The sequence below is a fragment of the Acinetobacter sp. TY2 genome, assembly GCF_046269225.1.
In the GTDB taxonomy this organism is placed as follows: domain Bacteria; phylum Pseudomonadota; class Gammaproteobacteria; order Pseudomonadales; family Moraxellaceae; genus Acinetobacter.
In genome coordinates this window covers 57,672-108,133 of the sequence record NZ_JBJZOR010000012.1, presented here as the reverse complement: position 1 = coordinate 108,133, position 50,462 = coordinate 57,672, and the positions used below count along the sequence as shown (strand labels likewise).

The following is a 50,462-nucleotide window of genomic DNA, read 5'->3' as shown; positions in this document are numbered from 1 at the left end:
CCCAGGTCTACGTTTTGCGATCCGTGAAGGTGGTCGTACAGTTGGTGCTGGTGTTGTTGCGAAAGTAACTGCATAATCACTGCTGTGTAAAAAATGCTCCCTTTGGGAGCATTTTTTTTGCTACATTTTTAAATAGAGAGTAAATTGATTTAGTTTTTTGATATGAAAAAATAACTTAAATAGAATAACTTTAACTTAGCTCAAATTCTGCTTATCAATTAATCTCTTATTTAAACGGACATGTTTTGGTGAAGTATTAAACCAACTATTAATAGCCCTTGTGAATATAGACTGTTCGGAAAGCCTAAAATTCCTGCCAATTGACTCATTAGGATTTGAGTTTCCCATAATTATTGTAAAGCTAACTCTTTACGAGTTCATCTGTAATTTGATCGAAAGAAGGCTTTACATACACTTACATTAAATTTTTCATTTAGATTACAGAAATATCGAGAAAGAAAATCTTGAGTAACTTCACGTAAGGCGGGATTAGAGCTATGAGGTTGGCATGTTGAAAAGCACGATGGTGAAGAAGCAGTGTTGTGGTACGTTCTTGATTGACTAAAATAGGTGCTTCAAAAAAGCGTTGGTAGATAGTGATTGATATAATTGGATTGATAGCATAAAAATTATTTTAGCCAATTTTCAACGAAAATTAATCATTAGCTAGTTGATTTTTTTGAAGAATAAAATGGTGAAACGTACAAGTTTACCTGTAATTATTTTATTTCGGCACTGGATATTATAACCACGATCAAGGTCATTCGCCGACATTTAAAGACAGTGAAGACTTAAAAGAGCAGATCATTCATCCACAGTTTTGCCTGAAAATTTAGGCTATAAAATAAGCGTGTTGTTGTGATCGTTAGCGGTGAAACAGTTGTAACTTTGGATGCCATCAACGCAAAGTGAACAACGCACATTACCATGCTACAGCGCTCAATGAGCTATGTTTTTAGTATTCCAAACCAAGATACAATTTTGGATGCATGCATGCGTATTTTGCCTGAATCCTTGGTTTATAAAATGTTCCGTAAACGTAATATTTTTCTAAAATGGAGCTTATATAAAGGCGCATGTTATTTTCCAAAGCAAATGTGTTCGTATTAACTTTTAAGTGTGGAAAAACAATTGGGGGATTCGGAAAATATGAGCCATTTTACGCAGAAGTATATACCTTGGAATAGGCAGTCATCTGACTACAGTGAAACCTGTTGCATTGGCAAGTGAAAATACTAGTCAAAGTGTTATTTCAGGCTTACAGACGGACTATGTGCAATGTGGTGATCATACTTTGCCACGCCAAGGGGAATCGAAAGAATAGTTTTTGAGTCATCATTTTGAAACAAGCATAGAAATATTTAAGCAATCTATGGATTGTCTTGATTTGGTCAGCAATACCAAGCAGTTAAGCTAAAAATGCACATGTAATATAAATAAAGAAGGGAAAATAGAGCATTTAGCTCCATTTTTTATGAATTATTGGAAATAAAGTTTTTAAGGCTATCTCGTGGTATTGAATGTAAATTGTAGGACAATCTACTAGTAAAACTGTCCTAAAGTGACATTCTGATGTCCCGCGTAGCAATTATCGTCTATCTAAAAAAAAGTAATATAAGAAATAGAAAAACAAACATAAAAAATTGTGGTACAGACTGTATCCAATAGGAGTAAATGCAATGAATGCAAAAGTAACGATTTCTAACCGTGCAGGGGCATCATTTCCTGTCCGCCGTATGAATTTTGATTTCAATGATGTGCCTGAATATTGGGCAAAAAATTCTGCAGGTATCACTCACTTTATGACGGCATTGTCAGCACTCTTTCCCGACGGTGAAAAACTGTTCATCGATTCTGTTCGTGCGGTGCGCTATCATCCTGCAATTAAAGATAATGAAGTATTACAGAAAGAAATAAGTGCATTTATTGGACAAGAAGCAATGCATACACAAGAGCATGTCAATTTTAATGCCTCTGCGAAAAAATTTGGACATGCTGTTGATAAATATGAACGTGAAACTGGACGTCTGATTCAAGGCGCACGAAAAGCTTTTGCAAAAGTAGTGAAGCCATTTGGTATGACACAAGAAATGGTCGACTTGACGGCAACAACTGCACTTGAGCATTTTACGGCAACGATTGCTTCTCAATTACTGATTAATGAACATATTCAAAAACTGATGACCGATCCAACCATGTCTTTTATGTGGTATTGGCACGCGGTCGAAGAAAATGAGCATAAAGCTGTTGCATTTGATGTATATGAAGGTGTTTTTGGTAAGGGGATAAAAGCATACGCTTTGCGTAGCTCGGCACTGATTTTTGCTATGACCTTGATTTTTATTGCACAATCTTCTTTTGTGATACGTCTGCTTAAAGATGACGGGAAATTAAATTTAAAAGAATTGGGTATGATTTATAAATATGCTTATAGTCCTTCAAAAGGAATTATTGCGGGTATGACCAAAGAAATGTTGGCGTACTTTAGACCGAGTTTCCATCCTAATGATTTAGATACAGTAAGTTTGCTTGAACATTGGAAAGCAAAGTTAGGTATTTAATTATTTTAGACGCTAGGCATTTAATTGATTAGATTAATCACAGAATAAGGTTCAATAAAGATTGGTATTTTCCTATAATTAAAGAACTTATATTTTAAAGATGAACGAAGATGATTCGTTTGATGCAAAACACTGATTTGGTTGCAGTGACACAGATTGAAAAACTGGTTCAAAGCCATCCTTGGACGCAAAAACAGTTTGAGGAATCGATTGCTTCTTATCAAAGTACGGTGATTGAAGTGCAGGGGGCGGTTGTGGGTTTTTGTATTTTGCAACCCGTACTTGATGAAGCCAATTTGTTACTGATGGCAATCCATCCTTCACAGCAAGGAAAAGGTTTGGGTTATCAATTGCTTGATCAGTCTATCGCGATGCTTAAAAATGATCCGATACAAATTTTTCTTGAAGTTCGTGAATCGAATCTGGCTGCGATTGCATTGTATGAAAAAGCTGATTTTCATCAGATTGATTTACGTAAAAATTATTATCCGCTTGAAAAGGGTGGGCGTGAGCATGCTGTGATTATGGTACGAGCATGTAGTGATGATTTTTCAAAACTTTTTGGTTAATCTATTATTAAAAACGAGCAGAATTAAAATATGAACCTATGATTATTTAATCATAGGTTCATTCCATTCCGAGGGTAGAGTCGTCATGAGCATATCGCCCAATTGTCTAATTTCTTCGGCATCTAAATGACGATTGATGCGACGCCATTGTCCATCGAGTAATAATTCAATGGGTGCATACTGTGATTTATAGTTCATTTTACGAGAATGTGGCACCCAATAGCCCAAATAAACATAGGGTTGCTCTAGGCTTTGAATATATTCAATTTGTTTTAATACTGCAAATACACCAAGCGAACGGTGACTTTCATCTGGATCAAAGAAAGTATACACCGCAGATAAGCCATCATCTAACATATCACAGGTCGATACACATACGAGGCGATCATCTTTCCATAATTCAATAAAGAAACTTTCAGCACAGCTTTGAATCAGAAATTTTTCAAACTGATCATAACTTGGTGGGAACATATCACCATCGGCATGGCGTTCCCGAATGTAACGTTCATACAGTTGATAGTGGGTAATGTTTGCATTTTGGGTTGATGTGATTTTAAGGGTGAGATCTTGGTTTTTTTTCCATGCCTTTTTTTGTGCGCTATTACGTTTGAAATCTGCAACAGGAACACGTGAAGATAAACACTGGCGACATAGATGGCATTCAGGTCGGTAAACAAAATCACCACTACGTCTAAAACCGGTGCGAGATAGTTCAGATAAGGTAACCACATCAATACGTTGGGCAGGGTCTAGAAAGACCATGCGAGCAGATTTTTGTTCTAAATAACTGCAATCGTGTGGTGGTGTAATGTAATACTGCAAGTCATTGAGTAGGGACTTTGGATGATAAGAATTCATAGTGTTTGTCCCTCTTTTATATTATCAATCCGTCATACGCGCATTTAACGCTATTGTTTTACTTGAAAATACACGGTCTTGATATCTTTTCCAATCTATAGCAGGTTGTTTTACAACATCTTGTAACGATTTTAAGTAGTTTTGACGAGAAATTGTACTCGCACCGAGGCTTAACAGGTGATCATTGACCAATTGGCAATCAATCCATGGCAATTGATTTTCTTGTCCAATGAGCATTAATACATAAAAAGCCATTTTTGATACATCAGTTTGGGTACTAAACATCGATTCACCAAAACAACCTTTGCCAATGGTGACGCCATATAAACCACCAACTATTTTGTCTTGATTCCAAACTTCGACGCTATAGGCATAACCCGCTTTAAACAGAGCACAATAACCTTGGATAATATCTTCTGAAATCCATGTTTCATCGGCGTAGGTGCGAGGTAGTGAACATGAACGAATCACATCTTCAAAAGCATGATTAATTGTTATGCGATAATCTAATTTTTTCATGTTACGAATAAGTGACTTACTTGGATGATAGTCTTCGGAGCGAATAATGCAGCGTGGTTCAGGACTCCACCAACAAGTCGGTTCACCTTCTGAAAACCATGGAAATAAACCATGTGTGTAGGCTTCATACAGTGTTGAGGGTTCAAGATCGGCGCCAATACAAATCAATCCTTCTTCATCAGGATCAGCTTCAATAGGGTCGGGGAAAGTAAACATAGAAGGAGGGAGTGTGGTCACGGTTCAGCCTTGAAAACGGATCAGGCTTTATAGTAGCTGATCCATTTGTAGAAAGTCCAAGTCTGAGTCAATGTTCTTTAGTATTGAAGCAATATCAATATGTTGATTGACTTAAGCAAAAAGCTGTAACTGACGAGCAATTTTCAACTTATCACTATTGATGAATAACTCCGCTTTTTTCTGAATAATTTCAATACTTTGTTTTAATTCAGAAACACTTTGCCCCTTTTCATCGAGAACTAACCAGCCAAGTTGAGTGATGACATCTTGTACATAGTGGGCAAGTTGTTTTGTACTCTTTAAGCCATCGACAAAATGAGCACGATAGAACAGTTGTGAAAAATGATCAGTTGGAATACCTATACCGGTTATAGGGCTTGCCAGTACTTGATAGTTTGCATGAAAACTTGCTTGATGCAGAATGTGACTATTGAGCTGTTGTGTATATTGAACTAATTCAGTGCTCGGTTCAGATTGGCAAGGTTGCATATGTCCAAGATGGCATAAAATGACTACTGCATTGAGCACCTGCGCATAATTATGTTGAGGTAGTGCTTTTTCTAAGTCTGATAAAAGAATAGGTTGATAATCTAACTTTTTGAAGTGTTCAGAAAGTGGTTGATAAATATCTTGAATCAGATTGAATTCACCTAAGTAACCATTAATAGTTGTGGGTAAGCTTTCAGGAGATGTCAGTAATACAAAAGCAGTATTTCTAAGTTGTTCTTGTGTTTGAAGCGCCGTTAAATTATTTTTGCCACGAATAAACAAATCTTTGCGGAATTGTGTATTTGCAAAATAATCTCGGCATTGCTCTTTGAAAACAGGGTGATCAATTTGATTCAGGAAATTTTGATGCTCTGCTGAAAAGTTGATATTGTCTAAATGCGTATTTAAATCGGTTGAACCTGCATAAGAAAGTTTGGCTTCCTCCATAATCCGTACAACTTGTTGGAAAGAAAAGCATTGCCAATCTTGGTTCAGATATTCATGAATTAAGTAATTTGGATTTTGTTTTTGTAATTCTTTGACTTTGTTCAATGCATTCGGATTACGTTTAGCAAAATTCGGTTCTTGTTCCAATAATGCTTCAGAAAATGCGAGGGAATCCTTCACTTTCTGAATCGGATTGGTACTTGTGCTGTTAAATTTAAAATGGCTGTGGAAAAGCTCACGGATCGGCATATTTGCAGCCCAACCCGTAACGCAATTATAGCTAATATAAACAATACCATTTGGCTTTAAGAATTTACGAATAAACTTGAGAATAATGCCTTGATTTTCATGGCTGATCCAACTCCAAATACCATGTAGGCTGATTGAGTCAAATTGTGGTAAGTCTTTATTGAGTAATTCTTCAAAGCTATCATCATAAAAATGATGTGGTGCTTGGCTATATTCAGCTACCTGATTGGCATGACCTGCATGGGCAGGATTAAAATCGGTACCAAAGAAATGTCCAAAAGATGCCGCAGCATGGATATTTAAACTGACGCCTTGACCAAAACCAAGCTCGCAATGTGCTTGTGTTGCTGTACTGGTTGGGCAATCGACACCATTTAATAATAAGCAAAATTTTTGATAGTTTGGGCTTAAATCACGGTAATAACCATAGGTGTAATTTACTTCAGTTTGATAGCCGTCGGTCCAATTTGTTGTCATTATGATCCCTGTGTAAAAATTATGATGAGAGCACAACTGTTATAAATCAAAAATAAAATAACCGCCATGTAGACGGTTATTTTTAATGTAAAAAAATCAAATAATGTGACATAATTTACATAAAATCACTCAATACCATCAAGGAAACGGTCTGCATCAAGCGCAGCCATACAGCCTGAACCCGCCGAGGTAATTGCTTGGCGATAAACGTCATCTGCAACATCACCTGCGGCGAATACACCTGGAATAGATGCGGCAGTTGCATTACCTGCAGTACCACTTTGAACTTGAATATAGCCATTCCGTAGTTCAAGCTGACCTTTAAACATAGTTGTATTTGGTTTATGACCAATCGCAACAAATAAACCTGATACATCAACAGTTTGAGTTGCTTCATCTTGAGTTGATTTTAAACGAACACCAGTAACACCAGAAGTCGCTTCACCTAAAACCTCTTCAACTTCATGATTCCAAATAATGCTGATTTTGCCTTCTTTCTCTTTTTCAAATAAATGATCTTGAAGAATTTTTTCAGAACGCAATTTGTCACGGCGGTGAACTAAAGTTACGTGTTCAGCAATGTTTGATAAATACAAGGCTTCTTCAACCGCAGTATTACCACCACCAACAACCATCACTTTTTGGTTCTTATAGAAGAAACCATCACACGTTGCACAAGCACTTACGCCTTGACCCATATAGGCTTGTTCAGATTCAAGACCTAAATACTGTGCTGTTGCACCTGTGGCAATAATTAAGGCATCACAAGTGTAATCGCCCATATCGCCTTTGAGTACGAAAGGACGCACATTCAGTTCAACTTCATTGATGTGGTCATATAAAATTTCTGTACCAAAACGTTCTGCATGTGCTTGCATACGTTCCATCAGTGCTGGGCCCGTTAAACCTTCAGGATCACCAGGCCAGTTGTCCACTTCAGTGGTTGTCGTGAGCTGACCACCCAATTGCATACCTGCAATGAGTGTCGGTTTTAAGTTGGCACGAGCAGCATAAACTGCAGCGCTATAACCTGCAGGGCCAGAACCTAAAATAATTAAACGTGAGTGACGAGCGCTCATGTACAGAATCCTTTTTTATTTCAGAAATACACATTTTGAGAAAATTATACGTGAAACTGAGTCGAAGTGTTGTGTCTTTGATGTCGATAATATTGATCATCTAAATCGAATTGAGCTATATAGTGCTTATATACAATAAAGATAACAACATACTTCAGTTTGTATGCATCTTTTTTGAAAGAACATGTGCATAATATTGCATACATTTCTGAGTTGAAGATGGCACTGACCATCAACAAAAGAATATTAATCAACAATGGGTTACAGGACAGCATATGACTGCGGTGTCGAGTGTTTATGCACAGCGCTTTATAATTACGATATTCTTGATTTCATTTGGTATTTTTCTGTTTTTAGCAACAGTCACCTATACACCATTTGATCCAGGATGGATGCATATTTCTAGTGATACACAACAGGTATCAAATACCAGTGGTGTAACAGGTGCATGGATTGCAGATATGCTGTTTGGCTTCCTTGGATGGGCAAGCCTGCTGATACCTGTATATTTCTTTCTTGAAGCTATTCAACTTTGGTGGCCACATAGTTTTTTAAGTCGTCCATTTCGCTATGCAGCACAGTTCTTTATATTATTGACATTATCCACGTTAATTTATTTGTTGTGGAATGTGCCAGCAGATACGCTTGATAATGCCTCAGGCGGTATTATTGGTTATGAGTTGGGTGAAAGCCTTTCTCAGCTCATTACTATTTATGGTGCAGTACTGTTTTTATTGGTTTTATTGACAGTTCTAGCAACGCTTGCATTTGGTATTCAGTGGAATAAAACATGGGTGACACTCAAAGCAACGCCAGCATATTTACAAGATTTATTTTATAAAAATGTGCCTGAAGAAGAGTCAGCTTATGATTTGACAACCTCATCGACAAAAGCAAAGGACCCTAGTCCTGCGAATGTCCAAGAACAGAAAAAAACAGTGATGCCTACAGTTCAGACCGAACCTGAATTTATTGAGGTAGATGCGGTTGAGCAACAAGTTCGAGATGCACGTCATGAACGTGTAGCAGAACAGTTATTTGATGATATGTTGGATCATGAATATGATCAAAATGCTTTCCAAGTAGAGCCTAAAGATGACATAGAAGTTGCACTCGCACGTGCACAGCAAGTTAGAAATGATCGTCCGCATGTTGTACCAACAGGTGAAGTGTGGAAAGCATTAAATACTGAAAAAGACACTAAGCAAGAAATTGATGCTTTATTACGTGAAGCAGAAGATAAGCCCGTTACAGTTTATAATTCGGCACATCCATCATTAAGTGAACAATTACACAGTCAACACGCACAAAAACCAACATCGAATATTGATTGGGATAATGATGAAGTCTTTGATGAATTACTCTCAGTTGTTCCAGATGGTAAGACGGCAACAGATATTCATCAGCCATATTCACATAATAACCAACAAATAAACAATTCAATAGCGCATTCGCTAGAGCAACCAGCTGAAGCTGCTTTTGAGTTTCATTCAGCTGTAATAGACAGTACTGTTAAAAAAGTGAATTCGCAGGATCAATTGGCATCTGAGTTAGATGACCTAGCTTCACTTGCAGATGAACCTACTCATTTTTCAGATCCATCGGTTTTGTCTGTAACATCACCAGTTGAGCCACCACAGCAATCAATTCGTACTACAAGCAGCTATGCGCAATCATCGCCATTGGTTAAAGCAGAAATTCAAACCAATTTTCAGGGGGGGAATGAAACTTTAATACCAGCATCAAATTTGTCAGATGAAGAAAAACAACGAGTTGCTTCAGATAAAGATGCCTTTAGAGATGCATGGAAGGGTACAACAGGCAATGTTTCAGATTTAGATACCGCATTGGATGAGGACGATGAATTTGATTTAGATGCACCATTGACCGATGCACATGGACGTCCAATGTCACGTTCAATGCAAGTAGCACAAAAACGTCGTGATTTATCTCCCTTACCTGGTTTTGAGTTACTTGATAAAGTTGATCCAAATAAAAAAGTCAATTTTACTGAAGAACAATTGGCACGACTTTCAGAATTATTGGAGATTAAACTTCAAGAATTTAACGTGAAAGCAAAAGTGATTGAAGCGCAGCCAGGACCTGTCGTGACTCGTTTTGAACTAGATTTGGCGCCAGGTGTAAAAGCTTCGAAAGTGACCAATATTTCGCGTGATCTTGCTCGTTCAATGTCTATGGCTTCAGTTCGTGTGGTGGAGGTCATTCCAGGCAAGCCGTATATTGGTATTGAGGTGCCAAACAGTACCCGTGAAATGGTGCGTCTAATTGAATTGGTGGAAACGGCAGCATTTTCAGATTCATCTAGTATATTGTCCACAGCAATGGGTAAAGATATTTCGGGTAATCCCGTCATTACAGATATGGGTAAAGCACCACATATGCTTGTTGCAGGGACAACAGGTTCGGGTAAATCGGTTGCTGTCAACTCCATGATTTTGTCGATGTTGCTGAAATATACGCCAAATGAATTACGTTTGATTTTAATTGACCCGAAGCAACTAGAACTTGCTAACTATAACGATATTCCACACTTGTTAACGCCTGTTGTGACGGATATGAAAGATGCTGTCAATGCATTGAATTGGTGTGTCAATGAAATGGAACGACGTTATAAATTAATGTCATTCTTAAAAATTCGTAAACTTTCTGATTATAACCGTAAAGTCGAAGAGGCCATTGCCAATGGCGAAGAGCTGATTGATCCAACATGGAAAGCCAGTGATTCTGTTGTTGGGGAGCGTGCGCCTCGTTTGATGCCATTACCGTCTATTGTCATTGTGGCAGATGAATTTGCAGATATGATCATGCAAGTGGGCAAAAAAGCGGAAGAAATGATTACGCGTTTGGCACAAAAATCTCGTGCTGCAGGCATTCATTTATTACTTGCGACACAGCGTCCATCAGTGGATGTGATTACAGGTCTGATCAAAGCCAACATTCCAACCCGTGTGGCATTACGTGTAAATAGTAAGATTGACTCACGTACCATTTTGGATGCAGGTGGTGCAGAAGATTTACTTGGTCATGGTGATATGCTCTTCCTTGGGCCAGGTAAAATTGAGCCTGAACGTGTACATGGTGCATTTATTTCAGACGATGAAGTAAATCGTATTTGTGATGCGTGGCGTGAACGTGGTGAGCCAAATTATGTCGATGAAATCTTAACGCCATTTGATGAAGAGCCAACAAGTCGTGGCTTTGAAGATGGTGATAGTGATCCAAGTCGTGATGCTTTGTACGATCAGTGTGTTTCTTTTGTTTTAGAGACTAGAAAAGTTTCAGTGTCATCGTTACAGCGTAAGTTTAGTTTGGGCTATAACCGTGCTGCACGTATTGTGGATCAGATGGAAGAAAATGGCATTGTGAGTGGGCAAGGTGCCAATGGTAAGCGAGATATTTTGGTTTAACGTGTTTCCCATAAGTCATTTTTAAAACATAAAAAACCTGCTAACAAGCAGGTTTTTTATTGGGTCATTTATAGATTTAAGCAAATTTAGCTAAGACTTCTAAAAACTCATTTTTATGACGAGGATACTGTGCAATCACATCATGAATGCGTTGACCTTCAGGATTGGTTGCGTTGATATCACGACCATTGGCTTTAAACTGAGTCAAAAGACGCTCATAGTCAGCAGGGCGCATATGTTTAAATGCATGTGCTAAAACATGAAAGTCTGCATTGACATCGGCAGGAGGCAGTTGCTCTAAGTAGGCAAAAACACGCTCGTCTGACCATTCTTCATTGAACGTTGCTGGCTGTGAAAGTGCCATGGCAGCATCTCCTCAAAATAAATTTTTTAAAATTAAAGATTCAAATTTTTTGCATCATACAGGGCTTTTGCTTTTTACTTTATCATCAAAAATGCAAAGCTTAGATGAAAATCATGCAATAAGTAATCTGACAACAGAATCATGACCATTCATTACTTGTGAAATGAATGTGAACCTGCAAAAAATGTCATGAAAAAGAGCAAAATATTGAATGGCTGAAAATTATTTTCCAAAACCTACTTCATATTTTGCCCTGATTCAATTCAGTTGACTAATCAATAATGAAATTAACGTTCTTCAGGTAAATTGATATTCATCTCAAGCATTTCAATGTTCGCTTCAGAACGAACAGACATTTGAATATGTTGCTCATCTACACCACGAACATAACGATTGACCACCTGCATGATCTCTTTCTTCATTTGGTCAATTTTATCTTGGCTCAAACGTTTACCTAAACCATTTTCAGAAGCAACAATCACTTTTAGACGGTCTTTCGCAGTTTGTGCACTCGTCGGTTTATCATCATTGCTGAAAAGTTTACTCCAGAATCCTGCCATCTTTACGCTCCAAATAGTCGTGCTAACCAGCCTTTTGGTTTCACGGTAATGTGACGGTAAGGGCGATCTTCACCTAAGAAACGTGCGACAAGATCATCATACGCTTGACCTGCCTCTGACTCTGTAAACAGAATCACAGGTTTACCTTCGTTTGATGCTTGTAGAACGCTTGGGCATTCTGGAATAACACCTAAAGTAGGTACACGTAAAATGTCTTTAGAAATATCATCAATCGTCAACATTTCTTGTTTATCTGCACGTTCAGGGTTGAAGCGTGTGATACATAGATGCTTACGGATACGACCTTCATTATTTTCGACTTTTTTGGTTTTGCTATCAAGCATACCAATAATACGGTCTGAGTCACGTACAGATGAAATTTCAGGATTGGTTACAATGATCGCTTCATCAGCATGATACATAGCTAAAATTGCACCACGTTCAATACCAGCAGGCGAGTCACAAATAATGTAATCAAACTCTTGTGAAAGTTCATCCATAACACGTGCAACGCCTTCATCTGTTAAAGCGTCTTTATCACGTGTTTGTGATGCGGGTAAAATATAAAGATTTTCAATGTCTTTATCACGAATCAACGCTTGTTGTAGGCGTGCTTCGTTATTTAAAACATTAACGAAGTCATAAACGACACGGCGTTCACAGCCCATGATCAAATCGAGATTACGTAAACCTACATCAAAATCAATAACGACAGTCTTATGACCACGAAGGGCCAAACCTGTTGCAAAAGATGCGCTTGTTGTGGTTTTACCCACGCCACCTTTGCCTGATGTAACAACAACAATTTTGGCCACCGAATCCACTCCTGTTATGGTCATTGCCCCTTAAATGGGGCTTTTTATGGTGTATAATTTATAACATTAAAATTGCAAAGGCTGGAACTCAAGTTCCTGCTGATCATTCAAATAAATATGAACTGATTGCTTGATTACGTGCTGGGGAATGTCATCTGCAACACAATATGTCCCAGCAATGGAAACCAATTCAGCTTCTAGCGAATGACAAAATATTCTTGCAGCCGTGTTACCGCCTGCACCCGCAATGACTCTACCACGAACACTTCCATAGATATGTATATTTCCTGATGCAATGACTTCAGAACCACTGTTGATGCCTGCATTTAAAATAATATCACCATGATCTTGGACAAGGCATTGACCTGTACGTAAAATCTCATCATGGTACGAAGTTGTATGGCTAATCACTTTTTTTACTGGTTCAGCGACTGTTTGAGGCTGAATTGTTTCTGTTGTAATGACAGGTGTTTCGACCACTTGTTCTTTTGTCGGTTTAATGCGTTGCAATGGGCGATCAGCAGGAACAATTGGAAACTGAATTGCACGTGCTTGATCACTCAGTAAACCATCAACAACACCAATTGGTTGTAGCTCCAGACTTACAACAAGCTGAATAAGTGCAATTAGCTCCTGTTCAACAGTTGTATCAAGTACAACTAACGCCCCTTGGTAAGAGGCTTCGCCCATCATTTTGTTGAGTTGCTGGCGGATGGCATCATGATCATTGGTTTCGAAAGTTAATCGATTACTATGAAGCATTTTGCCTGTAATCCGTAAATCAGCCATAGTTATTCCTTAAAAGGCTTGTGACCCAAAGTTTTAATCTGAAGTTCAAATTGTAAAATAGCGCAAATCCTAGAACAAATTGATGGAATTCTCCACCCAAGATACAAATAATTGCAAGGGATTGATTATTCTTTAACTTGATCATTTTTTTCTAATACAAGTTGCCATTGTTTAATTTTTACCTGCTTCCGCAGAGATTCTAAACTTTCATGGACCACAGATTCAACTAATTCTTCAAGCTTCTGATTTTCAATATTTAAATTGCTTACTTTTTCAGAAATTAACTGATAAGTGGTATTGGGTTGCAATACGGAGCCAGATGTAAAGGGCTCAATGAGGCCTTGAGTAATATTTTCACCAAGTTGTTGACCAATATTCTGAATTTGATTTTCGATCATTCCACCTGCAATTGGAATCAAGCGTAAAAGTTGGGTAAGTTGAGGTGTGTCCTCAATAGCTTGTCGTACAATTTGCCCAACACCATCACCAATCTGTTGTTGATAGGCTTTAAGTTCAACAGCAAGAGATTCTTGTAAAATTTCTGCTAAAACCACACTAAACATTTCTCGGTGATGGTCAACCAAATCATGAATAATTTGTTTGTGGGTTGAACTGGTATCTAATTCCTGTTTAATACCATCAATCACAGTAATCACAACACGATCTGAGAGTTCTTCCATAATGACACTATAGTAAAAAAGAATTCGCTTTTTTAGGCCGTCAGGAATGACTTTATAGCCTAACTCATGGACACGGTAACCAATCACGACAACTCGTATTAAACGTAAAAAGCGTAACATTGGGATGATGGCTAAAATTTCATACCAATGAATAAATGGAAAGAAGAACCAACGGGCATGATGTTTATTGATGATTGCAATAAACCAACGAACGCCTAGTTCTACACATAAAAAAATGATAAACCAACTTTCCGTAATAATGACCCAAGGATGTAATTCAGTTTTGTAATATTGAAGAACTTGAGGTAAATGAATTTCATTGAAAAACCAATTTCCATAGCTACTCATTAAAAAGGCATTGGCAGCCAAGCAGAACAGGTTGAAGACAATAATAAACATCATGAAAATGTCATAGCCAAAGGCAATCCACCAACCTAATGTCTTTTTATTTTTAGGTAACATTGAATGGTAGTTGTGAGGTGCCTGTTCTGTATTATTCATTGAAACATCCGGTACTTAAGGTGGTTCACTCAGAGGGAAGGTCTAAGAGGTTGAGTGATATCGCTGTTTGATTTGAGTAATCAATTGATCTTTTTCCCGCCATAAATCATCGACCCATTGCTGAAATTTCTCACGGTATTCTGCATCATCTTCGTAATCACCGCCAATGACCCAATCGGGAATATTAATTTTTCGCATATTTACAACAATGCGAGGGACTTCACCGAGCCAAAACTCACCATAACCAGGCACACCATCAGGATAGACAATCGTCATATCTACAAAGGCATCTATTTGCTGACCTAAAATATTCAATGCTAAAGCTAAACCGCCAGCTTTAGGTTTGAGTAGATTTTGGAAGGGAGATTGTTGTTTCGCTTTTTTTTCAGCGGTAAAACGTGTGCCTTCTAAATAATTAAGTAGGGTAAAGGGTTGGCTGAGTAAATGTTCACATGCCTTGCGTGCTTCATCCATATCCTGATATTTCAAGGCAGGATTTTGAGCAATTTGTTCTTTACTATGGCGTTTCATCATCGGAAAGCCAAGTATTTTAAAAGCTTGTCCAACAAAGGGAATGAAAATAAGTTCCCATTTGGTGAAAAAACGCGTCAATGGCATACGAGTTAAACCAAAGTATTGAGTGACGGTCGTATCGACCCAGCTTTGATGATTACATGACATCAAATAGCGACCTTGCATATTTAAATCAAGTTCAGGATCTATGCTGATGTCCCACTTTGTTTCAGGCAAGACATGATCAATCAGCCAATTGTTGACACCAATCCAACTATTTGTAATTTGAATATTGGTTTCATCAACTTTTTTAGACTGTTTAAAAAGTTTGGTTAAGCCAAGTGTAAGCACTGGTGGACCATGAAAAAAAGTACTGCCTGTAATGACTGAAGTTACAGTCAAGCCTTTGGTTATTTTTTTCAATAAGGATTGTTGTTGTTTCTGTAATGCCATGGAAATGTCCCGAATTAAAACGTTTCACCCAAAAATGTGCTTTAAATATAGCCGTTGCTTCATAAATAAAAAAGTATCTAGAACGAACTATGTGTAAAATATGGCGAAGGAACGCTTTTCCTTTTTAAATTTATTACAAATTGTAAAAATTCATTGAATTTTTAACAAAAAGGCAATGGTCTAACTTTGTTTTTTATACCATTATTCTTTCATACAAAAATCACAATCTCTGGAGGCATGTCATGCGTGCACTTGTAATTTCAGCTGTAGTAGGGGCGTTGGCACTTTCTGGCTGTCAAAATATGGAATATGACAAAGCAGCAATCGGTACTGGTCTTGGTGCATTGCTTGGTGCTGGTCTTGCATATTCAAATGCAGACAAAGATAAAATGGGTCAAGCTGCTGCAATTGGCGCAGTTGTTGGCGGTGGTGCAGGTTTGCTTCTTGATAAGAAAGAAAAGCGTCTTAAACAAGAACTCGCAGGTACTGGTGTTGACGTAAACCGTAATCCAGATGGCTCAATCAATATGGTGATGCCTTCTGTAACATTTGCAAGCAATTCAGCTATGATTCAACCACAGTTCCAAGCGGCACTGAATGATGTTGCTCGCGTTCTACGTGAAGATGGTACTGCAAACCAACTTGCAATTGTTGTACACGGTCACACAGATAACACAGGTTCTGATGCAATCAATAACCCATTGTCTCAAAATCGTGCGAACTCTGTGAAGAACTATTTATCTTCACAAGGTATTGCTTCATCACGTATTACTGCACGTGGTTACGGTTCAACTTCTCCAGTAGCTGATAATTCAACTGCTGCAGGTCGTGAACAAAACCGTCGTGTAGAAATTACTGTATATGCAGTAAAATAAGAAGATAGATCAGGCTTAATAAATATAGAGAATCTTCTATAACTGTTGAAATTGATTAAATCTTAAAATCGAATCACTTTTGTGGTTCGATTTTTTTTGTGCATTAAAAAGACTCAAGGAATGAAAATGCACAAAGACACAACATTTGAAATAAACAAGTATTTGACATTTTAAAAGTCAACATAAAATGGGAAAAAATGTCAGATGAAAATTTGTATTAAGCATTAGGCAAGCATGCATTGAGGTGTCTATAATTGACCCCGAAGTTTTTAGAGGATGAACCATGTCAAAAGCAAGTCAACTGAATGACAAGCAACTTGAAGCAATGAAATACACTCAAGGACCCTTGTTAGTACTTGCTGGTGCGGGTTCAGGTAAGACCTCAGTGATTACGCGTAAGGTTGCGTATTTGGTACAGCAGTGTGGTATTCCTGCGTATCGTATTACAGCCATGACCTTTACCAATAAAGCTGCACGTGAAATGAAAGAGCGTGTCAGTAAACTTTTGGGTAAAGAAGAGGGTAAAGGTTTGTCCGTTTCGACATTCCATACCTTTGGACTAAATTTACTCCGTTTAGAATTAAAAAATACACCGCTCAAAAATAATTTTTCTATTCTCGATGCTGATGACTGTAAGCGCATTCTGATGGATTTGATGCATCGTGATAATTTATCAGGTGCAGAAAGTAAAGAACTGATTGCCAAAGCGATGAAGATGATTTCAGATTGGAAAAACGATCTGATTTTGCCTGAACAAGCACATACAACATGTGAAACGCAGGAAGATGTGCAATTTGCACATTTGTATCAGCTTTATGAGCGAAATTTACGTGCCTATAACGCCGTGGATTTTGATGATCTGATTGTTATGCCAACACGACTATTACAGGACAATGCTGAAGTTCGTGAGCGTTGGCAGAATCGTATTCGTTATTTATTGGTCGATGAGTATCAAGACACCAATACAGCACAATATACGCTTGTCAAACTGCTTGTTGGGGTGATGGGGCAATTCACAGCAGTTGGTGATGATGACCAATCCATCTATGCATGGCGTGGTGCAAAACCTGAAAATATGGCATTGCTACAAGAAGATTTTCATAACTTAAAAGTGATTAAGCTTGAGCAAAATTACCGTTCTACGAGTCGAATTTTAAAAGCAGCGAACCATGTGATTGATCATAATCCGCATATTTTTGAGAAAAAATTGTGGAGTGATAAAGGGCATGGCGAAGTGATCCGAGTTATTACTTGCCGTAATGATGATGATGAAGCAGAACGTGTGGTCAAAGATTTACTCACACATAAGCTGATGAATGGTAAAAGTTGGAAAGATTACGCAGTACTATATCGTGGAAATTTTCAAGCCCGCGTGCTTGAAACTCAACTGCGTCAAATGCAGATTCCCTATAAATTATCGGGTGGTCAGTCATTCTTTGGTCGTGCTGAAATTAAGGATGTGATGAGTTATTTACGAGTCATTATCAACCCTGAAGATGACAGTGCATTTCTACGTATTATTAATACACCAAAACGTGCCATTGGCCCTGTGACTTTAGAAAAACTGGGTTTATTCGCGCAAGAAAATCATTTATCACTTTTAACTGCTGCTAGTGATCAGCGTCTAACTATGGTGATGCCCAAAAAGGCAACGACACAATTGGCGGAGTTTGCTGAATTCATCAATAATTTCACGCGTGAATTGTTGGATGATGATGAGCCAGTGCCGAAAATCCGCCAAATGATGCTTGAAGCAGGTTATATCGACTATCTGAAAGAAACGGCAGCGACACCTGCACAGGAAAAAACCAAACTCGATAATATCGAAATGCTCTATAGCAGTATTCAAAGTTTGATTAACCGTGCTGAAGATGTCGATGAAAAGAATATTGAAAGTGTGATTCGCAAATTGGTGTTGCTCGATATGCTCGAACAGCAACAGGAAGAAGAAGATACAGATAAAGTCAATTTACTGACTTTGCATGCGTCGAAAGGTTTGGAATTTCCATTCGTGTACATCATGGGGCTTGAAGAAGAATTATTGCCACATAAAAACTCGATTGCGGCAGAAACCATTGAGGAAGAACGTCGTTTGATGTATGTGGGCATTACCCGTGCGCAACAAGGTTTAACTTTAACTTTGGCAGAACAACGTAAAAATGGCGGTCAAATGAAACAAATGACCCCAAGTCGCTTCCTCGATGAGTTGCCTCAAGATGATTTAGATTGGCTCGGTCGCAAGAAAAAATTGGCTGAAAATATCGATCCAAAACTGCAAGCACAACAATATTTGCAGAATTTAAAAGCATTATTAAAGAAATAGTGTCGAAAAAATAGTTTTTATTTATATGTGCTTTGCCTTCTGTTAAGGAATGGTAAAGAGAAGATTGACCATTTTTAAATAGGATTACGAAATGAAAGTTCAAGTAAAAGTACTCGATACACGCTTAGGTCAAGAATGGCCTTTACCGACTTATGCAACCACGGGTTCAGCAGGTTTAGACTTACGTGCATGTGTAGAAGAAGCAATTCAAATTGAGCCAGGACAAACGGTTTTAGTAAAAACAGGTATGGCAATTTATATTGAAGATCCTGCCTTTGCTGGTTTGATTTTGCCACGCTCGGGTTTAGGTCATAAGCATGGTATTGTCTTGGGTAACTTGGTTGGTTTAATCGATTCAGATTATCAAGGTGAACTCATGGTTTCGGTATGGAATCGTAGTCAAACAACATTTACTTTAGAACCAGGTGAGCGCCTTGCTCAATATGTTCTTGTTCCTGTGATTCAAGCGAAGTTTGATATTGTAAATGAATTTGAAGCGACTGAGCGTGGTGCAGGTGGTTTTGGTCATACAGGACAGCAATAATTTTGTAATAAGATAGCTTTATCATTTGATAAAATATTGTTTTTTTATAGTCATGATAAAGACCTGAATTTCAGGTCTTTTTTCTAATTTATATTATGTTTTTATGTGTGATGTAACAAAAGATATATTTAATAAATAGCTTGTAATTGTATATATTAGATTAGTTTAATCAGCTTATGAAAACTTCATACTCATTGACTATTTTCTCGCTATACAAGAAAAATATAGAAATATATTAAATAATGGCTTAAGAAGAAGTGAAAGTGAATGCTTGATTTAAATGTACAATCATTTAAAACTTACAATCGGCGTTGTAAAAGTAGTACAAAGAATGCTTATGAAACGATCAAATAAGATCTTTCCATTTCATATTTTCCGTGCATACGATATTCGTGGAAAAGTGGAACAAATGGATGGCGAAGTTATATATGCCATTGCACATGCATTGGTGCAACAATATAAAACTCAAGGACAATCTGAAATCGTCATTGGTTATGATGCACGTTTGTCGAGCCCATATTTTGCGAAAATTATCGAAGATGTTTTTCGTACACAGAATTTTAAAGTTAAAACATTAGATTGTTGTTCTACACCACAAATGTATTTTGCAGCGCGTGAAACCCAGGGCAATGGTATTATGGTGACCGCAAGCCACAATCCTATATCTGACAATGGTATTAAATGGATTGTTCAGTTTGAACCACCATGTCCTGATAAAATTCAGCAAGTTGCACAAGATGCTAATCAATTTATAAAGAATCAAAAAGATCCTTTCAAGGTACAAACAGAGCTTATATTTGATGTCAAACAAAGTCAGTATAACCATGTGATCAATCTTGAGCTTTGCCAAAGTTATCAAAAAGCTATGCTTGAAGATATTCAGCTAAAACGTCCATTTAAAGTTGTACTTGATGGCTTAAATGGTTCAGCTGGTGCATGTGCAGCGTTGGTTTTAAAAAAAATCGGTTGTGAGGTGATTACACTGCGTTGTCAAGCGAATGGTCATTTTCCTGATCATGCACCTGATCCGTCACAGTCGGCACATCTGGGTAAAATGAAACAACAGATCATGATGCACCAAGCTGATTTGGGTATCGCACTCGATGGTGATGGTGATCGTGTTGTACTGATGGATGAAACAGGCAAAATAATCTCTGCTGATCGTTTATTATCGTTATTTGCACAAATGTGTTTACAGTCACATCCTGGGCAGGAAATTGTCTTTGATGTAAAATGTTCTACAATGGTGGGGCAAATCATTAAAAAGATGGGTGGAAAGCCGCACATGCTTCGAACTGGAAGTAGTTTTCTACGCCAATATTTACGAAAGTCCAAAGGTCGTGCTGTATTTGGTGGTGAATATGCAGGTCACTATGTATTTAATGATGGTCGTGGTTTCGGTTATGACGATGGTTTATATGCTGCACTACGTGTTATGGAGTATTTGAGTGAGAAACCAAGGCAATCTCTATCACAGTTAATGTCAGCATTTCCTGAACGGTTTTATACTGAAGATACTTATATCAGCACTCACAATACCAATCCACAAGCGGTCTTACAGGAAATTGAACGCCGTGGGAATAGTTGTGATGCTGAGTTGAGTAAAATTGATGGTATACGCCTTGATTTTAAAAATGGCTTTGGCATCATTCGGGCATCCAATACAGGCGAGTTTTTTACTGTACGTTTTGATGCAGATCATCCGACCCACCTCAATAATATTCGTCAGACATTTGCGTCTATGTTAAGTGATCGTTATCCTATGATCGCTCAGGATATCTTGCTTGCACATTAGCTCGGTTTAATGTGCTGTAAAAGATAAATATCTCGAAAAGACTTTTAATCCTTTTTCAAAATATGTACTTCAACAGGTGCAATAGGAGAGGCGCATGCCCCATCAGCAGACCGGAATTGATAAAGCTCAGATTCTGACAGAAGCGTTGCCTTACATTCAGCGTTTTGCAGGAAAAACGCTAGTGGTCAAATACGGTGGTAATGCCATGACCGATCCTGAATTGGAAAGCTCATTTGCCCGAGATATCGTTTTGCTGAAAACAGTCGGTTTAAACCCGATTGTAGTACATGGTGGTGGTCCACAAGTGGATTCATTCCTCAAGCAACTCGGTCGAGAATCAGATCGTATTGACGGTATGCGTGTGACTGATCCTGCAACGATGGAAGTTGTAGAAATGGTCTTGGGTGGTAGTGTTAATAAATCAATTGTTAATCTGATCAATCAGCATGGTGGACGTGCCATTGGTTTAACAGGTAAAGATGGTAACTTATTGCGTGCCCAAAAGTTACTGATGGAAAAAATCCAAGAAGATGGTTCGGTGAAGCAAATTGATTTGGGCTTAGTGGGCGAAGTTGTTGGCGTAAAAACCGATGTCCTTGAAATGTTTACCCAAAGTGATTTCATTCCTGTAATTGCACCATTAGGTGTAGATGATGCAGGTAATACTTATAACATCAATGCAGATTTGGTTGCGGGTAAAGTGGCAGAAGCTTTAGGCGCTGAAAAGCTCATTTTACTCACCAATATTTCAGGTGTGCTTGATGAAAATAAAAATTTACTTACAGGCTTGAGTACGCAAGAAGTTGATCGTCTGATTGAAACAGGCGTGATTTATGGCGGTATGATTCCTAAAGTTGGTTGTGCACTTGATGCAGTCAAAGGTGGTGTTGTGAGTGCACATATTGTTGATGGTCGTGTACCGCATGCAACATTACTTGAAATTTTTACTGATCACGGTGTGGGAACACTAATTACCAATCGTAGTAAAAAATAAGTCATCCTTGATCAAATTTTAAAGCTCATCTCACGATGAGCTTTTTTATGGCTTACTCTCAGTGATTTGATGTATTTATCTATTAAAATCGCATGATATGTGTTCAGGTATTTGCAAGCAGAACAGGACTCATGCACAATATTCACATAACGATAAAGCTGTATGAATGACTATGTGCCAACTGCTTGGAATGAACTGTGCAAGACCCACAGATATTACTTTTTCTTTCCGTGGATTTTCACAACGTGCGGGAATTACTTCTGACCATTCGGATGGTTTTGGTATCGCATTTTTTGAAGATAAAGCCTGTCGTTTATTTGTCGATAATCAATCGGCAGTTGAATCACCTATTGCAGATCTTGTGCGTAATTATCCGATAAAATCACGTAATGTGATTGCACATATCCGTAAAGCAACCCAAGGTAAAATTACCCTAGAAAATTCGCACCCTTTTGTGCGCGAGCTTTGGGGACGTCAGTGGATTTTTGCACATAATGGTGATTTAAAAGGTTTTGAACCGCCATTAACAGGGCGTTTCACCCCCGTAGGTAACACTGACAGTGAGTTGGCATTTTGTTATTTACTAGACCAGCTTGTTGAAAAATTTGGTTATGAAACACCTAGTTTAGAAGATATTTTTACATTACTTGAGCAACTTGCTCCACAAATTGCAGAGTTTGGCACGTTTAATTATTGCTTATCGAATGGACAGGCACTATTTAGTTATGCAACCACTAAACTGCATTGGATTGTGCGAGAGTATCCATTTCAATCTGCACGTTTAATTGACTTAGAAGTTGAGGTTGATTTTAGTGATGTGACGACTTCTGACGATCGAGTAGCTGTAATCACGACTGAGCCACTGACAAAAAATGAAGAATGGCAAGCTTATCGTCCAGGTGAAATGATTTTATTTCAGGGAGGTCGACCTATTAAAACAGCCTTGACAACCATTGATCGTTTAATTCGTGAAGAAAAAAATCCTGAATTGAAACGAATAACGAAAGCGGATCAATATTAAAAATCATCATTTCTATATAGTAAATGATTTTTTAAAGTTGTTTTATATTTTAACTAAAAGACTTAATTGTATTTTATTTTTAATATAAACTTTAAATTAAAAAATAATTTGCAGTGTAATATTAATGTTATTTATATAGTTTATTCTTCTTGAAATAAAATAGAGTAAATTGCTTGGAATATAATATTGGCTAAATAATATCTGAGTCTTTTACTCTGAATTAAAATTTAAATATCATAAAATACATTAGCTTGTGCTTTAAAATGGAGCATTTTATTAAATCCGAGTAAATTGGTTCATTTTTATTTATAAATTAACTGTCTATGATGGATAAAAGGTTTACTTATTTAGTATTTTTAAGGCGGTCGTATGAAGATGAAATGGATCCCAGAATATAATACTGGTATTGATGTGATTGACGATCAGCACAGACGAATTTTAGATTACATTAATGAAATTGATGAAATCGGTGTTAATACAGATCGTCAGCGAATAAAAGATATTTTAAATAATATTATTGATTATACACAGTCACATTTTACATTCGAAGAAAGTTTACAAGAAGAAGCTGGTTACAAATACCGTGTTCCACATAAACGTGTACACGATTTATTTATTAAGAAAATAGAAAGTTACCGTGAAAATTTTGACAATGGCAAGTCTATTGAAAAAGAGTTACACGAAGTACTTTCTAAATGGCTCATTAATCATATTCAGCATGATGATGCAGATTATGTGGGTGCTGTAAAAATTAATATGATGGGCATTATTAAAGAAAATGAAAAGAAAAAGGGTAAGAATTGGTTCTCTCGCTTTTTTTCGTAAAATAGATGTATGGACTTAAAACAGCTTAGAATTATTTTAAGCTGTTCAAATCTAAAAGTATTAAAAATAGCATGTAGTACAATATAAAGGATGATTTCAAGCTCGATACCTATTTGATTCAGACTAATTGATGAAAGGGTCGTAGAGATAAAAATAATCAAATATTAATAAACATTCAGCGTAGCAAATCATCTTGATGAGATGATTTGCTTTTTTCTTTCTAATCTTTGATTTTCATGGTCGACAAAGGCAAAATAGCGGTGGACTTTTTAAATACGTCATACGGGACAATTTTATGGCACGATGGTTACCGCCGCTGATGGCATTTTGTTTGTCATTTATCATTATTCTAGGGCTTGCACCAGCACTTGGATTTCAGATTGATCGACAAATTGACTTTTGGATTTTATGGATTGGCACCATGCTTATTCTTGCACTTCCTTTGGTCTACTTAGAAATTGCTTTGGCGAAGCGCTCAAAAACATTTGTGTTAAATGCATTGTCTGCGTTGACACGAGAAGCAGATGCATCACAAAAATGGCGTATCGTCGGTTGGTTATCCGCCGTATTTATCCCATTTTTGGCGGGTGGTATTTTATTTAATATTGCACAAACAGTTGTACAAAGTACGCAACTTAACATGAGTACACATATTGTATTTTTGACTGGCGCAGTGATTGCATGTGGTTTGTCATTTTTAAATCGTCAAATCCTAGTGCTTTTGACTGCAGTCAGTGTCATTGCATCTTTTGTCATTGCCAATGTCATGGGGACAAATTTACAGCCTTGGCATGTCACGCCAGTTGAATTTGGTGAATGGGGCAAGGCAACGATTTTAGCTTTGGTTGCAAGTGGTTTAGGTTTGGGTATTTATGCACAGAGTCAACTTGCTCAAGTACAAGTTGCTGATCGCGCGACAGGTTCAGTTTTACCTGTGTGGTTTGCACAAATACTCGCAGTTGTTGCATTTGGCTTCTTCGCTGTATCCTCCGCCATTCCCGCTTATAGCGCGCTTGCTGCGGCAGTATTTAGTGCAGCATTGTTGCTCAGCCTTGCCAAAGAGCAATTTATACAACGTCGTATTGCATTGCCGATCCAATTTATTGTGCTTTTAGTGGCATTGCTCATTTGGGGCATTCCACAATTGGTCAATATCTTTAATCCATTGTTGATGATTTGGGGCTTAGTGATTTGCTTGATCTATTCCATTTTTGTCGGTTGGATTATGAAGATTAGCCATTTACGTAAAGCTATGAATTTTAGCAATGAAGTGTTTTATAACATTTGGCGTATTGCGGTGCGTATTGTGTTGCCATTGTCGATTGTGATGGCACTCGTGGCTTATATTGGGCAATTGATCTAATGACTGAGCAAATACAGGTTAGACAGATGCAAAAGGTTTGGGTGGCGTACGCAAGCGTAGAGCAGCAGTTTCATATTGAAGTACCATTCGTATCTGGTATGACAGTGGCTGATGCAATTGCAAAAAGCCAGCTGAAAGACAAGACAACTTTACCTGAAGTATTGAATTGTGGCATTTTTGGGGTCAAAGTTGTTGATCAGACTCAAGTACTACAAGCAGGGGATCGGGTTGAGATTTATCGTGCATTGACCATCAACCCTAAAGATATTCGTCGTAAACGGGCTGCAGCTAACCCAGTCAGTCGCTATTGTCGAGGCAATCGCTTTAAACAATTATATCAATAAAGAAAACCCCTCAAAGAGGGGTTTTCTTTTATTTTAAAGTGGCTATAGTGGGGGCGCATTTAAAATGGCTTCTTTCGATGACGGTAAGCCTGGTTGAGATTCAGGAATTGTTTCTAAACCTTCAATCTTATTCACGATACCCGTTTCATTGAAGAATATTTTTAAATGTTGACCATGTGCTGCTGGAATTTTAGCTTTTTTAGCATAGGTTCCCGGAATATAGTTGTAGATATAGTCCCAGCGTAAAGGATTCATAGGATCTGTTATTGTTGGACTGCCCAGTAAAAAACGAACCTGCTGGTAAGTCATGCCTATTTGAACTTTTGAAGCTTGTGCCTGAGTTAATGGTGTACCTTGTGGAATATCAACTTTATATACTCCAAGAACAGAACACCCACCAAGCAATGAAGCGACGAATAACGTCAGCATGATTTTTTGCATTTTGCTACACTATCCCAAATTAATTATGATGCATTTGATCCACGGATAGATCATACTGCATCTCAACTCTGTTTCATATTCCAACTTAAAATTTGTTGAGAGACCTTTTTATATGGCTATTTCAAATCAGGACTTACGCAAAGCTGGACTGAAAGTTACTTTACCACGAATCAAGATTTTGGAATTATTGGAAAATTCAAAACAACATCACTTGAGCGCGGAAGACATTTATAAAACATTGCTGGAGCAAGGGGAAGATGTTGGTCTTGCAACAGTATATCGTGTGTTAACGCAATTTGAAGCGGCGGGGATTATTCAACGCCATCATTTTGAAAACAATCATTCTGTTTTTGAAATCATGCAGGACGATCACCATGACCATCTTGTATGTCTAAATTGCAGTAAAGTCGTTGAATTTACAAATGATACGATTGAGCAAGAACAGCATGATGTTGCAGATAAATTTGGTTTTACCCTAACAGGTCACTCTTTGAATTTGTATGGTTATTGCGATTCTGCTGAATGTCAGGAAGCTTATCGTAAAAAATAAAATCACATAAATACAACAAATTAAAAGGCGCTAAATTAATTTAGCGCCTTTTTGTGACTTCAATACTTACAAGTACTTTTTGTATTATTGGCCATCAAAAGTCAATTTACTGCCGGAATTTAACAATTGAGAACCACCTTCTTCATCTAATTTAATTTGTAGACGCAAGTCGTTTGGTGAGTCTGCATGTTTCAATGCATCTTTATAGGTAATTTGACCAGACTTATACAAATCAAACAATGCTTGGTCAAAGGTCTGCATGCCGAGTTCACGAGAACGCTTCATCAAATCTTTAATTTCATGGACTTCACCTTTACGGATTAAATCTGAAATTAATGGAGAGTTGATGAGAATTTCAATTGCCGCACGACGTGAATTGCCATCAGGCGTTGGAATTAACTGCTGTGCAACCATTGCTTTTAAGTTCAGTGACAAGTCCATGAACAGTTGGCTATGACGATCTGACTCGAAGAAATGAATAATACGGTCGATGGCTTGGTTGGCGTTGTTCGCATGTAGGGTTGCAAATACAAGGTGACCTGTTTCTGCAAAGGCAATGGCATAGTCCATTGTTTCACGAGAACGAATCTCCCCAATCAAGATCACGTCAGGTGCTTGTCGTAGTGTATTTTTCAGCGCAATTTCAAATGAGTCGGTATCAATTCCAACTTCACGTTGTGTGATGATACAGCCCGCATGTTGATGCACAAACTCAATCGGGTCTTCAATGGTAATGATATGACCTTTAGAATTCTGATTGCGATAACCAATCAGTGAAGCCAAAGACGTTGATTTACCTGTACCCGTCGCACCAACAAAAATAATGATGCCACGCTTGGTCATTGCCAAATCTTTCAAAATTGGTGGTAATTTTAATTGCTCAGGTGTTGGAATGACGGTTTCAATTCGACGCAGAATCATTCCTGGTTCATCACGTTGCTGAAATGCACTGACACGAAAACGTGCAGTTTTATCCTTATTCATGATTGCAAAGTTGCATTCACGCGTATCGGCAAATTCTTTACGTTGTTTGTCACTCATAATTGAGTTCACCAACTGACCAACTACTTCACCTGATAGTTTTGTTTTGGCAACAGGCATAATTTGCCCGTTTATTTTCATTGATGGTTCAACTTCGGCAGTGACAAATAAGTCCGATGCCTGATGTTCAATCATCATGTTCAGTAAGTCATTAAAGTCCATCTTTTACTCCCCCAAGAACGCTAAATTATTATAAGAATGATTCTGGTTGTTTTGCGGCGGTACGTGCTGCTTGAGGGCTGATTACACCTTTTGAAACCAATGTTTTTAAACTTTGATCTAGTGTAGTCATACCATAGTTTGCACCAGTCTGAATCGCAGAATACATTTGTGCAACTTTATTTTCACGTATTAAGTTACGAATGGCAGGAACACCAATCATAATCTCATGTGCAGCTACACGACCGCCACCCGTTTTTTTCAATAGCGTTTGTGAAATAACGGCTTGTAATGATTCAGATAACATAGCGCGAATCATATCTTTTTCTTCAGCAGGGAATACGTCAATTACACGGTCAATGGTTTTTGCCGCAGAGGTCGTATGTAGCGTACCAAATACAAGGTGACCCGTTTCTGCTGCCGTCAATGCAAGACGAATGGTTTCAAGGTCACGCATCTCACCGACCAAGATAATATCAGGGTCTTCACGCAGTGCTGAGCGTAGTGCTTCATTAAAGCCATGTGTATCACGATGGACTTCACGTTGGTTGATTAGACATTTTTTAGATTGATGTACAAATTCGATAGGATCTTCGACCGTCAAAATATGGTCATAGCGATTGTCATTAATATAGTCAATCATGGCTGCAAGCGTGGTTGATTTACCCGAACCTGTAGGGCCTGTGACCAAAACAATCCCACGTGGATAATCGCAGATATCTTTAAAGATTTGACCTAGACCCAAATCTTCCATGGTTAAAACTTTTGATGGAATGGTACGGAATACACCGCCGGCACCACGGTTTTGGTTGAATGCGTTGACACGAAAACGAGCTACGCCCGGGATTTCAAATGAAAAGTCCGTTTCAAGGAGTTCTTCAAAGTCACGTCGTTGTTTATCATTCATGATATCGTAAATGAGACGATGGACATCTTTATGTTCAAGGGCAGGAAGGTTAATACGGCGTACTTCACCATCAACACGAATCATGGGTGGCATACCCGCTGAAAGATGTAAGTCTGATGCACCGTTTTTAACTGAGAAAGCCAATAATTCAGTAATATCCATAATTTCCCCAAAGAAGGTTTTTGCTTATTTGTTTTATTGCATAATATAAGGTATCGCTCAGCTTAACCAACATTTAATTAATTCTAAGCTGAAAAAATTGCTGAAATGAGATATCCGTCAATGAATGATTTGAACCAAGCCCGTAATCAGGTACTCGCGCAAATTCGAACTGCCTGCGAACAATCCAATCGTGATCCTAAAAGTGTTCAACTTTTGGCGGTGTCGAAAACCCAAGCAACTCATGTTTTACAGCAGATGTATGCGACAGGGCAACGTGCATTTGGTGAAAATTACTTGCAAGAAGCCTTAGATAAAATTGATACTTTAAAAGACCTTGATATTGAATGGCACTTTATTGGTCATGTTCAACGTAATAAAACTAAACCTTTAGCAGAAAATTTTGCTTGGGTACATGGCGTAGATCGTTTGATCATTGCCGAGCGATTATCTGCACAGCGTGATGAAAACTTACCTAAGTTGAATGTTTGTATTCAAGTGAATATTGATGCACAAGATTCTAAAGACGGTTGTCAGCCTGATGAAGTTGCAGACTTAGTTGCAAATATCAGTCAACTTCCAAATATTCGCTTACGTGGTTTGATGGTTATTCCTGCACCTGAAAATGTTCATGCATTTAAAGATACTCAAGCATTATTTGAAAAAGTACGAGATCAACATACTCAAGTTGAAGATTGGGATACGCTCAGCATGGGCATGTCAGCGGATATGCAAGATGCAATTGCAGCAGGAGCGAGTATTGTTCGAGTTGGGACAGCATTATTTGGTAAACGAGATTATCCAATCATTTGATCATAGCTGTCGTTAATTTATTTATGATGTTTTTAAAACTGAACTTAACAGATCATTTTGAAAGCAATTATTAGACTTTTCCACCGATTTTCAGTACAAACAATGGTTAAGAATACATTGATTGTGAAGAAAACAAGAGTGAAAAGGATATGTCAGCGTATTACCAATTATTGAAGCGACAGACCGATGCAGATGGAACCGTCATTAGTCATTATCAATCGACAGTGTATGTACAAGGAGCATGGAATCCAAATGAACAGCATATGGCACCAGTAACGGGGTTGTTATGTGCTGAGCAAGAGCAATTTATGCCTCGGGATAATATGCGGATTGGACGTATTAGTCTCGATATTTTTGGCTTGATTGAGCAAGGTGAATTTTCTATTCATACGCAAGTGATTCGAGCAGGAAAAACCATCGAATTGATTGAGTCAAAAATGCAGAGTAAAGGTAAAACCTTAGTGGTTTGTCGCAGTTGGCGTATGCATCAGCAAGATACGACTGCTATTCAAGGACTTGAGGATCAATTACACATTCCAATTGAAAATAGACTCGAAGGTTTCCCTGAGAATTTACCAAAGTTTGATGAAATGTATCAGTGGGAGGGTGGATATATTCGTACCGTTGAAGCACGTACAGCGGGGCATAGACAAGGCAAAGGGATGGTGTGGTTTCGTAGTCCATTAGAACTTATTCAGGATGAGAAAACGACTGATTTTGCACGTATTTTGAGTTTGGTTGATTTGGCAAATGGAACAGTACCAAGACAAACTCGTCCTTTAGATTGGGGTTTTCCAAATTTAGACTTACAGATTCATTTATACCGTGTACCACAAGGTGAATGGCTAGGCTTAGAGGTTGTTCAGCAATATGGTGCAGATGGTATTGGTTTATCGAGTGCGGTATTACATGACACACAGGGGCCTTTTGGACGCAGTGAACAAATTTTAACGCTCAGACCAATGCGTTAATTTTCATGCTATTTTGATCGTTTTATAGATAAATTATCAAAACGTTGATGGTGAATCAGCGTTTTTTAATCAGTGTTATATTATTACAAAAAATAAAAAATATCTCATAGCAAGATACATAAGTCAGCGTTAGTCTCAGAATTGATAATAGTCTAAGTTCCTCTAAAATCCTCAGAATGTGAATGCTAAAATATTCTGAAGAACTTCTATACCTAAAATAATGATTCCAAAGGAATAGCTTATGAAAAAATTATATTTATTGTTCTTTTTATTGTTTGGATTTGTGCTTTCGGCATGTTCACAAAAGGCAGAAGAACGTTCATCACAAATGACAACAGAAGTGACCAATGCAGAAGCTGCTAATCAGGTTGCCAATAATAGTGTTGCTAAAGATGAAAAACTTGGTACAGGTTGGGGAGATGAAATTGATTCTCATGTGACCGAAATTGATTTAAAACGTAAGTCAAATACGCCACTTTCAGAAACGTTGGTACAGTACGCTGACAAAGCCTATAAAGGTCGTGAAGTAAAATCGATTTCTATTGCTGCGGGTAAAATTAGTTTCTCTATAGTTGATGATCATGGTGATAAATTGGCGTTATATCGTGTTGGACAGCGTTATTATTTACGTGGTCAGCAAGGTCAAAGCTATCAATTGCATTATGAGAATAATACAGGCAAAACCTTTGAAATTGTCAGTAGCGTTGATGGGGTTGATGTCATTGATGGAAGTGAGGCATCACGTAGTCATTCGGGTTATGTTTTGCATCCGCATGATGAATTGACTATTGAAGGTTTCCGTAAAAGTGAAAATGCTGTTGCTTCTTTTACCTTTAGTAAACCGAAAGACTCCTATGCTGCGAATTCAGATAATGGTTCAATTCGAAATACAGGGATTATTGGTACAGTAGTCTATGAGTTGAAAGTACCTGAAGTTGAAGCGCAATCAAGCAATAAATATGCACCACCACCGAATGCTTTTCCAAAAGATCGGGACTAATTTTAGAAGCGCTATTTTGTGTTGATTTAATAATTTCAAAACAGAATATTAACTGCTTCATGTTTTGTTATAGTGGTTTATTGTTCGGCTCACTTAAATGAATTGGAAACTAAATTTTCAATTCATTTTTTTCGATGAATTTTATAAATATTTTAATAAAATCTAAAAATGAAAAGATTAATGACACTATGCATGTTTTATTTAAAGTTTAAATTCAGTCAATATTTTTTCAAATGCTTTTACCAAGATAAGTCCTGATCAGTTTAAATTTGAAATTGCTCCACATGCGACATTTGAAAAATTTATAAAAAATTAGAATTTTATCAATGATGAATTACAAGAAGCAGTTGATGCTTGGGGGAAAACTAGATGAAAGTGTAGAAATTTGATTTCCAGTTTATGTGTATTATGAAAATCTGATCGCTATACTTGAAAGTAATACGCAGTATGGAAAACAGGTTGATGCCTAGTTAGAAGGTGGAATGGTCGCTGCCACTTTAAACAGTGTTCAAAGTGAATTGAATTTAGCAAGTGAGTTATGTCAAAAGGCCAAAATCAATATGCCTAAAAGCGGATCATTAGATAATTCTACTCCTATTTAATTGAGATAAAATAGGGCTCTACTGTAGAAAGCCCTATTTAGCTAAACATAAACTAACTGTTAGTTGACGACTTCAATGGTGCTTGCGCCAGCACCTAAAGGGCGTACCTGAATTTGTACAGGAATGCGTTCATGCATTTCTTGAATATGTGAAATCAATACGACTTTGCGTCCTTGATTCTGTAATTGATCGAGTGCATTCATGACCATATGCAGACTCGATGCATCAAGTGTTCCAAAACCTTCATCAATAAATAGGCTTTCAATTTTCGTGCTACCCGATGCCATATTGGCAATTGCAAGTGACAAAGCGAGGGCAGTCAAGAACGACTCTCCACCAGAAAGTGATGCTACAGAACGTGTTTCACCATCCATATCATGGTCAATAATGGCAAGGCTGAGTGAGTCATCTAGGCGTTTTAAAGTATAACGCTGTGACAACATCGTAAGTTGCTGATTGGCATGTTCGAGCAAAATATCAAGGTTGTATTGTTGTGCATAATCACGGAATTTTTTACCGTTGGCATCACCCATTAAGCCTGAAATTTTACTCCATCGATGCTCCTCAACTTGAACCTCAGCAATTTGATCCGCAAATTGTTTTTGCTTGGCAATATTCTGCTGATGTAGCTCAAGTTTTAGTTTGAAGCTATCTCGAACTTCCAACTGTGATTTAAGGCTTTCAGTATTTTGTACAATCAATTGCTGTAACTGCGTCAGATCAATATCAGGTTGATGTTGCAGATGTTGAGCCAACAGTTCTTGCATGGTTTTAAATGCGCTAAGGGCTTCAGTTAATAAATGCTCAGCCGTTTGTAATTGCTGACGAATATGTTGTTCTTGTGCAGGGCTGACTTGTGCCAATTCACTTAAATCCTGCATTTGGAAATTACTATGCTGATTGAGCCATTGCTCAATATTTATATTGATGTTCACAGAATGCTCTTGGTTTTGTGTGACTTGTACTTTGAGTTGATCAAGCTGATTTTTATCATGTTCAAATTGATGACGTAGTGATTCAAAACTTTGTTTTAACACTTGATAGTTTTGTTGCACTTGACGTTTTTGAGTATCATATTCCGCCAACCACTCTTGTGGCTTATCCGCTTGAACGCCCGATATTTTGTAAATTAAGGTCGATGCTTTTTCAGTATTATCAATTCCTTCCTGTTTTTTTATTTCAGCATTGTGTCGTTCTTGAACAATGAATTTTTGTATATTCTCAAGCTGTAATTGATTGGTCTTTGCTTGTTGAATATTGAGTTCAAGCTGTTGCTCTACCGATTGTAATTGTTCACGCTGTAAAACACGTGTATTTAAACGTGCCAAAATGAGTTGCGCTGTTTGGCTACTATGCTGTTGCCATTGTTGCTGCTCATCTAAACTTAGACAATCTACAATGAATTGAACCTGCATCTGTAAGTTCTGAGCGGACTGTAGTAGATGTTCGGTCTTTTGAATTTGTTGCGTAAGTTGCTGTTGCTGTTTAATACTTTGATTGAGTTGCAACGTTTGTACATCACACTGTTGTAAATCCTTCTCAAATTGTTTAGTAAAAATATGAAATTGTGTATTTATTTCTGCCTGAGATTGAGTGAGATTGAGCTGAATGTTAATAGACTCTGTTTGCTGAATTAAAGCAGATTGCACAGCCATCTTTTTGTCAGTAAGTGTCTGAATCGTATTCGTAAATTGCTCAACTTGCGTATTTAGTTGAGTTTGTTTTTCCTGAATGTTTTGCCATATATTTAAGTGGCGCTGTTCGTTTTCAGTAGCTTGATGTTCTTGTTGTTGATGTAATTCAAACAAAGCTTTTGATACCGCAGAATCATCCATTTTAAAAGGATGAGACGTGCTGCCACAAACAAAGCAAGGTTCACCATCGTGTAATTGTGTACGTAAATTTTCTACATTTTCAGCATGTAATAGACGTTGTTGTTGCAAAATAGCATGTAATTTTAAGCGTTCATTTTTTGCAGATTGAAAGAGCTGTTCTGCTTCGATCGCTTTATTTTTCACACTTTGCCATTCTACAGTTGTGGTCGCTAGTTTGTCATGCCACTGCACAGTTTCATTATTTAGATCAAAAAAATGGGTGAGTTTTTGCTGAATTGAATCTAATTTCGTATGCTGCTGAAAAAATTGATCACGTTGCAGACGAATGCTCGTCATCTTCTGCTCAATTTGATCGACTGTACCGACTTGCGCTATTGACTGTGCTAACTGTATTTTTTGTTCAGCAAGTTGCTGCTCTGCCTGAACGAATTGTCCAAGTTCATCTTCAATTTTTTGATACTGCGGAATAAATTGTTTTAACTGATGTAGATGTGTTGTTAAGCTTTGGTCAAGATTTGAAAATTGTTTTGTACTTTCGAGTTGTTGCAGAATTTGAGTCAGTTGCCCCGTAAGCTTTTCGTGATTTTGCTGAAGTGATTCAGATTCAGTCGTGAGGGGTTTTTCATCATTAGTTAAAGCTAAAATTTTATTTTGAATGCTTTTGTATGTTTTACCAATAAATTCACGCTCTTGCATATAAGTACGAATGTGATCTAAGGCTTCGCGGTGTTCATGTTCAAATTGATGTGCATGAGTTTGTGCATCTTCAGCTTGTGTGAAGTCAGTTTTTTCGGCATCAAAACGAGTTTGTAAGGTATCAAAATTCAATTGTTGCTTTTGGATTTTAGGTACAAGTTGTTGTGCTATTTTGACTAATTCTTGTTGTTGATCGACCTGAGACCGAATTTCAGAAAAAACCTCTAAACGAGCCAATTGTGTACGTTCTGAGGCTAAATCTTGCTGTATTTTTTGATTTTTATCGACAGCCTGTTGTTTTGTAGCAATGTCGATATGCAATTTTTGCTGACGTTCAAACCATTGTCGTTGTTGCTCAAGTTGTATTTTTTCAGTTTCAAATTTTTTATAGTCAGTATCAACTTGGTTAAATTGAAGATTTAATTCAGTGACTTGTTCATCGCTTAGTATGTCAACATTGCCGAGGAAGCTTTCCAATTCTTTACGTTTTGAAGCTACAGCTTTTGTTCGTTCAAATGCTAATTGTCCAATTTTGGCAAAAATTGCAGAATCTGTTAGATATTCAAGTAACTCGCCACGTTCATTGTCACGTGCTTTTAAAAATGCAGTCACTTCCGATTGTGCTAAGAGTACCGCTCGTGTGAATTGTTCAAAACTGAGTTGTGTGATTTTTTGAATGCTGATGTCAACAGCTTTAGTTTTGTCTGCAACGGTAACACCATCGGTAATACATTTTAAATAGCGTTGCACACTCTGTAGTTTTCCGTCAGCTTTTTCACGTGAACGTTTTAGCTCCCAACGTGCCAAATAGATTTTTTGATCTTGTGCGACAAAGGTTAGTTCGGCAAAACCATGTGCTGTTCCTCGTCTAAGTACGGTTAAAGGTGAGTTAGTTGGTAGTTCTGAGCCATCTATATCTTGAAGCTTACCATCACTGTCTTTCAAGCGTGGAATTCTATTAAAGAGTGCAAGACACATTGCATCTAAAATAGTCGATTTTCCTGCTCCAGTTTTTCCAACAATAGCAATTAAACCTGCTGAAGCTAAAGGTTCAGCCTCAAAATCAATAAAATGTTCACCTGCAAGTGATGCTAGGTTTTTAATACGAATTGATAAAATTTTCATGTTAAATCCTTATGCTTCACGCTCATCTTCAAGTGATTTTTCTGCTTCTTGTATCAAACTTAAAAAGTCTTGGAGTACAGCATCATCATTTGAATAGCCTTGTTTTTGCCAAATTTGCTGAAACAACTTTTTAGGTGTTGGCGGCTCTAAATGAACTGAAGTTGCAGCGTCATTTTGATGGTCGGTGACAAGGCGCTTACGGAAAATTCGTACAATTCGATAACGATTTTTGGGAATAATTTCTTCAATGTGTTGGCGTAAATTCGGTGGCGGTGGTACAAGGGTAAAGTATTCAATATCCACAAATTCACGCTGATCAATCTCGGTAATTTCACCTTCAGCTAATGTTTGAATCTGTGCAAGAACATCGGTTAATTCTCCTGCAATTTTATGCAGTTTGATTGGTCGGGGTATGTAAATTGGCTCAAAGGTAAAACGAGATTCATCTGTTTGAATTGGATCAATGGTGACTTCAATAATCTGATGTTTATAGTTAATTTCGCTAAAAGAGAGTGGTAGGGGCGAACCGCTATAGCGAATATGCGCTTGTCCAACTTTTTGTGGTTTATGTAAATGACCGAGTGCGACATAATCAATCACATCATCAAATAATGCTGTCGATAAGGCTTCTTCGTTGCCAATAATAATTGGGCGTTCAGATTCAGAAGTTTCACTGCCTTGCATGTGCGCATGTGACATCAGAATCAGCGCTTGATCATCCGTTTTACGTTGCTTGGCTTCAGAAATGAGCTGTTGATGTACATAAGCAATGGCATTTTGACTGTTTGTTGTTTGCTCATTTAAGCCTGTTATTTCAGACGAGCGTAGAAAGGGAAGAGCCAAGCACCAAGCCACAGTCTTTTGCTGTTCATTGGTAATGGGAATAAGGAGATGATCCAAATTGATTTGACCATCGTCATTTTTATGAATTACACCCACAGATTTAGCATTGTATTTTTCAAGTAAAGGTTCGACTTGTTCAATGCGATAGCCTGAATCATGGTTACCAGCAATCATGAGTGTTTGCATGTGTGGTGCGATGTCGTGTGCATCGGCTAAAAATTGGTAGAGTTGTTTTTGTGCCGCCGAAGCAGGATTAATAACATCAAAAATATCACCAGCAATGAGTAAGGCATGTGGTTGTTTTTCTTTGATTTGTATAAGTAACCAAGCTAAAAACTGTTCATGTTCAAATTGGCGTGAGTGACTATGAAAGTATTGTCCTAAATGCCAATCAGAAGTATGAAAAAAACGTACAGTCATAAGAACTCAAGTATTTGAAATGCTCAAGGTAATTTAACACGTTTTATTTATTTGACACGGCTTTGCTTAAAGTACAATGACAATTTATATCGGTTTATATGGGTAATATGATTGATTTTAAACTTATAAAAGTACTTGAAAATCATCAGCAATTTTTTTAATTTCGGTTGTACCATGAAACCAAATAAACACAGGTTCTGCATGTTCACTCGAAAGCGTATTTTTAGGCAGAAAAATAAGGTAATCACCATTTCCATTTTGAGCAAATGCAATGGCTTGCTCAGGAAAGCCTGCCCATTTTCTTATTTGGCGAGTTTCAAAGATAATATTGCTATACGTCCGCATTTTTCTCTTAATATCAGCTTGATCAAAAAAAGGAAAGATATGCCAAATATCTTCTCGAATTTCAATTTCTCCACCATTATTTTGCATCATTCTATTTCTAAAGGATGAAGGGAATCTGTAGTTTAATTCTTGTTCGGCGATAACGATGTATTGTTCTTCAATTGGGAATGGCATGATGAGATACCTATTTTTAAGTTATAAATTTTTTATGGGGTTAATTTGACAAAACGTGTTGCTAATGGCTCAAAGTAACTTTTTGAATATTTATTAGAAATTATAAAATTTTCTTTAGGTGTTTGTCCACTCAAGGCTAATATTTATACTATAGCTGTATCAAATTTTAAAGCCTAAATAGTTATTAAGTTTTTGTTTTTTAATTATTTAAATTATTTTTTTGATAAGTGATTAAAATTCATTATCAATATTTATCCTTATGGTCTAGACATGTTAATTAGAATTTTTTTTAAAATTACTTCACAAAATAGCCATTTATAAATTGTGAAAATTCTTCATTTAAACGTTATTTTTTTATTATTTCACTTGTACATTTTGTAATGCTTGATACAGCTTATCTAAAAATTTTTGTTGCTCTGAATTTTCTTTGAAATAGCGTTGATAGTTCACGCTACAACTTTCGACATCAAGAATGTTCTTTTTATTGAAAGACCAATCATTGCTATTTTGTACAGTAATGCCTAAGTTATCATTACAGCTATCCCATAATTTTGAAAATTGTGATTGATTATGAGCATTGAGCTTTGATAAATCCGCATAAACGCTATATCCCGTCATTTCAGAGTTAAAAAATTTATTAATAGAATAAATAGGTACACCACCCCAAATGAATGTTGAACCTTCAGGAAAATCAATCGTTGTCAGTTTTTCTTCAGAAAGCGGTTTTTGTTGTTGTCCTTTTTTGAAATAGGTAATTTCGTAGGTCAGTTTTGTTCCTATGGGTACAGCGATATTTTTGATATTTAAAGGTTGTGTAGTAATGAAATAAGGATAATTGGGTTGAGCATTATGACCTTCAGCATTGGCATTATGGGAAATAGATAAAACTGAACCGAGCAAAAGCGTAGAAAAAAGACAATGTGTTTTTTTGCTGATCTTTTTGTGAGGAATGTGGTTATGAGAAATAAAGTATTTTTTCAAATGGATAGATTGAGTCATTATATTTTTCATTTTTATTTTACCTCACTATTTTGATGAAGTATGTCATTTTGCTACCAATAAGGTGATGAGGAATTGTATTTGATATGTTTAAAATGGGTGTTAAATTTCAAAAAAAAGGCAAAATAAAGCCGACGATTCGAGTGATGAGTAAATCGTCGGCCAAAATACTTTGTGATCTAGGATTTGGACTGCTGTTCCAAATCGTATCCACATCGTATGGATTTTATAGCTCAGGGAGTCAAGGTTGTCAGGCTTATTTGCGGATGCCGGTGCAAATAAAAATGACTTTTATGAACCTTATGCATATATAACGACAACAAGTTTCAATTGGTTGACATAAAATTTAAAAAATATCGAAATATTTTCTATACTGTCTGTATATTTTGTTTTTTGGATAAGTTTTATGACCTCTTTAAGACGGTATTTTTTGTGGTTTTTTATTTTATGTTTGATTATGACTCTCATTGTTGGTGTACTCGCAGCCCTTTTGCCAACAGAGTTTGGAGGGATTTTAACAGCAATTCCTTATTTGTTTTCCATGATTTTTGTGCTGTATCTATTTTTAAAAAAAGAACGCCGTGCGCCGAGTGAAAATGAACGAAAAAAATTAACCTTGGGCTTCACACTCATTTTTTGGGCTTATAATATTTTAGGTGTGATTGCCGGTTTGGCATTATTTTCACGTAAAGACCCAGAGGTTTGGCAAAATTTTATGTTGTATTTGCAACAAGCCAACTTTATTAGCCTGATATTGATTTTACTATTGGTCTTAGCTATTCCTTTGTATTTGATTACATGGTGGTTTTATGGCAAACAAGCACAGCGTATGGCTACTAAAATGTATCCGAATTAAATTTAAGTTGATTTTATTTTAAGCACTTATTCATGTTATAACTCAGTCATCAGTATTTTATGGCTATTGATATAATTGACAATATTGAAGTTGATTGAAGATGCAATAGCCACCCAATAATCATAGATGAAAAGAATGAAAGGTGGCTTATGATTCAAGAAAAAGTATTGGTCACAGGGGCTTCAGGTTTTATTGGACAACGCCTTGTTAAGTTTTTACTTGATCGTGATTTTCAGGTCATTGCTTTGACCCGTCAGGCAAATCGTGTTGCAAAACATCCAAATATGAAATGGATTCAGCATTTCGATGAGATTCAAACGCATCAAATTGATTATGTAGTCAATTTGGCAGGTGAAAGTATTGGTGATGGACGTTGGACAGATGCACGTAAAAAACAGCTGATTCAAAGTCGAGTTGAAACGACACAGCAATTGTATCGCTATTTGCAAAAAAATAAGATGAAACCGAAACGGATTATTTCAGGTTCTGCAATTGGTTTTTATGGCATTGACCCATCTGAACTTTGGGCTAAAAGTTGTAATGAGCATAGTGAACCACAAGCTATTTTTATGTCAGAGCTCTGCCAACAGTGGGAACAAGAAGCACTGAAAGATGCTGAGCAAGATACACGTATTATTCGATTAGGTATCGTGTTTGGGCAGGGTGGGGGTATTTTACCGAAAATGTTATTACCCATTAAATTAAATTTGATAGGAAAAATTGGATCAGGTAAACAGCCGATCACATGGGTGCATATGGATGATGTCATTCAAGCCATTTACTTTTTATTTAAAACCACATCAACAGATAAAATTTATAACGTTGTTGCGCCTGACCATATTTCTCAAGCTGAATTTGCAAATATCACAGCATTAACTTTAAAACGTAAACCATTTTTAAGCCTACCTGCATGGGTGATGCGTTTGATGATGGGCGAGCAGTCACAATTGGTGCTCAATGGGCAATATGTAAAGCCAAACGCATTGATGGAAGCAGGATTTAAGTTCAAATATTCTGATTATAAATTGGCATTGAAAAATATCATGGGTGAATAATTTCGCTATTTCTAACATGATTATTTGGGTAGTTTTTTAAATCGCTTAATGTTTGTGTATCAAATCCTTTTAAATCAGTTGTAATGGTGAATAGGCTGTAGGATCAACATTTGTCGGTTGCTTTAACATCAGTTGTCTAAGCAATTGTGCCGATGATGGTCCCATACATAAACCATTTCGATAATGTCCGAAATTTGCCCAAAGATTTCCAATATTTGGCATTTGTCCAATATAGGGAATACCTGTGGGGGAGCTTGGGCGTAAACCTGCCCATTGTTTTACAATCGGAAAATTGGCAAGTTCAGGGACTATTTGCGTACAGGCTTTAAAAATATTTTGTTGAGTCTGCACCGATGGTCGATGCTCAAAACCAAGATGATTCATACTCGAACCACAGACCACATGACCATCTAAACGAGGAATCAGATACATGACCTGATTCATACACATGGTCGGTAGCCAATTTTCAGGCGTTTTAAAGAGCAACATTTGCCCTTGTACTGGTTCAACGGGAATCTGAACGTGTAGTTGCTTCGACCAATGATTTGACCATGCACCAGTTGCAATCACAAATTGATCGGCAACAAATTTTTTCCCATTTTGTGCTTGAATAGATTGAATTTTCCCGTATTGAATGTGGAATTCATCAATCCATGTGTTTTCATAAATCTTGACTTGAGGGTGCTGTTTTAAATATGCCGTGAGTGATTTTAATAATCGTGGATTACGCACATTGGCAAGCTGTGGAAAATGAATTGCATGTTGAAATGCTGTTGAAATATGCGGATTGACATGTTCAAGTTGTTCACGTTTTAAATATTCACAGTGTTGCATCGGCTCATTGTATAAATTTTTATAATTCAATCCAATTTCAAAATTATCTTCATCAAAAATTAACATACCAGTTTCATTAATTTGAAAATCGATGCCTGTTTTGGGTGATATTTTTGCATTCCAGTGTTGATATAAAGCTTTACCATCTTTTGCTAAGTGATTGACTTCACGCGGATATCGCCATGGATACATCGGGGAGAGAATTCCACCACCTGCCCATGAAGCAGCATGTCCTGTCTGTTGTTGATCAAATAGACTTATTTCACAGCCTTGCTCTACAAGTTCGAGTGCGGTCAGTAATCCGCTGACCCCTGCACCGATAATGGCGATGTGCATGCTGTATTTCTGTTTAAAAATGTTTAGATATTAGAGCATATTGAAAATAGCATTGTGAATATTTTTCTTTATATACATAAAAATTATTTTCAATTTCACTTATGCATAAAAAAGATAAGCATGCCATTTTTAGTTGGATTACAAAATGTTTTAAACAAAATATGATTTCCTTAATTGATATTAAGGTCACCACCATGAATGAGTCAAGATATTTTAGGGCTTGCATATAGTTATAAATATTGATGTAAAACTGTAAGGTTCTTGCAAAAATTAAAACTGAGTATTGATCATTATTTAAATTTTAAGTTGGAGATTTCTTCTTGTGGGATTGAGGCGTTAGCTCTGCAAGAGTAAAGGGGGAATTAAAAAACCTATTGTTATATGGTAAATTTTAAGATCAAAAAAGCTTCATATTAATGAAGCTTTTTTGTTGATGTATTTTTTAAGATAAAACTTATTTCATCTCTTTTAATTTACGTGCTGCATCTTCCGCGAAATATGTCCAAATACCATCAGCTCCGGCACGGCGACAGCACATGAGTGATTCCATAATGACGCTATCTGACAACCAACCATTTTGAATGGCAGCTGCCAACATTGCATATTCACCACTGACCTGATAAACAAATGTTGGTACGCCAAAAGTATCTTTCACTTCACGCACAACATCTAAATATGGCATACCTGGTTTCACAATGACCATGTCTGCACCTTCTTGAATATCGAGTGCAATTTCATGCAATGCTTCTGCACGGTTTCCAATATCCATTTGATACGTGTATTTATTGCCACCTTTTAAGTTGCTTGATGAACCGACTGCATCGCGGAATGGCCCATAGAAACTTGATGCATATTTTGCTGAGTACGCCATAATGCTTGTATAAATATGACCATTACTTTCAAGCGCTTGGCGAATTGCACCAATACGACCATCCATCATGTCACTTGGAGCAATCACATCTGCACCTGCTTCGGCATGGCTGAGAGATTGTTTGATAAGGGCTTGAACGGTTTCATCATTCAAGACAAAGCCGGTTTCATCCAAAATGCCGTCTTGACCGTGCGTGGTATAAGGATCAAGCGCACCATCTGTGATGAGTACCATCTCAGGCAATTCTTTTTTCAGTAGGCGTAAAGTGTTTTGTACTAAACCATCTTCATGCCAAGCAGCTTCTGCTAATAAACTTTTGTCTTCTTGTGGCGTTACAGGAAAAAGTGCAAGCTTCGACACACCCAATTCAATTAAGGTTTCTGATTTCTTAAGCAACAGATCGGCTGAAAGACGTTGCACATTCGGCATGCTTGGAATGTCTTGGCTTTGATTTTGACCCGGAAGTACAAATACTGGATAAATAAGATGATCTGCTGTTAAATGCGTTTCGCTAACCATAGCTCTGAGTTGATCATTCTTGCGGATACGGCGCATACGAGTTGCAGGAAACGCTGGACGATTGAACGTATAAGTCATAACAATCTCATTATTCAGTATTAAACTAGTGGCTTATTGTAGACTCTTAATATTTTTTTTGGAAAAAAGTGTGTGCTTTTTTCTTGATGATGTCGATTTGAAAAAGCGGTGATGTAAAATGAATAATTCTCCTCAAGATTCGCTTAAAAGTGATTCAACTCTCCAAGAGTCACAAAAGAAGTGGACAGGTAACTTACATTTAGGTGCTAAAGCTGATATCAATGTCGTACTCAATCAGTTAACGCAAGCATTTAATGGTTCACCTTATTTTTCTCATAACGCCATGCAAATGCGTGTAGTTGATGGTGAAATTGAGGGTTTCATTGAAATGAAACCCTACTTGATTGGAAATGTTGCTTTTCAAATTTTACATGGCGGTGTTGCTGCAACTTTACTCGATAGTATTGGTGGCATTGTCGCGATGGGAGAATTATATAAACGCGCTGAAGCAGATCAACTGCCCGATACACTTAAAAAAGTTTCACGCCTTGCGACAGTCGATATGCGTGTAGATTATTTGGCACCGGGTCGTGGCGAGTATTTTATTGCTCGTGCTGAAACACTCCGTATGGGACGTAAAGGTTGTACCATGCGTATGACAATGACCAATAATGAAGGGAAGGCGATTGCCACTGCTATTGCGTCTTATGCGTATTGATTAAATTGACAAAGTGTACTAATTGGTACACTTTGTACTCATTGTGTCAAAACGAACCATTAAAATAAGCATTCTGGTGGCTTATTTTTTATTTAAAAGAAGAATAGAATCAATAGTATTGCTTTAAAAATTAAAATTAAACTATAGAGTTATTTTTTTATTCTCATATTGTGATTTTTCATAGTAAAATTAGACCCTAAAATTTTAAGAAATTGACTTGACCATCCTCAATACAAACCTTCAAATACCATAAACTGTGATTCAGACTATCTTCAGATTATAGGTTTAGAGTGTGCTGATGTTTTGACCGAGTTTAAGTCAGTTAGGAATATGCGATGACCGAAGCACAAAATACACCTGATCCACAAATTGAATCGTCAGAAACTGACCAAGCAATGAAAACCAAGCGTAAGAAGTTACTCAGTATCCTTGCGGTGATTCTCATCATTATTGCGCTTGTGTATTCAATTTATCATTTAGTATTTGGACAGACAGTCAGCACAGACAATGCTTATGTCGGTGCAGAAACGGCTGAAATTACTTCAATGGTGAGTGGGCAAGTTGCCGAAGTTAAGGTCAGCGATACACAGCAAGTGAAACAAGGTGATGTGTTGGCTATCGTTGATCCTCGAGATGCACAAATTGCACTTGCACAAGCACAGGCGGAACTTGCTAAAGCTAAACGTCAATATACGCAAAGTTCTGCAAATAGTAGTTCGTTATCATCTCAAATTATGATTAGTGGTGATGACATCAATAGTGCCAAAGCGCAGGTGGCACAATCACAAGTGGCACAGCAACAAGCACAACAAGAGTTTGATCGTCGAAATAAACTCAGTGCTTCGGGGGCAATTTCTAAAGAAGAGTTTACCAAATCACAAAGTGCTTTAGACAATGCTCAAGCTAACTTGAAAGTGGCACAAGCAGCTTTAGCACAAGCGGAATCGAAACGTAAAGCAGCCCAAAGTAATTTGGATGCCAATGAAGCACTTATTAAAGGTGCATCACAATCTTCAACACCTGACGTATTGGTTGCACAGGCAAAAGTTGAACAGGCTCAGTTAGATTTACAGCGTACAGAAATTCGTGCACCACTTGATGGTGTGGTGGCACGTCGTAGTATTCAGGTGGGACAACGTGTTGCACCTGGTTCAATTTTAATGCGTATTGTTCCAATCAATCAACTTTATGTTGATGCGAATTTCAAAGAAAGCCAATTGGAAAAAGTTCGAGTTGGGCAAACGGTTACATTGACATCAGATTTATATGGTGATGATGTTGAATATCACGGTAAGGTCATTGGTTTTTCAGGTGGAACAGGTTCAGCATTTGCCTTAATTCCTGCACAGAATGCGACAGGGAATTGGATTAAAGTGGTTCAACGTTTACCCGTACGTATTCAACTTGATTCAAAAGACTTGGAAAAATATCCTTTACGTGTTGGTCTTTCTATGGAAGCGACCGTTGATTTAACAAAGAATTAAGATCATGAATACTCCAGTATTTCATGATCTGAAGGGCGGAAGATTAATTTTCGCTGCCTTCGTTTTGGCATTGGCAAACTTTATGGTCGTACTCGATATGACCATTGCCAATGTGTCGGTACCGCATATTACTGGCAGCTTAGCAGTATCAAGTTCGCAAGGCACATGGGTCATTACCTCTTATGCAGTTGCCGAGGCGATTTGTGTTCCACTCACAGGGTGGCTGGCAGGGCGTTTTGGTGCAGTTCGAGTCTTTTGTATTTGCCTGATTGGTTTTACGCTATTTTCAATTTTATGTGGGCTTTCAAATAGTTTAGCCATGCTTGTGATTTGTCGTATCGGGCAGGGTTTATTTGGTGGACCAATTATGCCGCTCAGTCAAACATTGCTGATGCGAATTTTTCCACCCGAAAAACAGGCTCAAGCCATGGGCATGTGGGCAATGACCACCGTTGTTGGTCCAATTCTCGGTCCAATTTTGGGTGGGACCATCAGTGATAATATGTCTTGGCACTGGATTTTCTTTATCAATATTCCTGTCGGGATTTTCTGTGCTGTTGCAGCAATGCGCTTATTAAAATCGGCAGAAACACCAATTGCAAAATTGAAAATTGATAGTGTGGGTTTAGCATTGTTGATTTTATGGATTGGCGCATTGCAGCTCATGCTTGATCTTGGACATGAACATGATTGGTTTAGCAGTAGTCTCATTTGGATTTTGGCAGGCATTACCATTATTGGTTTTATTGTCTTTGTGATTTGGGAAATCACCGAAAAGCATCCTGTGGTGAATATCCAAATTTTCAAATATCGTGGCTTTACCGTTGCGACCTTATCACTTGCTTTTGCCTTTGGCGCATTCTTTGGCAGTATTGTATTGATCCCACAATGGTTGCAAATTAATCTAGGTTATACAGCTTCTTGGGCAGGTTATCTGACAGCAACAATGGGGTTTGGTAGCTTGTTGATGTCACCCATTGTGGCAAAACTAGTGACGAAATATGACCCAAGAGCATTGGCGAGTTTTGGTCTGATTTTAATGGGTGTAGTCACCTTGATGCGTTCATTTTGGATTACAGATGCCGACTTTATGACTCTGGCATTGCCACAAATTATTCAAGGTTTTGCTGTACCATTCTTCTTTATTCCTTTAACCAATATTGCACTTGGTGCGGTTCGTCCTGATGAACTTGCATCTGCAGCGGGTTTAATGAACTTTGTTCGTACTATGGCAGGCGCGATAGGGGCATCCATTGCTGTTACGATTTGGGATGATCATGCCAAACTTGCACGCAGTGAAATGGTATCGAGTATGCATGTTGAAGAGACACAGCAAAATTTAATGCAGAATGGCTTTAGTTCCGAGCGAGCATTAGGTGTTATATCTAATCTTGTCGATAAAGAAGCACTGACAATGTCAGTCAATCATGTTTTTTTGATTTTTGCGATGTTATTTATTTTTGCAGGGCTATTTATTTGGTTAAGTCCAAAGCCGAAAGGTTCAGTTGGTGCAGGGCATGCACATTAAGATTTATGATTCTTAGCATAATTTAGAATGTAAAAAGCCCGATTTAATGATCGGGCTTTTTTATGATTTTTATACTGCTCAAATGTCGAGGCTTTTACTTAAAGCGAAGACTTTGCGCGTTGTAAGGCACTATTCCATTGTTCTAAATGGAAAGTCCGCTGATCGGTACTCATATTGGGTTCAAAAGAACGATCAAGTTGCCAAGATTCTGCTATCTGTTGTAGATTATCAAATACACCTATTTTTAAGCCAGCCATTGCTGCTGCACCCCATGCGGTAGATTCAAGCAATTTGGGACGTAAAACAGGAACATTTAATATGTCTGCTTGAAACTGCATGAGCATATCATTTTGGCTTGCACCACCATCGACACGTAACTCTTTTAAGGGTTGGTTAATGTCAGATTGCATAGCGGTGAGGACATCGGAAACCTGAAAAGCAATTGATTCTAAGGCAGCACGGGCAATGTGGGCTTTATTTGTTCCTCGTGACATACCACAGAGTAAAGCGCGCGCATCGGTATCCCAATGGGGTGCGCCTAATCCTGTAAATGCTGGAACAAGTACGACACCATCAGTGCTATTGACTTGGCAGGCAAGTTTTTCCACTTCAGTACTATTTTTAATAATACCCAAACCATCTCTTAGCCATTGCACTATAGCACCTGCCATAAAAACACTGCCTTCTAAAGCATAACTGGTTTTATTTTGGCAGTTCCATGCGAGTGTGGTGAGTAGTTGATTTTGGCTATACTGTAGTTTTTTACCGGTGTTAAAGAGCATGAAACATCCTGTGCCATAGGTGTTTTTCGCCGTGCCAGCTTCAAAGCAAGATTGACCAAATAGTGCAGATTGTTGATCGCCCATGACACCCGCAATTGGAATTTCTGCACCCAATAAACCAGGAGCAGTATTGGCGACATATTCATCTGAACGAATAATTGTAGGTAAAACTGAACGTGGAATATCAAACAGTTCGAGTAGTTCAGTGTCCCACTGTTGAGTTTCAAGATTCATCAACATGGTACGAGAGGCATTACTTACTTCAATAACATGCTGACTCCCTTGAGTTAAATTCCAAATTAGCCAACTGTCAATAGTACCAAAAGCGACATGACCTTGTTGTGCGAGTTCTCTTAAGCCATCAATATTTTGTAATAACCATACTAGTTTTCCTGCACTAAAATAGGGGTCAATGCGTAGCCCAGTTTTTTTATGAATTTTATTCATTTTGTTGTTTTGTAATAGGCTGTTGCACCATTCTGCCGCACGGCGGTCTTGCCAAATAATGGCAGGAGCGAGAGGGGAACCTGTACGTTTGTCCCAAACGACTGTAGTTTCTCGTTGATTGGTTAGTCCGAGTGCTTTGAAATCTTTAGCGAGAATACGGGCTGAAGCCATGGCTTGTTGCACAACCGCAATTTGTGTCGTCCAAATTTCTTGTGCATCTTGTTCGACCCAACCCGAATGTGGCGTTTTAATGTGTGTTTCTCTTTGAGCGGTCGCATGTACTTTTCCATTTTCATTAAAAATGATTGCGCGGCTCGAAGTCGTTCCTTGATCAAGTGCTAGTAAATAGCTCATCGTTTTTCTGTTATTAGCTTAAAAAAGAAAATATTAGCGTATTTATACTCATTAGCGTATCAAGAAGTGTAATTGTTTGAAAATATGATCGTATTTTTAATTAAATATGTTATGATAACTGCGTACTTTGGGGGTGTTTCTGGCTTCGACGCTGGTGATGAAACTCATAGATGCATGCCGAGAGCGCATTTTCTCTCGTAAATCAAATTTGCATTTTTTAGTCGCAAACGACGAATCATACGCTCTAGCTGCCTAAGGGCAGCTTGTCCGCCTCTCCGAATACTTGTGGTTAGAGAGTCCGACTGAAGCGCACGCACACAAGTCCGTATTAAAGCCACGCCTCGGGGCTTTGTACTAAATTTAGAGGATCGCCTGAGTATCCTGTTCGTCGGGTCACAAAGGGTTAAAATAATAGACGATATCTAAGCATGTAGTATTCTCGAGCGTAGTGCTGGCGGACGCGGGTTCAACTCCCGCCACCTCCACCAAAATTCAATTCAGAGCTGTTCGACTGAATGTAAAAAAGCCTTTAAACTCAATGTTTAAAGGCTTTTTTATTGCCTTGTTTGTCCGATGCTGTCCTAAGCGATTTGACCCTATTTTTGCTTTGTGTGGGTAAAAATTGGCAAAATTTACCCAGAAATTAACACAACAAATTCTGGTTAAAGATATGTCACTCACAGATGCAGAATGTAGAAAAGCCCAACCGAAAGACAAGCAATATCGTCTATCGGATTCACATGGTTTATCGCTGATTATTACGACTAAAGGGCAGAAATATTGGAATGTCCGCTATACCGTTCATGGGCAGCGTCAATCTGAGTCACTAGGACCATACCCAGAACTTAGTTTGAAAAAAGCGAGAGAAATGGCTTATGAGCTTAAATATAGACATTCCAAGTCAGTACTTCATGAGGACATAAAGCCTTTCTTTAAAGAAGTAGCTGAAGATTGGTTCGAGAATCAGAAGGAGACGTGGTCTCCAAAACATATTAGCAATGTCAGAGCATCTCTGGATGAGTTGTATCTTTCATTAGAAAATAAGCGTATTAATCAGATTCAAGCACCTGAAATTTTGCAGATCATAAAAAAGATTGAGGCAAGAGGCTCACTTGAAGTAGCTAAACGCACCTTGTCTCGTTGTGGAATGGTTTTGAAATATGCCATTGCTCATGGCTATCGTTACGATAATCCTGCAGGTGATTTGGTTTATGCCCTTAAGAATAAAAGGGTTAAAAACTTAGCCTCTTTAGCTGCCGCTGAAATGCCTGGGTTCCTCAGACGTATTAAGGCTTATCCTGCTGATGCTCAAACACACCATGCCATTGTCCTGATTATGCTTACAGGCGTTCGAGTAAGTGAGTTACTGCAAGCACGCTGGGATGAGTTTGATTTGGAAGGCCGTAAGTGGGATATACCTGAAGAACGCATGAAGAATCGTCTTCCGCACCGTGTACCATTGACGGACATGATGATTGAAGAACTGCAAGCTTTAAGACTTACCCATAATCAAGAATTGCTTTTCCCACATCGTCTAAGTAATAAAGAACCGATGCGTAGTGAATCCATTTTGGCAGTCATTAAGCGGTCAGGCTATGCAGGTCGAATGACAACACATGGTTTTAGATCGTTATTCAGTACGGTCCTTAATGAGTCAAACCTATTTAATCCCGATGCGATTGAACGCCAGCTTGCTCATGTTCCTCAAAACAGAATTCGCTCAGCCTATAACCGAGCACAGTACTGGGATGAGCGTGTAAAAATCATGGAGTGGTATGGGGAGCAGGTTATGAAATGGTTGAACGTCTAATTTATTGAAACGCTATGTTATTGAACATAGCGTATGTATCAAAATTATTATTAAGATAAATTTAATTATACTTTACTTATATTTGATGTCTCGAACTG

The 50,462-nt window shown here is 37.7% G+C and carries 42 protein-coding genes, 1 other RNA gene and 2 pseudogenes; 25 read left to right on the top strand and 20 right to left on the bottom strand.

Annotation, left to right across the window (positions count from 1 at the left end):
• The 3 genes and pseudogenes from ACK1JC_RS09730 to rimI all read left to right on the top strand — a co-directional run.
• A pseudogene (locus ACK1JC_RS09730) lies at positions 1-76 on the top strand (elongation factor Tu); the annotation flags it as partial.
• Positions 77-1,679: 1,603 nt separating this feature from the next.
• Positions 1,680-2,561 carry a metal-dependent hydrolase gene (locus ACK1JC_RS09725; protein WP_409511672.1) on the top strand — a complete coding sequence of 294 codons (882 nt, stop codon included), beginning with the start codon at positions 1,680-1,682 and terminating at the stop codon, positions 2,559-2,561.
• Positions 2,562-2,671: 110 nt separating this feature from the next.
• Positions 2,672-3,130, top strand: a complete 459-nt coding sequence (gene rimI, locus ACK1JC_RS09720; protein WP_409511671.1) for a ribosomal protein S18-alanine N-acetyltransferase — start codon at positions 2,672-2,674, stop codon at positions 3,128-3,130.
• 42 nt (positions 3,131-3,172) lie between these two features.
• On the opposite strand, the gene ACK1JC_RS09715 is transcribed toward rimI, so the two are convergent.
• The 4 genes from ACK1JC_RS09715 to trxB form a co-directional block, all read right to left on the bottom strand.
• Positions 3,173-3,988 carry an arginyltransferase gene (locus ACK1JC_RS09715; RefSeq protein ID WP_409511670.1) on the bottom strand — a complete coding sequence of 272 codons (816 nt, stop codon included), beginning with the start codon at positions 3,986-3,988 and terminating at the stop codon, positions 3,173-3,175.
• A gap of 24 nt (positions 3,989-4,012) precedes the next feature.
• Positions 4,013-4,744, bottom strand: coding sequence for a leucyl/phenylalanyl-tRNA--protein transferase (gene aat, locus ACK1JC_RS09710; RefSeq protein ID WP_409511669.1), 732 nt, complete (start codon positions 4,742-4,744; stop codon positions 4,013-4,015).
• A 111-nt stretch (positions 4,745-4,855) separates the two neighbouring features.
• On the bottom strand, positions 4,856-6,406 hold the full coding sequence (locus tag ACK1JC_RS09705) for a class I SAM-dependent methyltransferase (protein ID WP_409511668.1): 1,551 nt from the start codon (positions 6,404-6,406) through the stop codon (positions 4,856-4,858).
• 125 nt (positions 6,407-6,531) lie between these two features.
• A complete protein-coding gene (gene trxB / locus ACK1JC_RS09700) occupies positions 6,532-7,485 on the bottom strand; it encodes a thioredoxin-disulfide reductase (protein WP_409511667.1) in 954 nt (317 codons plus the stop codon).
• 275 nt (positions 7,486-7,760) lie between these two features.
• Here trxB and ACK1JC_RS09695 point away from each other — a divergent pair, with 275 nt between their 5' ends.
• Positions 7,761-10,913 (top strand): DNA translocase FtsK, encoded by a 3,153-nt coding sequence (locus ACK1JC_RS09695; RefSeq protein ID WP_409511666.1) that lies wholly within the window; start codon positions 7,761-7,763, stop codon positions 10,911-10,913.
• Positions 10,914-10,989: 76 nt separating this feature from the next.
• Here the strand turns inward: ACK1JC_RS09695 and ACK1JC_RS09690 are convergent, their stop codons facing one another.
• A complete protein-coding gene (locus ACK1JC_RS09690) occupies positions 10,990-11,277 on the bottom strand; it encodes a PA4642 family protein (protein WP_409511665.1) in 288 nt (95 codons plus the stop codon).
• Between ACK1JC_RS09690 and ACK1JC_RS09685 the strand changes: the two genes are divergently transcribed.
• The gene (locus tag ACK1JC_RS09685) at positions 11,276-11,422 is read left to right on the top strand and encodes a hypothetical protein (protein WP_409511664.1); all 147 of its coding nucleotides are present in this window, start codon (positions 11,276-11,278) and stop codon (positions 11,420-11,422) included. The two genes, ACK1JC_RS09690 and ACK1JC_RS09685, sit on opposite strands and share 2 nt — an antisense overlap.
• Before the next feature lie 142 nt (positions 11,423-11,564).
• On the opposite strand, the gene minE is transcribed toward ACK1JC_RS09685, so the two are convergent.
• From minE to ACK1JC_RS09660, 5 genes and pseudogenes are all read right to left on the bottom strand, one after another.
• Positions 11,565-11,837 carry a cell division topological specificity factor MinE gene (gene minE, locus ACK1JC_RS09680; RefSeq protein WP_409511663.1) on the bottom strand — a complete coding sequence of 91 codons (273 nt, stop codon included), beginning with the start codon at positions 11,835-11,837 and terminating at the stop codon, positions 11,565-11,567.
• A 2-nt stretch (positions 11,838-11,839) separates the two neighbouring features.
• Entirely contained in the window at positions 11,840-12,652 is an 813-nt protein-coding gene (gene minD / locus ACK1JC_RS09675) for a septum site-determining protein MinD (RefSeq protein WP_409511662.1), read from the bottom strand.
• A gap of 66 nt (positions 12,653-12,718) precedes the next feature.
• Positions 12,719-13,441, bottom strand: coding sequence for a septum site-determining protein MinC (gene minC / locus ACK1JC_RS09670; protein WP_409511661.1), 723 nt, complete (start codon positions 13,439-13,441; stop codon positions 12,719-12,721).
• Between the two features lie 125 nt (positions 13,442-13,566).
• Positions 13,567-14,535, bottom strand: a pseudogene (locus ACK1JC_RS09665) (preprotein translocase subunit SecA); the annotation flags it as partial.
• Between the two features lie 129 nt (positions 14,536-14,664).
• On the bottom strand, positions 14,665-15,588 hold the full coding sequence (locus ACK1JC_RS09660; protein ID WP_409511660.1) for an acyltransferase: 924 nt from the start codon (positions 15,586-15,588) through the stop codon (positions 14,665-14,667).
• 242 nt (positions 15,589-15,830) lie between these two features.
• On the opposite strand from ACK1JC_RS09660, the gene ACK1JC_RS09655 reads away from it, so the two are divergent.
• The 9 genes from ACK1JC_RS09655 (at position 15,831) to ACK1JC_RS09615 (ending at position 25,672) form a co-directional block, all read left to right on the top strand.
• Positions 15,831-16,463, top strand: coding sequence for an OmpA family protein (locus ACK1JC_RS09655; protein ID WP_409511659.1), 633 nt, complete (start codon positions 15,831-15,833; stop codon positions 16,461-16,463).
• A 283-nt stretch (positions 16,464-16,746) separates the two neighbouring features.
• Positions 16,747-18,786, top strand: a complete 2,040-nt coding sequence (locus tag ACK1JC_RS09650) for a UvrD-helicase domain-containing protein (RefSeq protein ID WP_409511658.1) — start codon at positions 16,747-16,749, stop codon at positions 18,784-18,786.
• Between the two features lie 91 nt (positions 18,787-18,877).
• Positions 18,878-19,330: a dUTP diphosphatase gene (gene dut, locus ACK1JC_RS09645; RefSeq protein ID WP_409511657.1), complete on the top strand. Its 453-nt coding sequence runs from the start codon at positions 18,878-18,880 to the stop codon at positions 19,328-19,330.
• 337 nt (positions 19,331-19,667) lie between these two features.
• Entirely contained in the window at positions 19,668-21,125 is a 1,458-nt protein-coding gene (locus ACK1JC_RS09640) for a phosphomannomutase/phosphoglucomutase (RefSeq protein WP_409511656.1), read from the top strand.
• 94 nt (positions 21,126-21,219) lie between these two features.
• Positions 21,220-22,119: an acetylglutamate kinase gene (gene argB / locus ACK1JC_RS09635; RefSeq protein ID WP_409511655.1), complete on the top strand. Its 900-nt coding sequence runs from the start codon at positions 21,220-21,222 to the stop codon at positions 22,117-22,119.
• Between the two features lie 172 nt (positions 22,120-22,291).
• Positions 22,292-23,140 carry a class II glutamine amidotransferase gene (locus ACK1JC_RS09630; protein WP_409511654.1) on the top strand — a complete coding sequence of 283 codons (849 nt, stop codon included), beginning with the start codon at positions 22,292-22,294 and terminating at the stop codon, positions 23,138-23,140.
• Positions 23,141-23,509: 369 nt separating this feature from the next.
• A complete protein-coding gene (locus ACK1JC_RS09625; protein WP_409511653.1) occupies positions 23,510-23,965 on the top strand; it encodes a bacteriohemerythrin in 456 nt (151 codons plus the stop codon).
• Between the two features lie 280 nt (positions 23,966-24,245).
• Positions 24,246-25,328 (top strand): hypothetical protein, encoded by a 1,083-nt coding sequence (locus ACK1JC_RS09620; RefSeq protein ID WP_409511674.1) that lies wholly within the window; start codon positions 24,246-24,248, stop codon positions 25,326-25,328.
• Positions 25,329-25,354: 26 nt separating this feature from the next.
• Positions 25,355-25,672 carry an RnfH family protein gene (locus ACK1JC_RS09615; RefSeq protein WP_409511652.1) on the top strand — a complete coding sequence of 106 codons (318 nt, stop codon included), beginning with the start codon at positions 25,355-25,357 and terminating at the stop codon, positions 25,670-25,672.
• Positions 25,673-25,714: 42 nt separating this feature from the next.
• Here ACK1JC_RS09615 and ACK1JC_RS09610 read toward each other — a convergent pair whose 3' ends face one another.
• Positions 25,715-26,113, bottom strand: a complete 399-nt coding sequence (locus ACK1JC_RS09610; RefSeq protein WP_409511651.1) for an outer membrane protein assembly factor BamE — start codon at positions 26,111-26,113, stop codon at positions 25,715-25,717.
• Between the two features lie 112 nt (positions 26,114-26,225).
• Between ACK1JC_RS09610 and fur the strand changes: the two genes are divergently transcribed.
• A complete protein-coding gene (fur, locus tag ACK1JC_RS09605) occupies positions 26,226-26,663 on the top strand; it encodes a ferric iron uptake transcriptional regulator (RefSeq protein WP_409511650.1) in 438 nt (145 codons plus the stop codon).
• A gap of 84 nt (positions 26,664-26,747) precedes the next feature.
• Here fur and ACK1JC_RS09600 read toward each other — a convergent pair whose 3' ends face one another.
• A complete protein-coding gene (locus ACK1JC_RS09600) occupies positions 26,748-27,866 on the bottom strand; it encodes a PilT/PilU family type 4a pilus ATPase (protein ID WP_409511649.1) in 1,119 nt (372 codons plus the stop codon).
• Between the two features lie 28 nt (positions 27,867-27,894).
• Positions 27,895-28,932, bottom strand: coding sequence for a type IV pilus twitching motility protein PilT (locus ACK1JC_RS09595; RefSeq protein ID WP_409511648.1), 1,038 nt, complete (start codon positions 28,930-28,932; stop codon positions 27,895-27,897).
• Positions 28,933-29,052: 120 nt separating this feature from the next.
• Here ACK1JC_RS09595 and ACK1JC_RS09590 point away from each other — a divergent pair, with 120 nt between their 5' ends.
• The 3 genes from ACK1JC_RS09590 to ACK1JC_RS09580 all read left to right on the top strand — a co-directional run bounded on the left by ACK1JC_RS09590 (position 29,053) and on the right by ACK1JC_RS09580 (position 31,713).
• The gene (locus ACK1JC_RS09590) at positions 29,053-29,742 is read left to right on the top strand and encodes a YggS family pyridoxal phosphate-dependent enzyme (protein WP_409511647.1); all 690 of its coding nucleotides are present in this window, start codon (positions 29,053-29,055) and stop codon (positions 29,740-29,742) included.
• A 149-nt stretch (positions 29,743-29,891) separates the two neighbouring features.
• Positions 29,892-30,713 carry a thioesterase family protein gene (locus ACK1JC_RS09585; RefSeq protein WP_409511646.1) on the top strand — a complete coding sequence of 274 codons (822 nt, stop codon included), beginning with the start codon at positions 29,892-29,894 and terminating at the stop codon, positions 30,711-30,713.
• A gap of 241 nt (positions 30,714-30,954) precedes the next feature.
• Entirely contained in the window at positions 30,955-31,713 is a 759-nt protein-coding gene (locus tag ACK1JC_RS09580) for a hypothetical protein (RefSeq protein WP_409511645.1), read from the top strand.
• 661 nt (positions 31,714-32,374) lie between these two features.
• Here the strand turns inward: ACK1JC_RS09580 and ACK1JC_RS09575 are convergent.
• The 4 genes from ACK1JC_RS09575 to ACK1JC_RS09560 all read right to left on the bottom strand — a co-directional run bounded on the left by ACK1JC_RS09575 (position 32,375) and on the right by ACK1JC_RS09560 (position 38,764).
• Positions 32,375-35,971 carry an AAA family ATPase gene (locus tag ACK1JC_RS09575; protein WP_409511644.1) on the bottom strand — a complete coding sequence of 1,199 codons (3,597 nt, stop codon included), beginning with the start codon at positions 35,969-35,971 and terminating at the stop codon, positions 32,375-32,377.
• Positions 35,972-35,980: 9 nt separating this feature from the next.
• Complete coding sequence (locus tag ACK1JC_RS09570; protein ID WP_409511643.1) at positions 35,981-37,234, bottom strand: exonuclease SbcCD subunit D; 1,254 nt, start codon at positions 37,232-37,234, stop codon at positions 35,981-35,983.
• 123 nt (positions 37,235-37,357) lie between these two features.
• Positions 37,358-37,753: an SMI1/KNR4 family protein gene (locus ACK1JC_RS09565; protein ID WP_409511642.1), complete on the bottom strand. Its 396-nt coding sequence runs from the start codon at positions 37,751-37,753 to the stop codon at positions 37,358-37,360.
• Positions 37,754-38,110: 357 nt separating this feature from the next.
• Positions 38,111-38,764: a hypothetical protein gene (locus ACK1JC_RS09560; RefSeq protein ID WP_409511641.1), complete on the bottom strand. Its 654-nt coding sequence runs from the start codon at positions 38,762-38,764 to the stop codon at positions 38,111-38,113.
• Positions 38,765-39,158: 394 nt separating this feature from the next.
• On the opposite strand from ACK1JC_RS09560, the gene ACK1JC_RS09555 reads away from it, so the two are divergent.
• Together ACK1JC_RS09555 and ACK1JC_RS09550 are read left to right on the top strand one after the other, a co-directional pair.
• Positions 39,159-39,608: an ABZJ_00895 family protein gene (locus ACK1JC_RS09555; protein ID WP_409511640.1), complete on the top strand. Its 450-nt coding sequence runs from the start codon at positions 39,159-39,161 to the stop codon at positions 39,606-39,608.
• 149 nt (positions 39,609-39,757) lie between these two features.
• Positions 39,758-40,663 carry a TIGR01777 family oxidoreductase gene (locus ACK1JC_RS09550; RefSeq protein ID WP_409511639.1) on the top strand — a complete coding sequence of 302 codons (906 nt, stop codon included), beginning with the start codon at positions 39,758-39,760 and terminating at the stop codon, positions 40,661-40,663.
• Positions 40,664-40,732: 69 nt separating this feature from the next.
• On the opposite strand, the gene thiO is transcribed toward ACK1JC_RS09550, so the two are convergent.
• Together thiO and hemB are read right to left on the bottom strand one after the other, a co-directional pair.
• Positions 40,733-41,833 carry a glycine oxidase ThiO gene (thiO, locus tag ACK1JC_RS09545; protein WP_409511638.1) on the bottom strand — a complete coding sequence of 367 codons (1,101 nt, stop codon included), beginning with the start codon at positions 41,831-41,833 and terminating at the stop codon, positions 40,733-40,735.
• Positions 41,834-42,287: 454 nt separating this feature from the next.
• Positions 42,288-43,301: a porphobilinogen synthase gene (hemB, locus tag ACK1JC_RS09540; protein ID WP_409511637.1), complete on the bottom strand. Its 1,014-nt coding sequence runs from the start codon at positions 43,299-43,301 to the stop codon at positions 42,288-42,290.
• A gap of 118 nt (positions 43,302-43,419) precedes the next feature.
• Here hemB and ACK1JC_RS09535 point away from each other — a divergent pair, with 118 nt between their 5' ends.
• The 3 genes from ACK1JC_RS09535 (at position 43,420) to ACK1JC_RS09525 (ending at position 46,971) form a co-directional block, all read left to right on the top strand.
• Entirely contained in the window at positions 43,420-43,959 is a 540-nt protein-coding gene (locus tag ACK1JC_RS09535; RefSeq protein WP_409511636.1) for a thioesterase family protein, read from the top strand.
• A 335-nt stretch (positions 43,960-44,294) separates the two neighbouring features.
• A complete protein-coding gene (locus tag ACK1JC_RS09530) occupies positions 44,295-45,443 on the top strand; it encodes an HlyD family efflux transporter periplasmic adaptor subunit (RefSeq protein WP_409511635.1) in 1,149 nt (382 codons plus the stop codon).
• 4 nt (positions 45,444-45,447) lie between these two features.
• Positions 45,448-46,971, top strand: a complete 1,524-nt coding sequence (locus ACK1JC_RS09525; RefSeq protein ID WP_409511634.1) for a DHA2 family efflux MFS transporter permease subunit — start codon at positions 45,448-45,450, stop codon at positions 46,969-46,971.
• A 98-nt stretch (positions 46,972-47,069) separates the two neighbouring features.
• Here the strand turns inward: ACK1JC_RS09525 and glpK are convergent, their stop codons facing one another.
• The gene (glpK, locus tag ACK1JC_RS09520) at positions 47,070-48,554 is read right to left on the bottom strand and encodes a glycerol kinase GlpK (RefSeq protein ID WP_409511633.1); all 1,485 of its coding nucleotides are present in this window, start codon (positions 48,552-48,554) and stop codon (positions 47,070-47,072) included.
• 129 nt (positions 48,555-48,683) lie between these two features.
• On the opposite strand from glpK, the gene ssrA reads away from it, so the two are divergent.
• Together ssrA and ACK1JC_RS09510 are read left to right on the top strand one after the other, a co-directional pair.
• Positions 48,684-49,042: a transfer-messenger RNA gene (ssrA, locus tag ACK1JC_RS09515) on the top strand.
• 182 nt (positions 49,043-49,224) lie between these two features.
• Positions 49,225-50,364, top strand: a complete 1,140-nt coding sequence (locus tag ACK1JC_RS09510; RefSeq protein WP_409511632.1) for a tyrosine-type recombinase/integrase — start codon at positions 49,225-49,227, stop codon at positions 50,362-50,364.
• Positions 50,365-50,462: the final 98 nt, after the last annotated feature.

Excerpts from the sequence above, each read along its gene's own strand:
- ACK1JC_RS09595 (WP_409511648.1), bottom strand. The coding sequence starts at position 28,932 with ATGGATATTACTGAATTATTGGCTTTCTCAGTTAAAAACGGTGCATCA.
- fur (WP_409511650.1), top strand. The coding sequence starts at position 26,226 with ATGGCTATTTCAAATCAGGACTTACGCAAAGCTGGACTGAAAGTTACT.
- ACK1JC_RS09630 (WP_409511654.1), top strand. The coding sequence starts at position 22,292 with ATGTGCCAACTGCTTGGAATGAACTGTGCAAGACCCACAGATATTACT.
- ACK1JC_RS09610 (WP_409511651.1), bottom strand. The coding sequence starts at position 26,113 with ATGCAAAAAATCATGCTGACGTTATTCGTCGCTTCATTGCTTGGTGGG.
- thiO (WP_409511638.1), bottom strand. The coding sequence starts at position 41,833 with ATGCACATCGCCATTATCGGTGCAGGGGTCAGCGGATTACTGACCGCA.
- dut (WP_409511657.1), top strand. The coding sequence starts at position 18,878 with ATGAAAGTTCAAGTAAAAGTACTCGATACACGCTTAGGTCAAGAATGG.
- ACK1JC_RS09600 (WP_409511649.1), bottom strand. The coding sequence starts at position 27,866 with ATGGACTTTAATGACTTACTGAACATGATGATTGAACATCAGGCATCG.
- ACK1JC_RS09625 (WP_409511653.1), top strand. The coding sequence starts at position 23,510 with ATGAAGATGAAATGGATCCCAGAATATAATACTGGTATTGATGTGATT.
- hemB (WP_409511637.1), bottom strand. The coding sequence starts at position 43,301 with ATGACTTATACGTTCAATCGTCCAGCGTTTCCTGCAACTCGTATGCGC.
- ACK1JC_RS09580 (WP_409511645.1), top strand. The coding sequence starts at position 30,955 with ATGAAAAAATTATATTTATTGTTCTTTTTATTGTTTGGATTTGTGCTT.
- ACK1JC_RS09685 (WP_409511664.1), top strand. The coding sequence starts at position 11,276 with ATGGCAGCATCTCCTCAAAATAAATTTTTTAAAATTAAAGATTCAAAT.
- minE (WP_409511663.1), bottom strand. The coding sequence starts at position 11,837 with ATGGCAGGATTCTGGAGTAAACTTTTCAGCAATGATGATAAACCGACG.
- glpK (WP_409511633.1), bottom strand. The coding sequence starts at position 48,554 with ATGAGCTATTTACTAGCACTTGATCAAGGAACGACTTCGAGCCGCGCA.
- ACK1JC_RS09705 (WP_409511668.1), bottom strand. The coding sequence starts at position 6,406 with ATGACAACAAATTGGACCGACGGCTATCAAACTGAAGTAAATTACACC.
- ACK1JC_RS09715 (WP_409511670.1), bottom strand. The coding sequence starts at position 3,988 with ATGAATTCTTATCATCCAAAGTCCCTACTCAATGACTTGCAGTATTAC.
- ACK1JC_RS09565 (WP_409511642.1), bottom strand. The coding sequence starts at position 37,753 with ATGCCATTCCCAATTGAAGAACAATACATCGTTATCGCCGAACAAGAA.
- ACK1JC_RS09575 (WP_409511644.1), bottom strand. The coding sequence starts at position 35,971 with ATGAAAATTTTATCAATTCGTATTAAAAACCTAGCATCACTTGCAGGT.
- rimI (WP_409511671.1), top strand. The coding sequence starts at position 2,672 with ATGATTCGTTTGATGCAAAACACTGATTTGGTTGCAGTGACACAGATT.
- ACK1JC_RS09695 (WP_409511666.1), top strand. The coding sequence starts at position 7,761 with ATGACTGCGGTGTCGAGTGTTTATGCACAGCGCTTTATAATTACGATA.
- ACK1JC_RS09560 (WP_409511641.1), bottom strand. The coding sequence starts at position 38,764 with ATGAAAAATATAATGACTCAATCTATCCATTTGAAAAAATACTTTATT.
- ACK1JC_RS09650 (WP_409511658.1), top strand. The coding sequence starts at position 16,747 with ATGTCAAAAGCAAGTCAACTGAATGACAAGCAACTTGAAGCAATGAAA.
- ACK1JC_RS09550 (WP_409511639.1), top strand. The coding sequence starts at position 39,758 with ATGATTCAAGAAAAAGTATTGGTCACAGGGGCTTCAGGTTTTATTGGA.
- minC (WP_409511661.1), bottom strand. The coding sequence starts at position 13,441 with ATGGCTGATTTACGGATTACAGGCAAAATGCTTCATAGTAATCGATTA.
- ACK1JC_RS09510 (WP_409511632.1), top strand. The coding sequence starts at position 49,225 with ATGTCACTCACAGATGCAGAATGTAGAAAAGCCCAACCGAAAGACAAG.
- trxB (WP_409511667.1), bottom strand. The coding sequence starts at position 7,485 with ATGAGCGCTCGTCACTCACGTTTAATTATTTTAGGTTCTGGCCCTGCA.
- ACK1JC_RS09660 (WP_409511660.1), bottom strand. The coding sequence starts at position 15,588 with ATGGCATTACAGAAACAACAACAATCCTTATTGAAAAAAATAACCAAA.
- ACK1JC_RS09525 (WP_409511634.1), top strand. The coding sequence starts at position 45,448 with ATGAATACTCCAGTATTTCATGATCTGAAGGGCGGAAGATTAATTTTC.
- ACK1JC_RS09530 (WP_409511635.1), top strand. The coding sequence starts at position 44,295 with ATGACCGAAGCACAAAATACACCTGATCCACAAATTGAATCGTCAGAA.
- ACK1JC_RS09590 (WP_409511647.1), top strand. The coding sequence starts at position 29,053 with ATGAATGATTTGAACCAAGCCCGTAATCAGGTACTCGCGCAAATTCGA.
- ACK1JC_RS09655 (WP_409511659.1), top strand. The coding sequence starts at position 15,831 with ATGCGTGCACTTGTAATTTCAGCTGTAGTAGGGGCGTTGGCACTTTCT.
- ACK1JC_RS09640 (WP_409511656.1), top strand. The coding sequence starts at position 19,668 with ATGAAACGATCAAATAAGATCTTTCCATTTCATATTTTCCGTGCATAC.
- ACK1JC_RS09535 (WP_409511636.1), top strand. The coding sequence starts at position 43,420 with ATGAATAATTCTCCTCAAGATTCGCTTAAAAGTGATTCAACTCTCCAA.
- ACK1JC_RS09570 (WP_409511643.1), bottom strand. The coding sequence starts at position 37,234 with ATGACTGTACGTTTTTTTCATACTTCTGATTGGCATTTAGGACAATAC.
- argB (WP_409511655.1), top strand. The coding sequence starts at position 21,220 with ATGCCCCATCAGCAGACCGGAATTGATAAAGCTCAGATTCTGACAGAA.
- ACK1JC_RS09615 (WP_409511652.1), top strand. The coding sequence starts at position 25,355 with ATGCAAAAGGTTTGGGTGGCGTACGCAAGCGTAGAGCAGCAGTTTCAT.
- ACK1JC_RS09555 (WP_409511640.1), top strand. The coding sequence starts at position 39,159 with ATGACCTCTTTAAGACGGTATTTTTTGTGGTTTTTTATTTTATGTTTG.
- ACK1JC_RS09585 (WP_409511646.1), top strand. The coding sequence starts at position 29,892 with ATGTCAGCGTATTACCAATTATTGAAGCGACAGACCGATGCAGATGGA.
- ACK1JC_RS09690 (WP_409511665.1), bottom strand. The coding sequence starts at position 11,277 with ATGGCACTTTCACAGCCAGCAACGTTCAATGAAGAATGGTCAGACGAG.
- ACK1JC_RS09725 (WP_409511672.1), top strand. The coding sequence starts at position 1,680 with ATGAATGCAAAAGTAACGATTTCTAACCGTGCAGGGGCATCATTTCCT.